This window comes from Allobrachymonas sp. (genome assembly GCF_041912815.1).
Classification (GTDB): Bacteria; Pseudomonadota; Gammaproteobacteria; order Burkholderiales; family Burkholderiaceae_C; genus Brachymonas.
This window is the reverse complement of sequence record NZ_JAYRLV010000001.1, coordinates 453992-509178: the sequence shown is the minus strand read 5'-3', so window position 1 is coordinate 509178 and position 55187 is coordinate 453992. Positions and strand designations below refer to the sequence as shown.

Sequence of the window (55187 nt, the reverse complement as noted above, 5' to 3'; positions counted from 1 at the left end):
GACAAGCTTTCTGCGGGGTCGATCAGTGGGGCAAAGATAGCAGCAGGGACCGCCAGCATTGATGTGCTTTCGTCCGGCGTAGGGAGTGGGAACCTGTGCACCAACTCTGCCATGGTGGAGACCTATGAATCCAATGGGTACACCATTCCAGATGGTTTCACATTTGGATATTCGATCCTATCGTCTTCCAACATAGCCATCGGGATCAATACGGTGGGAGACACATGGCACCCATCGGGGGTCAACTGTTTGACCGTTCACCAGTCTGATTCAGCTGGTTCTGGTAATTCTTCTGCCTACGTCGACTCTTACACGGCCGCCTTCACAGTGGGGTCTGGAATCTATTACGAGGCGTCTGTCTACACGGCAGCACATCGTTGCGCAGTCAGCGCATACATCATCTTCCTTGACAGCTCTGGGGGGTGGACTGGGGCAACTCTTATCGGTACGAATTCCGCTGAGATGTCAGGAGGAGTAGACATCAACGGGTATAAGCGCCTGTTTGGCGTCTCGCTCGCTCCGACAGGAACGGTTCAGGCCAAGATATTGATGCGCAAATTTGCCACCTTCAGCGGGCAAAGCGACAGCTATGGGTTTTTCCTTCGGCCTTACTGCGGCGTTGCCAATGGAGCAGACCAAACTAGTCCGTCTCCGTGGTCTGCTCCAGGAATCGGGACGTATATCAATGGCGGAATCCTGAAGGCCAACACGGTAACAGCCGACAAGATGAGCGTCAGCTCGCTTTCTGCGATCAGCGCCAACATGGGAAGCATCTCCGGCGGCAGTATGAATATCGGCAATGGGAATTTCATTGTCGATTCTGCTGGAAATGCTTCCATGAACTCTTTGACGCTTCCCGGAATGAGAGCGTCTAATGGGGTTTTGACAATAAATCAACTCGACGTAATCAATACGTCAAATATCAAGAGTAACGCGGTTAGCAATACGTTCTTTGCGTCCACAAATAAAACCAGTTTGACGTTGACGATTAACATCAATTCGTCTGGGAACAGCAATGTATATATCTTGATGTGGCATAAATTTGATCCAGAGGAAACCAATCAAATTGTTGGCCTATCTATTGATGGAAATACAACTTATGGTAGTTCTACTTCAGGTGTGAATGGGTCTGAATCTATTCCTTTTGTCGTTTCTCTCTCTCCGGGCAATCACACGCTAAAGGCCTTATCTTCGGATGGTGGTATTTCTCTTTATTGCGTAAACATGAAGAAATAACATGCTTCACACCATATTTGACAGTCTTGGAAATGTGCGAATGACGCTTGACGCCTCTTCTGAATGTGTTGCTCTCAATACTGGCCCCGAAGAGACATGCGTGCGTGGTGATTTCACTGGACACTATCTTGATAAAGATGGCGTCCCGACAAAAATACCAGAAGCGCCTGACGGATCGAATCTGTGGGACTCTGAATCAAAACAGTGGATTTATTGCGCAAAAACCGCGTCTAAAGAGGTCTCTGTTTCTCGCGCAAAGTCCTACCCAAAAATTTCGGATCAGCTCGACATGCTATGGCACGCGATGGACGACGGGAAGCTACCGAAAGACAATGCGTTTTACGAGGCGGTCAAAGCCGTGAAAGACGCGAATCCCAAGCCCACACTTTAATAAAGGAATGGTAATGACATCCATCATCGGTATTTCAAAAGACCTGACTGACTCCGGGACAGGTGCAATTGTCAACTTTCATGTGATTGAATACAGCTGCATTGACCAGCGCAGCGATCTATGCACGGCAGTCGTGAGTGGGTATATAAGCCAGGCTGCATACTCTGAGGGGAAAAATTCTATCAGTCGCACATCAGTGACTATTGCGGGGACGCCAGTGCGGGGCGGAGATGCGCTGGACTGGATGTACGCACAGCTCTGTGAGGCTGTCTCATTTTCTTCCGATGGAAATCCAGCATTAGCATCTCCGACGGCTTCCAGCACATCCACTATCTATTCTGGTGGCATGACTGTGAGCGCCTGAGGCGCTTTCATTTTTTTAGCAAAACGGGCCGATTCTCGGAGCCCGTTTCAAAGGCCCGCTATTGCGGGCCTTATTTTCGAAAGGAAGCGCACAGTGAAATACAAAAACAAACGCAACAAGGGGCTGCCATGGCCGAGCCGGTAACCAGCGCCAGCGTCGCAGCGGCCGGCGTCATCGGCCTGCTGGGGGTCGTTTTCGGCCCCCTCATCGGCGGCGTCATGGCTGTGCTACTCGCATCCATCGGCGGCGTGCTGCTGGCGACAGGGGCACTAGAGCAGGAGGATTGGCGGCAAACGTCCTGGTGGACCTTCGTAGGCGTCCTCGTCGCGCTTTTCGTCGCTTGGCCAATGGTCCCGGTCGTCGCCGAGTACGTCCCCAAAATCAATACCGAGCACCTCCCGAGCCTACTTGGGCTGGTTTCCGGCGCCGCGACACGCCTAAGCCCGCGCCTGCTGCCGTTGCTCATGGGTGCCGTGCAGCGCCGCCTCGGTGACAAGGGGGGCGGCGATGCTTGAATACCTCTTCATGGCAGCCATGGGCCTACTGGTCATCGTCGGGGTCTTCTGCGCCAGTCGGCTCGACAGGTCATCGGGGTGGGGTCTGTTGCTGGCGTTCCTCTCGCCGGCGCTGGCTGCCCTCTACACGCTCGGGGAAATCTTTGGCGGCGACTACGAGGCTGACTGGCCTGACCTTCTGCGCGCCCTCGCTATGCTCGGCGTTTACTTCCTTGCCGCGCGCCCGCCGATGCGCCGGGACGCGAAGGGCGACGAACAGCACATTCTCGACGACCGCCGCGGCGAATAGTCGCCGGCCATCAATCACCAACCCCACCCGCCACCTCGGCGGGTTTTCTTTTTTTGAGGCATCCATCATGCAAACATCCGGCGCAGGTATCAGCCTGATTGAGTCGTTTGAGGGCTTCCGTGCGGCCCCTTACCTCTGCCCCGCGGGCGTCCCGACGATTGGTTATGGCATGACCATCTACCCAGACGGGCGCAGCGTCACCCTGCGCGACCGCCCCATCACCGAAGCGCAGGCCACCGCCGGCCTCCGCGCGCTTCTCCAGCGATACGAGGCCGCGGTCACCCGCTACGTTCAAGTTCCCATCGACCAGTGGCAATTCGACGCCCTGGTCGCATTCGCCTACAACGTCGGGATTGAGAACTTGCGGACCTCCACGCTCCTGAAAATGCTCAACCAGGGCAACAAAGAAGGTGCCGCCAACCAGTTCTTGCGGTGGGACAAATCCGGCGGCCGCACGCTCGCGGGCCTCACCCGTCGCCGCCAGGCCGAGCGCGCGTTATTCCTCCAGGGGGGCGCGGCATGAGCATCCTAGACCCCCGCACATGGCTCGCCCTCATCCTCGCCCTGGCCGCAGCGTTCGGCCTCGGGTACTGGCGCGGCTCCACCGTCGCCACGCGCACCGAGCGCGCCGCCTGTGCAGCGGGGCACGCCGCCCTACAAGCTGCCGCAGCATCGCAACAGCAAGCCGACGCCGCGAAGGCGAACCAGGCAAGCACCAACTACCAACAAGAGGCATCCCATGCACAGCAGCAGACCCGCACCATCACACAGTACGTTGACCGCATTGTCACGCGCCCTGTTTATCGCGACATTTGCCTTGACGATGACGGCTTGCGCGTCGCACGCGCCGCCATCGCAGGCACCGCGCCAAGCGACCCCGCCTCCCGCTGACCTCGCCGCGCCGTGCCCCGATATGCCCACGCTGCCGGATGGTACCCGCGCGAGTATCTTGCGATGGATTACAACGACCGCGCCGCAGTACCTCGACTGCCAAGTGCGCCACGCGGCGTTGGCGGAGGCTTGGCCTGGGCAATAAAACAACTTGTCGGAAATTCCGGCAGGTTGTGGGGGCTTTATCTACTCCTTCTTTTCAGTTTGTTTGCGCATCTTTCGAATCAAAAGTTAAAAGAGCTCTCCGGATGCCCTCGCTGATGTTCCCATCCCCGAGTGCATCCGCAATATCAAGGCTCCCGGAGTCGAGATAGACATTGATGCGCTTACCGCCCTGAAGCTTGGGAGGCCGTCCTGCAGTTCCGAGTGCAGCGGCTACCTTGCGTCCATCCAGTGCCCGGATAGCGCCAGCATTTACCTGGACGTAGGATCCAGTAGCTTCGATGCGCACCAGGGCGCCGGTATCGGAGTCGTCTCGGGTCACAGTGCCCATAGCTGTAGCGTTAGACGGGAGGGTGTTGGTGTAGAGCCGCCAGTTGCCGTCTGACGAGGTACGCAACGCGCGGTACGCAAAGACCCCTGCGCATCGCCGCCAGAATCTCGCAGAATAGCGGTTGGCGATGACTCCTTGGCATGCCGCCCGTCGATGACTTGCCGATTACTCGAGCTGTTCCCCTGCAACCCAACTGCCGTCCCGATTGACCCGGAGCATGCGCGCATGCCCGCCCTTGGCCAGCAGGATCAGGTCGATCTGGTAATCACGCTCGCCAGCATCCGGATCCGGACGCACGCCGTGGTGATACACGACGATCCGTTCAAACGTATCCGCGACCAGCTGCCTGGCTTGAAGGCGCACGGCAGGATCCTGGGCCTCTACGCCGGCGGCGAGCTCTCTCCAGCGGGCGTCGGCACCCACAATGTCCTTCCTGCTCAAGCTGGCCAGCTCACGTTCTGCCTCGGCCACTTGCTGTTCGGCTTCCTGCAGTTGTGCCTCGAGCTCGCGCGCCTTGCGTGTAAACACCATGGGTGTTCCTTCTTCAGCGCTGGCCAGCATTGCATCGGCCAGTGTGTCCAGCTGGGCCTGCAGCTCGTCCACGCGCATGCGTGTCTGGTGCACACGTTTGCGCGGTCCCTCGGTGCGATCGGCGCCGTAAAGCGCCTGCAGGTTGATCAGGTCCGAGCAGTAGGACATGATGGCGCGCTCCACCGGTGCCACGCTCGTTGACCCCGGTACGCTGCAGCCGCCGCCATAGGCTGCAGCCGATGCGCACAGCAGCCTGCGGTAACCGTCTCGGATGCGACCATCGGGCAGCCGCGGTTTGGTGGCAAGGTTCTGGCCAGCCATCGGCCGGCCACAGTATCCGCACACGGTGATGCCGATGCCGGTGATGACGTGGGGGAGGTCACCTTTCACACGCCGGCGGCCTGATTGCGATCGCACGCGCTGCAGCTCATCCCATTCAGCCTGGGACAGGATCGGCGGATAGTAGTCGCGCAGAAGATATTCCTCGCCGTCTACGGACACTGGCTTGTGGCCAGCCAGTTGCGGCAACTGGATCGTGCGGTACAGCTGCTGAGTGTGGTTGGCTAGGCTGTCGCCGTAGAGCATCAGGCCCTCGGAATCTAACACCTGCATGATTCCTTTTCCGCCCAGGCCTTGCTGGTAAAGCTGCACTGCACGCCGAATGGCGTCGGCACGCTCCTGGATCGCCTCCCAGCCATCATTCTTTCTCCTCAGCCAGGCAGGATCGCGCCCCTGGTGAACGGCCCCCCGGTAGCTCCCGTCCTGCCACTTCTCACACAGCCGGCGAATGCTGGCTTTCACGCGTTTGCTCTTCGTGTCGGACTCTTCGTGTGCGCGGATCATCACCAGCAAGCTGTACACGAGATCCATCGGATTGTCTTTTAGACGCTGGCGGCTATAGGCTTTGCCGTCACTTGCCGTGACTACTGTGATGCCGGCATTTACAATCTGGCCAAGTTGTGCCTGGGCTTGCAATGGCTCAGCGCGCGAGAGACGGTCCAGGCCTTCCACGATCAGCACAGATCCTGCTGGCACGCGTCCGTCCTCGATCGCACGCAAGAACACGCCCAGCGCTCCGGATTTGATGTGACGCTGGTGATAGGCGGATAAGCCCTCGTCGCGCAGCGTCAGCGTCGTGTCGAGTTGGAGTCCGTGCTCTGCCGCCCAGGTAGCGGCATAGGCCATCTGGCGGTCGGCGCTGCTGCCAGTGGATTGACGCGGATCCGAAAACCTCAAATAGCTGTAAACCAGACCCTTTCCCATCATGACCGAACCCATCAAACTCAGGGGAGACACCCCGCGTATAGGTATGGTATCACTCGGCTGCCCCAAGGCACTGACCGATTCCGAGCTCATTCTGACCCAGCTTTCTGCCGAAGGCTACGAAACCAGCAAGACCTTTGCAGGCGCCGACCTGGTGATCGTGAACACCTGCGGTTTCATCGATGATGCCGTCAAGGAAAGTCTGGACACCATAGGCGAGGCCCTGTCGGAAAACGGCAAGGTGATCGTGACGGGATGTCTGGGTGCCAAGGCGGGGCATGCCGGGGACAATCTGGTGCGGGAAATCCATCCCAGCGTGCTGGCCGTCACGGGCCCGCATGCCACGCAGGAAGTGATGGAGGCCGTGCACCAGCATCTGCCCAAGCCGCATGATCCCTTCATGGATCTCGTGCCGGGGGGCTTTGGGGTGGCAGGCGTCAAGCTGACTCCCAAACACTATGCCTACCTGAAGATCAGCGAGGGCTGCAACCATCGCTGCACGTTCTGCATCATTCCAAGCATGCGCGGAGACCTGGTGAGCCGTCCCGTGGGAGATGTGCTGCGCGAGGCGGAGGCCCTTTTTGAAGGGGGTGTCAAGGAATTGCTGGTGGTGAGCCAGGACACGTCTGCCTATGGCGTGGATGTGAAATACCGCACCGGCTTCTGGAACGGTCGACCCCTGCGCACGCGGACGTTCGAGTTGGTGCAGGCGCTCGGCGAGCTGGCACAGCGGCACGGAGCCTGGGTCCGGCTGCACTATGTGTATCCCTATCCGAGCGTGGACGAGATCATTCCGCTGATGGCGCAGGGCCTGGTGCTGCCCTATCTGGATGTGCCGTTCCAGCACAGCCATCCGGAGGTGCTGCGGCGCATGAAGCGTCCTGCGAGCGGCGAGCGCAACCTGGAGCGTCTCCAGAAGTGGCGGGAACTGTGCCCCGAGCTGGTCGTGCGCAGCACCTTCATTGCCGGTTTTCCGGGGGAGACGGAAGAGGAGTTCGCGCATCTGCTCCATTTCGTGCGGGAGGCGCGCATTGACCGGGCCGGCTGCTTTGCCTACAGCCCGGTCGAGGGTGCAGCGGCCAATGACCTGCCGGATGCACTGCCCGATGCCGAACGGGAGGCGCGGCGTGCCCGCTTCATGGAAGTGGCGGAAGAGGTATCGGCTGCCAAGCTGCGCGAGCGCGTGGGCATGACCATGCAGGTGCTGGTGGACAGCGCCCCGAATCAGGGCAAGAAGGGGGCGGTGGGCCGCAGCTATGCCGATGCACCGGAAATCGACGGCATCGTGCGCCTGCTGCCTCCGCAGAAGATCAGCAAGATCCTCAAGGTCGGGCAGTTCACCCAGGCCCGCATCGTGGCGGCCGAGGGGCACGATCTCGTGGCCATGCCCATCTGAGTCCAGAGGGGCTGTTGGAGGGGGCCGTGCTCAGGCCGATGGGGGCGCGGTGGTGTATGCGGGGCCCTGGAGTACCCGTGAAGCTCTTGCCGCCAGCGGAATCAGGCTCAGGGCGTCGGTCTGCAGGGAGCGAATGCGCTGCTGGAGCACTCTGCGCAGATGTTCGCTGCTGCCGGGTAGCGCGTCGGCGGTGAAGGCCATTTCTGCGGGCGAGGAGGAGGACATGGCGGGGGGCGTGGCCCCTGAAGCTGCCTGGGAGGCTCCCTGCAGCGTGGTGCAGGCCTCGGACAGTGCCTGGGTCGCCAGGTCCATGGCGGCAGACAGCTCGATGCGGTAGCTTTCCTGTTGCGGAAGTTCGGGGTGTCGACGCAGCATCATGCGCAGTGCCGCGACGTGGGACGTGATGAGGTAGGTGCGCACCAGCAGCTGATTGATCTGCCGCACGCCATGCTGCCGATGGCGGGGCTCTTCGAGCATGCGCAGCAGTGCGGCATTGACACCGGCGATCTGGTCCAGGAAGCTCTTGCGGGCCAGACGGTAGTTTTCGTCGTCCATGGGGTGGTCGAGCAGCAGGCCACGACTCTCGTCCAGATAGAGGCGCGCGCTGCCGAGCATGCGGCGCAGCAGGGAGGGTAGGGCCTGGCGCTCCCAGTTGGGAAGCACGAAGCTGAAGACGCTGGCGATGAGCACGCCGATGCCCGTGTCGGCCAGCCGCTCCACGGCAATGCCGGCACTGCCGCCATGATCGATGAAGTGCAGCAGGATCATGACGGTGAGCGTGGCGGCGGTGGCCGTGTAGAGGTAGCGGATCTGCACAAAGGTGGCCGAGGTGGTGAGCGACAGGTACAGAATGACCAGCAGCGCCACTGGGCTTCGCACCCACCACAGCACCACACCCGCAAGCGCGCAGCCCAGCACGGTACCGAGCATGCGCTTGGCACGACGTTCCCGGGTCAGGGCGTAGCTGGGTTTCATGATGATCACGATGGTGAGCATGATCCAGTACGCGTGCGAGGCATAGGGCAGCAAGTCGCCGATGACGAGCGCAGTGGCCATGGCCATGGTGATGCGCAGGGCATAGCGACAGATGGGGGATTGCAGGCTGAGGTTGTCGAGCAGCAGGGTGCGGCCCAGGCGTGGGCGGGAGACGAAAAGCCGGAGGTCGAGCGCGGGGAGGTCCACCTTCTGCAGCCGCGTGGCGGCATGCAGTTCCCCGATGCAGCGGACGATGTCGCCGATCTTGACGAAGGCCGAGCGCAGCTGCGTGAGCGCCTCGGCAGGCATGGTGTGGGCCTGCACCTGTTGGGAGAGCAGGTGCAGTTCGTACTCCAGGGCGCGCTGTTCGGCCGCGTAGCGTACCGGGCTGGACGACACGCGGTCGCGGGTGAGGGCGTAGGCGATGGCTTCGAGATCGCGCATGGTCTTGAGCACCATGTCGCGCAGGAAGATCAGCACATCGCCCTGGCCGAAGTAGAAGCGCAGGGCGGCGTAATCGGTGTGGGTGGACATCACCTGCTCATACAGGTCGAGCATGCCCAGATGGATCTGGATGAGACGGTCGTCGCCCGGATCCTGCTGGGGCTGCAGCACCATGTCGCGGGCGGCCTGCTGCTTCTCGGCCAGCACCACCTGCTGGCGGATGAGGGCGGTGTACTGGCTGTCGAGATCGGTGGCTGGATCGTAGAAACCGGCCTTGATGTCGAGATAGCGTGCCAGCTCGAACAGGCATTCGGCGAGCACCTGCTGCTTGACGCGGTGGCGCTGGCGGGTGGAGACAGCCATGGCATAGGCGAAATACAGAATGCCGCCGAGCAGGAAGGCCGCGGAGGTGCGCAGCGCCTCGTGGGGGGTACCGCCATGGGCAATCGACAGCGTCATGGCCAGCAGCATGGAAAACTGGATCGGCATGGCGCGCTTGCCATAGAGCAGCACGAAGGCCGAGGCAAAGGTCAGCAGCAGGGTGACGGCATCCTGGGCGAGAGGATGCGGCTGGAGCAGACCCACTGCGCACGAGGCCAGGGTATTGAGCAGCAGCGAGACGGCCAGTTCGCGCATCTTGCTGCGCAGGGGGCCGGTCTGGTCGACGAGGGCAAGGCAGGAGGCTCCGAAAGCCATGGCCAGTGCCAGCCCGAGAGGCAACAGCCACAGGGCGGGCAGCGCCACTGCCAGAATGCCGCTGCTCGTGCGCAGCCCCGTGGACAGGTAGTGGCTGTACCAGAAGGTGCGCCGATCGAGCGCATAGCGCATGGGGCCGCGCAGGTCGGGAGTGAACAGGGTAACGAGCCGGTCGCGCAGCATGTCGGGAAAAAGGGCGGAAGGCGGGAGAGGGGCGGAGTTCCGGTCTGCACGGCAGGGGTGGATCCGCATGCTTCAGGGGCATCCTGCGGAACAGGGAGGATACAGACGAAAGATGCTTGTATTATGAATGTATTAAATACTATGAAAGATTACTCGTGTTTTTATTATCCATTTGGTGAATGGACAAAACACTTTCGATGTGCAAAAGGGACTCTGAAAATGCAACGATTCTATGCGACATAATCAAACGAGCATGCTATTCCCTCTCGGCGATTCAGGGGGGTGAAGGGATTATTCAGGCATGAAAAAGGAGCCTGTGCAAGGCTCCTGGGAGGAGGGAATATATGGCGTCAGGCCTTGATCAGGCCGTTGGCGCGTGCGATGTGGATGGCCTGCGTGCGGCTCTTGACGCCCAGACGGCGGAAGAGGCGCCAGAGGTGCACCTTGACGGTGTGCTCGCTGATGCCGAGGCGTTCGGCGATGTCGCGGTTGCTCAGGCCTTCTTCGAGGGCGGCGAGCAGCTGGGTCTGGCGCTTGGAGAGTTTGCTGTTGGCGAGATCGTTTTCTTCGATCGTGCTGTCGGGCAGCAGCATGGTACGCAGGGCTGCATACAGATCGCGGGTATCGACAAGCTTGGAGATGTAGGCATCAGCTCCGGCTTCGAGGCAGAGACTTTCGCATTCCTCGGCAGCCTGGTCGGAGATGACCACCAGCGTGGTCATGGGGAAGTGGTGCTTGATCTCGCGGATGCCGGAGAACCCGAGGGTGTCGCTGAGGGTCAGGTCCAGGCAAATGGCTTCCGGTTGGCCATGGGTCTTGACGGCCTCTGGAATGCTGCCCACGCGTTCGAGTTCCACGATGTCCTCGCCGGGGCGCAGACGCCGGACAAGACTGGCGAGTGCCTCGCGATACAGGGGGTGGTCTTCAACGATGAATAACGACATATTTCCAGAATCCGGAACAGTCGGAAGCGCCGGATGAAAGAGTAAATCGAATCTGCCTGGGCAGCTGCATGCAATTACGAATGGATGTAATCATAGCTTCAAATCTGTTTACATCTCCGGCAGCATGCGTGTGCTTTGTGCATATTGTGGGGCTGTCAGGCAAATTGGCGACGTATACGACTTTCATGTTGATACAAAAGTGTGTAGTCGCCGGCTCAGCGCACCAATATGGAAAGCGGGCTCAGTATCAAATCCACCACGGCATAGGTCAGGTTCATGAGCGGATACATCCACAGGCGCGAGGCGATGCCGGTCACCACGAGAGCCATGACGATGAAGAAGCCGTAGGGTTCGATCTTGGAATACTGCCAGGCGAGACGGGGAGGAAGGAGCCCTACCACGATGCGTCCGCCGTCGAGCGGGGGCATGGGAAAGAGGTTGAAGACGAACATGACCACATTCACCAGGATGCCGCCCTTGCACATTTGTAGAACGAAGGGCTCATGAAGACCCAGTCCGGCACACAGGTACAGTGCGGCGCCCCAGAGGATGGCCTGAGCCAGATTGGAGCCCGGTCCCGCCAGGGCGACCCAGACCATGTCGCGCTTGGGGTTGCGCAGCTTGCCGAAATTGATGGGCACCGGTTTGGCGTAGCCGAACAGCAGGGCGCCTCCGGTGAGCAGGTAGAGGACGAGCGGCATGGCGATGGTGCCGATGGGGTCGATGTGCCGCAGGGGATTGAGGGTGACGCGCCCCAGGTTCCAGGCGGTGTTGTCGCCCAGGTAGCGCGCGGCGTAGCCATGGGCGGCTTCGTGCACCGTGATGGCGAACAGGACCGGAATGGCGTAGAGGGTGATGGCCTGGATGGTTTGGGCAAGGTCCATGGGGAGGAGTGGCAAAAGGGAAAGGGGCAGGAAGGAGGCCGTGGCGATGAGGGTGGGGGCAGCGGCCTGGTGCATTCCTGCTGCGGCCTCGGTGCCGGCCTTTGTCGGGGCAGGCACTGGTGCGCGCCTGTGCAGTACCGGAGAGAGGCCCTGCCGAGTTTACATGCCGAGACGTGCCGGGTCGCCTGCGCCCTCGCGCACGAGCTCGGGGGCACCGCCGTGGCCCATGGGGGTGAGGTCCACCACGGTGACGGCCTGGCGCGGGCAGGCGCCGGAGTCGATCACGCCGCCGAGTTCATGGTCGAGTGCGTCGAGGATGGAATCGGCGTCGTGGAAGGCTTCGTCCGAGTCGGGCAGCAGCAGGGTGGTGGCGAGCAAGGGGCCGCCGTGTTCGGCCAGCAGGGCCTGCAGGGCATGGTGTTCGGGCACGCGCAGGCCGATGGTCTTGCGCGAGGGGTGGCTGAGCCGGCGCGGGACTTCCTTGGAGGCTTCGAGGATGAAGGCGTAGGGCCCCGGAGTGCCCTGTCGCAGCAGCCGGTACTGGCGATTGTCCACGCGGGCGTAGTTGGCAAGCTCGCTCAGATCCCGGCAGAGCAGGGTGAGGTGGTGCTTGTCGTCGAGGCCGCGGATGTGGCGCAGGCGGTCGGCGGCGGACTTGTCGTCGAGATGGCAGGCCAGGGCATAGCCCGAGTCGGTGGGCACGGCAAGTACCTCGCCCTTGTCGAGCAGGGCGCATGCCTGGCGCAGGAGCCGGGGTTGTGGATTGTCGGGGTGGATCTCGAAGAGCTGGGCCATGGGCAGAAGGAGAGGAGGGATCAGGCAAGTACCCGGCCTTCGGGCAGGGCGATGCGGGAGGCGAGTCGCTGCCACACGGGAGTGAGGTGCGCATCGAGCGGGGGCAGCGTGCCGAGGTCGAGCCGGCTCTCGCGGGGGGAGTGGAAATCGCTGCCGCGCGAGGCGAGCAGGTGGCTTGCAAGGGCACGGTCGCGGTAGCGCAGGCATTCGTCGGGGGTGTGGCTGCCGGTGACGACTTCCACCCCTTCGCCGCCCAGCGCGCAAAACTGGTCGAAGAGCGCATCTTCCTGCAGGGGAGGGAACCCATAGCGGGCAGGGTGGGCGATGACGGCGATGCCGCCTGCGCCACGGATCCAGCCCACGGCATCTTCGAGGGAGGCCCAGCGGTGGGGCACGAAGCCGGGTTTGCCTTCGGTCAGGTAGTGGTGGAAGACGTCGCCCATGTCCTTGCAGATGCCCCGCTCCACGAGGAATCGGGCAAAGTGCGAGCGGGAGATGAGGTCGGGGTTGTCCACGTAGTGCAGGGCGCCTTCGAAGGCGCCGGGGATGCCTGCCTGGGCGAGCTGCGCAGCCATGTCGCGGGCGCGGGCCTCGCGTCCGCCACGGGTGCGTCGGAGTCCTTCGACCAGGGTGGGGTTTTGCTCGTCCACGCCGAGGCCCACGATGTGGACGGTTTTGTCGGCCCAGGTGATGGAGATTTCGACGCCGGCAAGGAAGGGCAGGCCCAGCGCGAGGGCGGCGGCACGGGCGCGGGCAATGCCGCCCACTTCGTCGTGGTCGGTCAGCGCCCAGAGCTCCACGCCGTTGTCGTGGGCATGCTGGGCCAGCCATTCCGGAGACTGGGTGCCGTCGGACACCGTGGAGTGGCAGTGCAGGTCGGCATTGAGGCCGGCGGAGAGGGAGAGGGGGGCAGAAGAGGGCACCATGTTGCAGACCATTGTATGCAGATCGCGATGGGCCCGGGCGACAGGGGTGGGCAGGGGGCGGCGGTCAGTCGTCGAGGGCCTCGGGATCGGCGTGGAACATGATGCGTGCCAGTTCGGCTGCGCTGCCGATGTCGAGCTTGTCCATGACTCGCTGGCGATGGATGTGGACGGTCTTTTCGCTGATGTCGAGCGTCTGGGCGATGGCCCGGTTGGGGAGGCCGCGGGCCACGAGCCGGGCAACTTCGGATTCGCGCGGGGAGAGCCGGGTGAGGGCGTCATGGGCCTGACGCGTGCGGCGGCCTCTGTGCAGGGCTGCGGCGCGCTGGCGCAGGGCGGCACCGATGACGTCGAGCAGATGCTGGTCGCGGAAGGGTTTTTCCAGAAAGTCGAAGGCGCCCTGCTTCATGGCCTGCACGGCCAGTTCCACGTCTCCGTGACCGGTGAGGAAGATGACGGGGATCTCTTCGGGATTCCAGCCGCGTGACACCAGGGCACGGAGCAGCTCCAGGCCGCTCATCTGAGGCATGCGAATGTCGAGCAGCAGACACCCGAATGTGTCCTGGGGCGAGGGGCAGGCGGCCAGAAAGTCGGCTGCGGAGGCGTGGGGCGTGACCTGCCAGCCCATGGATTCCAGCAGGAAGACCAGGGAGCGGCGGAACGGCGCGTCGTCGTCGACGACGTGCAGGTGCCAGTCGGGAGCAGGAAGGGAGACGTCATGCATGGCGGGAATCCGGGGCGGGAGAGGGCGGCGTGTCGGGGGTGTCCGGCAGGGAAGGCAGGGGCAGGCTCAGGGTGAAGCGCATGCCCCGGCTGCCGGGGAGGGGGTCTGCGGGGGTGGCATCGAGCCGGCCGCCGTGGGCCTCGGCGATGCCGCGGCAGATGGAGAGTCCCAGGCCGAGGCCTTCCGGTTTGGTGGTGAAGAACGGTTCGAAGAGATGTGCCCGTGTGTCTGCATCGAGCGGTTCGCCGTCGTCGATGACCTCAAAGTGGGCATGGCGGGCGTCTGCCCACAGGCGCAGGGTGAGGGTCTGGTGGGCGGCGGGCAGCAGGTGGGTGACGTCGTAGGCATTCTTGAGCAGGTTGATGAGAACCTGCTGGATGTGCAGGGCGTCGACTTCCACGCGCAGGTCGGGGGGGAAGTGGTCTTCGATGTGGATGGCCGGTGGGTGGGGCAGCATGCCGCAGAACAGCGCGATGGAGTCGCGCGCGATCTGCGACGGCGAGGCCAGGGTGCTGCTGCCGGGACGCTTGCGGGCGAAGTGGCGGATGCGGGCGATGATGTCGCCCGCGCGTTCGGCCTGTTCGGCCATGGCGTCTGCCGCTTCGCGCACGGCGGAGTCGTCGAGGCGGTGGTGGTCGACGCGCAGGATCAGGCTGCGGGCGTAGTTGGCGATGGCGGCCAGGGGCTGGTTGAGCTCGTGGGCGAGCGTGCCGGAGAGCTCACCGAGCATGGACAGGCGGGCCAGGTGGTCGGCCTGTTCCTGGCTCTGGCGCACGCGCTCCTCCAGGGCCTTGCGTGCGTCGAGGGCATGGCGCAGGGCGGCTGTGCGCAGGTGGATGAGGTGTTCGACATGGACGGTGTAGAGAATCCAGCCGCACACCAGCGCGAGCAGGGCAGCAAGCCAGGGCCAGTAGCGGCGAGCGAGGCTCAGCAGGGTGGGTTCCGGCAGGCGCGCATAGGGGCCGATGTGCAGGGTGCGGAACAGTTCATGCACCGACTGGTAATCGGAGGGGACGGTGAAGCTGAGTCCGTCGCGGGGGGCTTCCATGCCGAGCAGGCTGGCGGTGACGGCGCGCGCCAGGGGCTGGGGTGTGCTGCGCAGGGTGGCGATGGGCCAGTCCGGGTACAGCGGGGTGGAGGTGGCGCAGTGCGAGCCCGGCAGGGTCTGTGGGGCGACCACGCGCAGGCGGCTCTGCCACTCGGGGTGGGATTCGAGCAGGCAGGTGCGCAGCACGCCGGCATCGGCGCGGCCGCTCAGCACGGCTTCGGCCACGCGCTCCATGGGCAGGCCGGTGGACAGGAGGGTGTCCTCCTCGGACAGGGTGATGTCCAGTGGCTGGAGCGCTCCGGCCAGGATCTGGTAGCCCGAGAAGGCTTCGGTGCCGACGATGGCGACGGTGAGATGGCGCAGGTCTTCGAGCCGCTGCAGGCCCCGGGCCTCCCGACGCACCACGACGGCGGAGCCGATGGTGCCGGTGCGGGGACTGGGGGAGGCGCTGCCGCGCGAGGTGTCGAGCGTGAGCAGGCGGGTGACGCCGTAGCTGCTTTCGAGCTCCACGTACTGGCCCGGGTTGGTGAGCACGAACTGCAGCGTGCCGGCGCGGACGGCACGGGTCAGGCCCTCGTGGTCCAAGGGCAGCAGCACGAAGTGGTAACGGGGCAGGGCATGGTTCAGGTAGCGTGCCACCGGGCTCCAGTCCTGTGGGGGCTCGCTGCGCGTGAAGGCCAGCACACCGATGCGTACCTCGGGGCGCTGCTCGGCCGGCGTGGGAGACTGGACCGCCGCCTGCGCCAGGCACCCCGTGAGGACGAGCAGAGCCGCCATGCCCAGGCGCCGCCATGCGAGGGGCACAGGATGCGGATCGCACCGGAGCGGCAGAAGCCAGGCCATGCAGCAGCCAAAAAGAAGGGGGAGCATGAAGGCGATTCTATGAGGAGGGGCACTGCCGGCGCCGGTCGCTGTGCCGCTTGCAGGGGCAAAAGGGCGGCGCAGGCGGAGGACGTGGGTTTGATCTGGCGCAACAAGCCTGTCGATACTGCGGCGGAATAGGGAAAACCGTCTATTCCGATGGGAACTAGCGCAGATGCGGCAGGGGCAGGGAGATTCCTACAGTCGGGGCAAGGTTTTGAACACGACGGAGGATCTTTCATGCACCAGCTCACCCCAGACCATGCCGCGGAATGCGTGCCGCGCGGCGAGGAGGATGCGCGCGTGGCCTCGCGCCGCAGCTTTCTGCGCGGCATTCCGGTGGTGACGGCGGCCGCCGTGGCAGCTCCCGCCCTGCAGGCTGCGCCCACGGCCAGGCACCACTGGGCCATGCTGGTCGATGTGCGCAAGTGCATCGGCTGTCAGGCGTGTACCGTGGCCTGCATCCAGGAGAACGTGGTGCCGGAGGGCAGCTTTCGCACCATCGTGTCGACCTACAGCGTGAAGCTCACCGATGCCCCGGCGCGGCAGCCGGCCGGCACCTATGTGCTGCCGCGCCTGTGCAACCACTGCGAGAACCCGCCCTGCATTCCGGTGTGTCCGGTGGGGGCGACCTACAAGCGCCCGGACGGCATCGTGGTGGTCAACAGCGACCGCTGCGTGGGCTGTGCCTACTGCGTGCAGGCCTGCCCGTATGACGCGCGCTTCATCAACCACGACACCAACAAGGCCGACAAGTGCACGTTCTGTGTGCACCGCGTCGAGGCAGGGCTGCTGCCGGCCTGTGTGGAAACCTGTGTGGGCGGGGCACGCATGTTCGGCGATCTCAATGACGCCCATGGCGAACTGCGTCGCACGCTCGATGCCAACCGGGATCGCCTCAAGGTGCTCAAGCCCGAGATGGAAACCCACCCGCAGGTGTTCTACATCGGGCTCGATGAGCGGTTCGAGGGCAAGGTCGAGGGCGAGGGCACGCTGTGGAAGCCCCGCGCCCACGCGTGAGAACGAGGAGATGTCGAGATGAACACGATCGTCGAAACCGTCAACGTGACGCGCGCAGTGGCATGGCTGCCCTGGGCGGTGCAGTATTTCTTTCTGATCGGGCTGTCGTATGGGGCCTATCTCTTGTCCCTGCCGGGGGTGGCTTTCCGCCGGCCGGGCTGGCAGGTGCCTTCGCGGCTGGCGCTGCTGGCTGCGCTGGTCTGCGGGCTGTGTGCGCCGGTGGCCCTGCTCTCGGACCTGCACCAGCCGGGGCGGTTCTGGCATTTCTACGCCTATTTCACGCCTTCCTCGTGGATGTCGTGGGGGTCGTTCTTCATTCCGGTCTATCTCACGGGGCTGCTGCTCTACGCATGGCTGGCGTTCCGGCCGCTGCTGCAGCAGCACGCCGACGCCCGGGGCCGGTTTGCCTGGGCTGCCCGCTGGCTGGCAGTGGGCGGACATGAAAGCCGTGGCCCGCTGCTCATGGCGGCGCTGCTGACCCTGGTGGGGGCGGTGCTGGTGGCGGTGTATACGGGAGCGGAAGTGATGGCCGTGCGGGCACGGCCCCTGTGGCACACGCCGCTGCTGCCGGTGCAGTTCTTCCTCACGGCCGTGGCGGGGGCGCTGGGGCTCGTGATGCTGCTCAACCGCTTTGGGCCGTCCCGGCACGATGCCGCTCTCAACCGGCGCATGGCATGGGGCGTGGCCTGGCTGCTGCTGGCTTCGCTGGGGGTGGGGCTGGTGTGGCTGGTGCTGGGCATGACGGGGCTGTCTGCCAACGATGCCGAGGCGCTGCGAGAGGTCGGGCCATCGCAGAACTGGCAGACCGTGGCGATCTGGGCCGTGGGTGCCACGGGGCTGGCCTGGTGGCTGGGGTGGAAGCATCCCGATGCCAGCCTGCTCATCGGGCTGCTGGCCCTGCATTCGGCCTGGATGGTGCGCTGGGCCATCTTCATCGGAGGCCAGGAAGTGCCCAAGACCGGTGCCGGCTACTACAGCTACCAGCTCCCGCTCGGCCCGGACGGCCTGCTCGGGATCCTCGGCACAGCAGGGCTGTGGGTGTTCATCTTCATCGTGGTGACGAATGTGCTGCCACTGGACCGGGTAGGCCGGGCCACCCCCGGGCAGGCCTGAGCCGCTGCCTGCATGGAATGGAACAAAGTAGGAGTTTTCTCATGAAAAAGATCGAACGCCGCGACCTGATCGCTGCCGGTGGGCTGGCTGCCTTCGGAGCCGGTTTTTCCGAAACGCTCGAACGCATGGCCGACGGCCTGCTGCACAAGCAGCCCGAGCGTGACCACATTGCCGGACGCGCTCCGGAGCCCGAATTCACCGTCGATCCCGCCACGGGCGCCCTCCGGCTCAATCCGCGCCAGCAGGTCAGCTACACCGCCTGTCTGGGCTGCACCACCATCTGCGGGGTGCGGGTTCGGGTCGACAAGGAAACCGGCAAGGTGCTGCGGGTGACGGGCAACCCCTACAACCCGCTGTCGACCAACCCCCATCTGCCCATGAAGGCATCGGTCAAGGAAAGCTTTGTGAGTCTGTCGCGCTTTCGCGACCAGGGGCTCGACGGGCGCTCCACGGCCTGCGGACGTGGCAATGCGGCCATGGACCAGATGGACTCCCCCTTCCGCGTGCTCACCCCGCTCAAGCGGGTGGGGCCGCGCAATTCCGGTCGCTGGGAGCCCATCAGCTTCGAGCAGCTGGTGCGTGAAGTGACCGATGGGGGCGATCTCTTCGGCGAAGGCCATGTGGATGGTCTTGCAGCCCTGCGGGACCTGCACACGCCCATCGACCCGCAGGCCCCCGAGCTGGGGCCCCGCGTGAACCAGGTGGCCCTGATGTCGAGCGTGGAGGAGGGGCGGGTGTCCTTCGTGCGCCGCTTCATCAACCAGTCCTACGGCAGTCTCAACTACGTGCAGCACGGCTCGTACTGCGGAGGTGCCTATCGTTCGGGATCAGGAGCACTGTTTGGCGATTTCAAGGCGATGCCGCACGCCCGGGTGGACATTCCCAGCGCCGAGTTCGCCATGTTCGTCGGAACGGCACCGGCCAATGCCGGCAATCCGTTCAAGCGCACCGGCACGCTGCTGGCCAAGGCCCGCACCGAGGGCCAGCTGGACTACGTGGTGATCGACCCGGTGCTCACCAATGCCGACAACCGCGCCGTGCCCACCCGCAGCCACTGGGTGCCCATCCGTCCCAATACCGATGGGGCGCTGGCCATGGGCATCATGCGCTGGATGTTCGACAACGACCGCATCAACAGCGACTATCTGGCCCATGCCAACCTCGCCAGCGCGCAGGCCGCCGGCGAGCCTTCGTTCACCAACGCCACCTGGCTCGTCATCACCCAGGAAGGCCATCCGCGCAAGGGCCACTTCCTGCGCGGCACCGATCTCGGCACCGTGCAGCTTGCCGAGGAGGATCGCTACAAGGAACAGGACCCCTATTACGTGCTGGGCGCCGACGGACTGCCTGCCGATGCCGCCACCTTCATGGGGCCGGCCCCGCTGGCCGTGACGGCACCTGTGGCTGTGGCGGGCAAGCCGGTCGAGATGAAGACCTCCCTGCAGCTGCTCCGGGCGTCGGCACAGAAGATGTCCGTGGCCGAGGCGAGCCAGATCACCGGCATCCCGCAGGACATCATCACCGCCTTGGCGCGCGAGCTCACCAGCCACGGGCGCAAGGCCTGCGTCGTCAGCCACGGCGGCATGATGGGCAGCAACGGCTTCTATGCTGCCTATGCGCTCATGACGCTCAACGCCCTCATCGGCAACCTCAACTACCAGGGTGGATGGGCCTACGGCGCGGGGGGCTTCAAGTACGCCGAGGAAGGTCCCCGCTACAACCTCTCGACCTTCCCGGGGCAGATCAAGCCCCGAGGCATGCCCCTGGGCCGCAACGCGCCCTATGAGAAAACCAGCGAATTCAAGCGTCGCAAGGAAGCGGGCCAGAACCCCTATCCTGCCCGCGACCAGTGGTTCCCCAACGCCTCGGGACTCGCCACCGAATGGCTCACCGCCGCCATGAACGGCTATCCCTATGGGCTCAAGGCGCTGATGCTGTGGAGCTGCAACCCGATGTATGGGGTGCCGGGGCTGCGCACCCTCATCGAGAAGCCCCTCGCCGATCCCCGGCGCATTCCGCTCATCATCTCGATGGATCCGCTCATCAACGAGAGCAACGCTTTTGCCGATTACATCGTGCCCGACAGCATCATGTACGAGAGCTGGGGCTTCGTGGCGCCCTGGAGTGGAGTGTCCACCAAGTGCATGGTGGCGCGCTGGCCCGTGGTGGAGCCCCGCGCCGCCAAGACCCCCGACGGTCAGCCCATCGGGGTGGAAACCTTCCTGCTGGCTCTGGCCCGCAGGATGAACCTGCCCGGCTTCGGCCCGCAGGGCATGAGCGACGCTCAGGGCCATCCCCTGCCGCTCGAACGTCCCGAACACTGGTATCTGCGTGCAGGCGCCAACATTGCCTTTGGCGGCAAGCAGCCGGTGGGGGATGCCACCGACGAGGACATCCAGCTCTCCGGCGTCGACCGGATCGCCCCTCTCCTGCATGCCAGCCTCAAGGAAGACGAGTGGCGCAAGGTCGCGTTTCTCTACACCCGTGGCGGCCGCTATCAGCCTGCTGGCCAGTCCCATGACGAGGAACGCGCCGACTGGCAGACCTGGCGCTTCGACAAGCCCCTGTGGCTCTGGAACGACCAGCTTGGCACCTCGCGCAACAGCCTCAACGGCAAGCGCCACAGCGGCTGCGCCACCTGGGTTCCTCCTTCGTTTGCCGATGGCACTCCGCTGCGCCAGATCTACACCCAGCAGGAATGGCCGCTGCTGATCGTGAACTTCAAGTCCGCCCTGCAGAACTCCTACAGCATTGCCACCAAGATCACCCGTGTGCATCCGGAAAACCCGGTCATCGTCCACCCCGTCGATGCCCGCAGGGCCGGGCTGCGCACCGGAGACCAGGCGCGCCTGCAGACGCCGGCAGGCGCGGTGAAATGCACGGTGATCGTGCATGAGGGCGTAGTGCCCGGCACCATGGCCATCGAGCACGGCTTTGGTCACCGCGAGCTCGGTGCCCGTGCCCACGTGCTCGGCCACGAGCGCCAGCCCGACCGCCCCGATCTCGGTGCCGGCGTGTGCGTCAACGAACTGGGTCTGGCCGATCCCACCCGGGGAAGTGGCGTGGTGTGGGTCGATGCCGTCTCCGGCACCGCCGTGCGCAACGGCATTCCGGCCCGCATCGCACGGCTCTGACACACGCACCTGCCGCCCTTCATGGCCTTGCATAGGGGGCAAGGCTCCACACCTCTGCCGGGGAGGCCTGAGCGTCCTCCTCCGGCTTGCCGCAGGCCTTTCCCGGTGCCTGCGGCTTTTTTGTGCGGTTCGCAGAGCCGGAGCACGCATCGGATGGGGGCAGGTCGAGGATGGGCCGCGAACAGGCCTACACTAGCCGGTTCGATCAACGCATACACAAAACGGGAACGCATGGATCACTGGAGTCTGGGCCTGCTGCTGCTGGTGGGGATATGGATGGTGCGAGGGCATTTTCAGCGCAAGCGTGTGGCAATCCTGGCAGGCCATCTGCAGCACTACGAGATCGAGAAGCTCATGGAGTCCCTCATCAACGGCTACCTGCGTGCGGCAGGCGAGCACGATCCCGAGCGGCAGATGCAGCTCTGGCGGCGGCTGGAACCCGTGGAGGCTGCCCTGTGCAGCCAGTTCGACCGCTTTGCACGGGAGTTTGCCCAGGTGGGCGAGAGCGATGCGCGCGTCTCCCCCTGGGGCGTGCCGGGACTCGATCTCCTGCTGCCGGGGCAGGGGTTCGACGTGCGCCGTCTCTTCGAGCTGCACGCCCAGGAGCTGCGGGTCGCCTCCACCCATGCCGATACGGACACCGCGGCCCAGCGCAAGGCACAGGCCTACACCATGACGGCCGAAATGCTTCTGATGCAGCACACCTGCCACTGGTATTGCCGCTCCCGGGCCGTGGCCAGTGCCCGCATGGAAATCCGGCACCAGACTCCCTGGCGGCAGGTGGTGGAGCACGTCGGTCCCGTCACCCGCAGGGCCTATCTGGAGCTGGTCGGGCTGGCCTGATGCCGTTGCTGGCGGGGCGTCTCAGGCGGGCATGTAGCCGTAGATGCGGCGGATGCGCTCGTCGAGCGGGGGGTGGCTGCTGAACCAGTGTTCGAGTCTGTGCTGCCAGCCCTGCGTGAGCGGCTCGGCCAGCAGCATGTGCGTGATCATGGGCTGCTGGCGCATGTAGGCATCCACATCCCACAGGGTGTCGTCGTCCGCATCGTCCTCCACGAAAGGCGATGCCCCATCCTGCTGCCGGAATTGCTGCGAGCTGATCTTGAGCAGCACCCCGCCGAGCCCGGCAGGGTTGCGGGTCCACTGCACGGCGCGTGCGTCCGCCAGAAATTCCCGCTGCCGGGAAACTGCCGCACACAGCAGCCGCCCGGCCACCCAACCGGCCGATCCCACGATCATCACCGGCAGGCCAAACAGCGCCCGCATCGCGCTGCCCCGTTCGTCGGCACGGATCTGGGCCAGCGCCTGTCCGAAGCGAAACACCATCTCCAGCCCGAACACCATGCCCGCAAGCCGGGTATTGAGGCGGGTATCCCCTTCGGCAATGTGGCTCAGCTCGTGGGCCACCAGTCCCTGCAGTTCCTCGCGGGTCAGGGCGTCGAGGGCACCGTCGGTGACGGCAATGGCGGCCTGGCGTGGTTCGAGCCCCGCCGCAAAGGCATTGATGGCCCACTGGCGCGGCAACACCATCACCGCCGGCATCGGCATGCCGGCGGCCACCGTCATCTCGTGCACGGTGTTGCGCAGCCGGACTTCTGCCGGGTGCTGGTCATCGAGCAGCAGCTCGCGTGCGCCGCAGCGGCGTGCAATGGCTGCCCCTCCCCGGGAGAGGTTGCTGCTCTCGATCCACCATCCCCCGAACACGAACAGCAGCACGAGCCCGGTATTGACCTGGAAGAAGAAGGGCGGCAGATAGGTCTGGCGGCTGTGCAGCAGGTGCGACAGCGCCCACCACACCAGCATCAGCCCCCCGTTGACCGCCGTCAACAGCAGCAGCACCGTGAGTCCGAACGCCAGCAGCAGGCGGCTGGTGGCCTGCCGGGCACTGCGCTGGTGTTCCAGAAAACGCATGGCGGTATGCGGACTCCGACCTCTGCCCGAGCGTGCTCAGACAGAGGTGCCGGAGAAGTTCACCCGGGGCGCATCGCGTTCTTCGGGCCGCTGGATGCTTTCGAGCATCGGCAGCAGCACAAAGCCGAACAGTCTGGCCACCACCGTGCTCGGGAACTGCACCACGGCATTGTTGTAGTCCAGCACGCTGTCGTTGTAGGCCTGGCGCGCAAACCCCACCGTGTTTTCGGTATGGGTGATCTCTTCGGCGAGGTCGCGCATGGTCTGGTCGGCCTTGAGCTCGGGATAGGCTTCGGCCACGGCGAGCAGCTGGGCGTAGCGCCCCTGCAGCAGGGCCTCCGTCTGACCCAGCGCGGCAGCGGCCTGCGCGCTGGCAGGCTGACGCTGAAGTGCCTGACGGGCATCGCTGGCGGCATTGCGCGCAGCGGTAACTGCTTCCAGTGTCTCGCGCTCGTGCGCCATGTACTTGCGCGCCACCTCGACCAGATTGGGGATCAGGTCGTAGCGGCGCTTGAGCTGCACGTCGATCTGCGCGCGGGCGTTGGCAGTGGCATTGCGCAGGCGTGCCAGCTGGTTGTAGAGCGCCACGATGCCCAGCAGGGTCAGTGCCACCAGAAAGAGAAGGATCACGGTGAGGGACATGGGACTCCTTTGTCAGTCGCTGTGATGAGGGGCATGTGCCTGCTCCGTCTGCACTCTCTGTGGAGCCGGACACGGCAGGGTCTGTACCCATTGTGCCATTGCCCGACAGACTGCAGTCCTGTCGGGCAGGGAAACGCGGCCCGTACGCGACACGTCCGGGGCCTGTGCACGTATCCGTCTCTCAGTGGGCGCTGTCGAGCGTCAGCCCCGCGTGTTCGCGCAGCGGGTGGAAGTGGATGCGCGGGAAGCGCTCCTGTGCCAGCCGCACGTCATAGGGGCTGGTGCACAGGTAGGCCAGCGCATCGGCCGCATCGTGGGCCATGCGGGTGGGGTAGGCGTCGGTGAAGGCGCGCAGATCCTGCGGCGTGTCGGCGGAGATCCAGCGCGCGCCGGTGTACTGGCATCCTTCGAGGCGCACGTCGCAGTCGTACTCGGTCTTGAGCCGGTGCTGCACCACTTCGAACTGCAGCTGTCCCACGGCACCGAGCAGCATGTTGCCGCCCATGTCGGGCTTGAAGACCTGGATGGCACCTTCCTCGCCGAGCTGGGCCAGCCCCTGCTGGAGCTGCTTGGTCCGCAGCGGATTCCTGAGCACCACGGTCATGAACATTTCCGGCGCAAAGAAGGGCAGGCCGGTGAACTGCAGGTTGGCGCCATCGGTGATGGTGTCGCCGAGCTGCACCCCGCCATGCGTGGTGAAGCCGATGATGTCGCCCGCATAGGCCTCGTCCACGGCTTCGCGGCGCTGGCTCAGGAAGGTGACCACGCTGGTGGGGCGCAGCTCCTTGCCGGTGCGCTGCACCCTGAGCTTCATGCCAGGGGTGTACTTGCCGCTGGCCATGCGCACGAAGGCGATGCGGTCGCGGTGGTTGGCGTCCATGTTGGCCTGCACCTTGAAGACCACGCCGGCAAAGGTCGGGTCTTCCGGCTGGATTTCCTTGTCCTGCATCTGGCGGTTGACCAGCACGTGGCTGACCCGGGGCTGGGGTGGCGGGGCCAGATCGACGAGCGCGTCGAGCACTTCCATCACCCCGAAGTTGTTGACCCCGGAGCCGAAGAACACGGGCGTCTGGCGACCGGCCAGAAAGGCGGCATGGTCCCATTCCGGCGAGGCACCGGTAGCGAGCTCCATGCTTTCCTCGGCGTCCAGAAAGGCCTGGCCGAAGCGGGCGATCAGGGTGTCGCGCTCGGTCAGCGGAATGGTCTCGAAGTCCTGCGGGCGGCGCTCGCTGCCCGACTCGAACACCGTCATGGCGCGGGTACGCAGGTTGATGATGCCGCCGAACGTCTTGCCCTGACCCACCGGCCAGGTCATGGGCACGCAGGGCATGCCCAGCTCGCGCTCCACCTCGTCGAGGATGTCGAGCGGATCGCGCACTTCGCGGTCCATCTTGTTGACGAAGGTGATGATGGGCGTGTCGCGCTGGCGACACACCTCGATCAGGCGGCGGGTCTGGGCTTCCACGCCGTTGGCCGCGTCGATCACCATGAGGGCAGAGTCCACGGCCGTGAGCACGCGGTAGGTGTCCTCGCTGAAGTCCTTGTGTCCGGGCGTGTCGAGCAGGTTGATGACATGGTCGCGGTAGACCATCTGCATCACGCTCGATGCCACCGAGATGCCGCGCTGCTTCTCGATCTCCATCCAGTCGCTGGTGGCGTGGCGGCTGGCCTTGCGGCCCTTGACGGCGCCGGCAATCTGGATCGCGCCGGAGAACAGCAGCAGTTTCTCGGTCAGCGTGGTCTTGCCGGCGTCGGGGTGGGAGATGATCGCGAAGGTGCGGCGGCGGCGGGTTTCGGAGGCGAAGGAGGACACGGCGCGGAAGAAGGGGAGTCTGAAACGGCAGGAGCCGCTGTGGGCGGCTCCTGGGGGGAAGTGCTGATTTTATCAGCGGGGCATAGCCTGCGGACAGGCCTGCCGCGTGCGCAGATCAGTACCGGCGGCGTGGGCCCGGAGCGGAGGGGCCGCCCGGCTTGCGCGGTTCCAGGAAGCGGAACGTGATGCGGCCGCGGGCCATGTCGTAGGGCGACAGCTCCAGCGAGACGCGGTCGCCTGCCAGGATGCGGATGCTGTGCTTGCGCATCTTGCCGGCGGTGTAGGCAATGAGCTGGTGGCCGTTTTCGAGGGTGACGCGGTAGCGTGAATCGGGCAGGACCTCGTTCACGATGCCATGCATTTCAATCAGTTCTTCTTTGGTCATGGGATGCAGTCAGAGAGAGGAAATCGAAAGGGGAGCGGGCGTGGCTGCACCGGGATGCAGGTGTTCCAGCCCTTGCGCCAGAGCGTAGGCCCAGGCGGCAGCGGAAGTGAGAAAAAGCGGCTTGAAGCGCATGACCGTGTCATGCGTCGAGGTTCCCTGCCCACTGCGGATGGAAACGGAGGCGGCATATTGGCCGCACGACGTGGGACGGGAAGAGGGGGTCAGGACGTAGCGTCCTACCGAGAGAGTACGAGGAAAATGAAGATTCAAGAGAGAGTCAGAGTCTGCGCGGATCGTCGGGGGAACGGCACTTGTGGTGCCTGGCCTGACAAGGGCGCTTCAGTGTCGATAAAGGAAGGATTGTCCCACGGAGCATGCCGTTGTGGGAGCCGAAGGGTCTGGAACCGGAGCCTGGAGCGCGAGGCGCTCGCTGAGGACGGTGGACAGAATTCCAGTTTGTCCACCTGGGCGGCCGGCGGTGTCGATGCACGACCGGGCCCCTGCACATTGGGCATGCAGCCTGAGCATGCCAAAAGCCGTGCCATTATCGCCCCTTGTGCCGTTTTTGACAAGATGCCCTCCTTTGCAGGGCAGAAGGGGTGGGCGAGCAGGCGGTGATTCAGCGCACGCTGCTGTCGTGCAGCGGGCCTTCGGCCATGTCGTCGAGGTGACGGGTGTCGCCCCAGCCTATGAGGGTAAGGCCATCGGGTGTCCAGAGCAGGCGGTTGATGGCGCAGTTGGGCAGGTACCAGGTGCGCGCAGCCTGCAGTCCCTGCCGCGTGGCAGCGCGGTACAGGATGTCGAGCACGCCACCGTGGCTGACGATGGCGACATGCTGGCCGTTGTGCCGCGCACCGATGGCGTTGACGGTGGCCACGATGCGCTCGCGCAGGGTGAGCAGGGATTCTCCGCCCCCCGGAGGCGTCCAGTCCGGGGTGCGCTTGCGCCAGTGCATCGAGTCCTGCGGGCGCTGCACCTCGAAATCGAGGAAGGTCATGCCCTCGATGCTGCCGAAGCCGCGTTCGCGCAGGGCGGGCAGCGGGGTGACGGGCGCCTGATGGGGGGCAGCGATGATGCGGGCGGTCTGTTCGGCCCGCTGCAGGTCGCTTGTGTAGACCGCGTGGATCGGGCTGTCGGCCAGGGCTTCCGCCAGGTGTTCGGCCTGGGCTACGCCTGTGGCATCGAGCGGAATGTCGGTGTGGCCCTGAATGCGGCGGGCGGCATTCCAGGCTGTTTCGCCATGGCGGATCACCAGCAGTCGGGTTGCAGCAGCGGCGGTCATGTTTCGATGGTCTCCTTGCGCAGCGAGCGCAGCCGTGTTCAGGCTCCGGGCTCTTCGCCTGTCCACCCAGCGGGACCGCGGGGAGTGGTTTCGGGGAGCTGGATCACGGAAGCGGCAGGGAAGAATTCTTCGTCGAAGGCCTTGTCGCCGTCGGCATCCGGGACGCCGGTGGTGCGCAGGTGCTCGAAGTCATGGAGGGCGCGGTCCATCAGGTGGCTCGGCACCACGTTCTGCATGGCGTGCAGGATGCGTTCGGTGCGGCCGGGGTATTCCTTTTCCCATTCGCGCAGCATGTGGCCGACCTGCTTGCGCTGCAGGTGTTCCTGGCTGCCGCACAGGTTGCAGGGGATGATGGGAAATTCGCGGTAGTCTGCCCAGCGCTGGGTGTCGGCCTCGCGCACGTAGGCCAGGGGACGGATGACCATGAACTCGCCGTTGTCGCTCACCAGCTTGGGCGGCATGCCCTTGAGCTTGGCGCCGAAGAACATGTTGAGGAAGAAGGTGGCAACAATGTCGTCGCGGTGGTGGCCGAGTGCGATCTTGTTGCAGCCGAGGCGGCGCGCCACCGTGTACAGGATGCCTCGGCGCAGGCGCGAGCACAGGCTGCACATGGTCTTGCCTTCGGGGATGAGGCGCTTGACCACGCTGTAGGTGTCCTGGGTCTCGATGTGGAAGGGCACGCCGGTGCCTTCGAGATAGGCGGGCAGGATGTCGGGCGGGAATCCGGGCTGCTTCTGGTCGAGGTTGACGGCCACGAGCTCGAAGCGCACCGGGGCGCGGCGCTGGAGCTTCTGCAGGATGTCGAGCAGGGTGTAGCTGTCCTTGCCTCCGCTCACGCAGACCATGACGCGGTCGCCTTCCTCGATCATGCGGTAGTCCACGATCGCCTGTCCGGTGAGGCGGCACAGGCGCTTTTCGAGCTTGTGCATCTCGCGCTTGCGGCGCGAGACAGCTGGATCGGCAGGAGCATCGGTGGAAGACACAGCCGCATCGGGGCCGGTCACGGGGGCATCGGGGAGATCAAGGGAAAAGTCGGACATGGTCACAGGCACGCAGGAAAGGAACAGCACTGCGCTGAGGGGAGCGCAGCCGGGGCACGGACAGGCGATCGGGCTTCGGTGGCATTGTAAGAGCCCGATCCCGACCCCGCAGCGGGCGGGAAATGGGGACGAAAAGACAAAAGGGGGCTGGGGGTCAGGCCTCGGCTGCCGGCTTGAGCATGAACACCTCCACTCCCACGGCATCGCAGTCGGGGTATACGTCGGGCTTTTCGGTGGAGACGCGCACAGCCTGCACCTTGGGGTGCTGCAGCAGCGTGCGGGCCACGTCGTCGCAGAGGGTTTCCTGCAGCTCGATGTGTCCCGAGCCCACGCGGGCGGCGATGGTGCGGCGGATGAAGTCGTAGTCCACCACTTCGTGGATGCGGTCGGCCCGGGGGGTGGACTGGCTCAGGAGCACGTACATGTCGACGTTGACGCGCACGCGCTGCGGTCCACGCTTCTCGAATTCGTGCACGCCGATGTTGATGTGCACGTCGTAGTTGCGCAGGAACAGGCGGCGGCAGGTCAGGGCGAGGGTTTCAGTCCAGCTTTGGGGGGAGGTCATGATGGGAGAGATGGGATTGGAGCAGGTCGTCGACCACGAACATGATGTCGCGTGGCAGGGGCAGCAGGTGCTGGCCATTGTCCACGCACAGAGTGCTGCCGGTGATGGCGGGATTTTCCGCCAGAAACAGGCAGGCCCGCGCCACATCGGCCGGGTCGAGCGGGCGCCGCATGAGGTTGGCCTGGCGGGCGGCGGCAAAGTTGGCTTCGCTCTGGGGGCCGCTCACGAGCATCAGCCCGGGGGCCACCCCGCAGATGCGGGCACGCGGGGCCAGGGCCTGCGCCTGCAGGGATACGGCACGTTCCAGCGCGAGCTTGCTCACGGTGTAGCTGAAGTAATCGGGGTTGAGGTTATACACCTTCTGGTCGAGGATGTGGATGGCCACGCAGCTGCCGGCGGGCGCATCGTCGGGATGGGTGGCGGCCATGCGGCGGGCCAGGTCGAGCGGAGCCACCAGGTTCACTTCGAGCTGGCGGCGGGTGAGGGGGGCCGTGAAGTCGTCCCCGGTATCCGGCTCGAACAGCGAGGCGTTGTTGACCACGGCCTGCAGGGGGCCATGGGCGGCCTGCAGACGGGCGATCAGGTCGGCACGCTGGGCGGCATCGGCAAGGTCGGCCTGCACCGGTTCCACGGTGTGGCCCTCTGCGGCCAGACGCTCCTGCAGCGCATGGGCCTCGTCTGCGCTGCGCTGGTAGTGGCACCATACTTTCCAGCCAGCGCGGGCAAAGGTGGAGCACAGCACGGCACCCAGACGCACGGCGCCGCCGGTGATGAGAACATGGGGAGGGGCAGGCAGGGCAGAAGACATGCCGCGATTATGCGGGGTGCGGCAGGCACGGCGCGGCGGGTGAGGCGAAGGGTGGTAGATTCGCGGGATGTCGTCGTTCTCGCCTGCTTCTTCCTCCCTTTCTCCCTCTGTGTCTTCTTCCGGTGCCGCCGTGCCCGAGCTGCAGCAGCTCATGCGTGAGGAGGCCCGCCGTGCAGGGGGCTGGCTGTCGTTCGAGCAGTTCATGCATCTCGCGCTCTATGCGCCCGGGCTGGGGTATTACGCCCATGACAGCGCCAAGCTGGGCAGGCTCCCGGACGACGGCAGCGATTTCGTGACGGCGCCCGAGCTCAGTGCGCTGTTTGGGCAGACGCTGGCTGTACAGGTGGCCGAGGCACTCGTGCGCACGGGTACCCGCGAGCTGTGGGAGTTCGGCGCCGGCAGCGGAGCCCTGGCAGAACAGGTGCTCGATGCACTGCATGCGCAGGGAGTGGAAGTGGCCGCCTACCACATCGTGGATGTGTCGGCGAGTCTGCGGGAGCGTCAGCAGAAGCGGCTCGCACGGTTCGGCGACCGGGTCTGCTGGGAGCGCGAGCTGCCGGTCCGCATGGAAGGGGTCGTGCTGGGCAACGAGGTGCTTGACGCCATGCCGGTGCGGCTTCTCGCGCGCACCGGGGGGGTATGGCACGAGCGGGGCGTTGTCTGGGACGAGGGCACGGCCAGCTGGCGGTGGAGCGACCGCCCGACCGATGCGCGCCCACCCTGCGAGGTGCCGGGCAGTGGGGACTATGTGACGGAGATTCATCCCCAGGCCGAGGCTTTCATCGCGACGCTGGGGCGCCATCTGGTACGCGGGGCGGCCTTTTTCATCGACTACGGCTTCGGTGAGGGGGAGTATTACCATCCGCAGCGTCACATGGGCACGGTGATGTGCCATCAGGCCCATCGTGCCGATGATGATCCGCTGGTGGCCGTGGGAGCCAAGGACATCACGGCGCATGTCGACTTCACGGGCATCGCCGTGGCAGCACAGAACGCAGGCTTCGAGCTGCTGGGCTATACCACGCAGGCCTGGTTTCTGCTCAATGGAGGCATGGCGCAGCGCATGGAGGCGGCGTCCCTGCCCGAACGCGCCATGGCGCAGAAGCTTCTCATGGAGCACGAGATGGGGGAGCTGTTCAAGGTGATCGGGCTGTGTCGGGGCGAGCCTTGGCCAGCCGTCGGCTTCGCGCGCGGAGACCGCACCCGCATGCTCTGATTCTGGGCAGGGGGCGCCTTGGCTTTCAGCTGTCGGCCGGGGTGATGGGGCGCAGTCCGGCGGCGCGGCTCACGGCGTGGCGCCAGCGGGTATCCGGGATCGAGGAGTCCTCCATGCCCGAGGCGGTTTTGCCAAATACGGGGATCGCCATGGAAATGCGCAGGCCATGCGGGGTGAGGAGCCTGGCTCCTACCGTAGCCCGGTGCAGATCGGCCACCCGCCTGACCAGTGCCAGCCCCAGTCCGCAGCCGCCCGGCATGTTTTCATCCGCACGCCAGAAGCGCTCGAACAGCTTGCTGAGTGATTCAGGCGGTACGCCCGGACCGTTGTCCTCGACTTCCAGCAGCACGCAGGGCACGGGGTTTTCCACGGTCGGTATCCAGTCCATGTCCGGGGCAGACACCTTGACGGTGACGAGGGTGCCGGGGCCGGTGTAGTGGATGGCGTTGTCGATCATGTTGCCCAGCGCCTCGCACATCAGGGTGGGGTTGCCCCATACCCTGGCGTGTTCGTCCCCCTCGTAGCCCAGATCGATGGCGCTTTTCCAGGCCCGGTCGTTCCATTCGGAGGCGACCTTGCGGGCCAGTTCGGCCAGGTCATAGTGTTCCATGCGGCAGCTCGCGGATCCTTCCGTGCGGGCCAGTGCCAGCATCTGCTGCACCAGGTGGGTGCTGCGCTGGGCGGCGTTATGCATCTTCACGATGCGCTGGCGCATCTTTTCTGGGTCATTTTCGTTGAGCGCCAGCTCGGCCTGGCTGATGAGGCCGGCCATGGGCGTGCGGAGCTGGTGCGCGGCGTCGCCGATGAAGCGTTTCTCGCTGTTGACGTTGTTCTGCGCCTGGCTGAGCAGGTGGTTGAGTGCACGCAGCACGGCACGCACTTCGCGCGGGGCCTCGCGCATCACCACAGGGTGCAGGCTGCCTCCCGGTACGCCCTTGATCTCGCGGACCAGGCGCTGCAGGGGGCTGAGCTTGCGGCGGATGCTCCAGGCCAGCACCAGACTCTGCACGACTGCCACCACGAGCAGCGGCACCATCAGGAAGGTGACCAGCCGTGCTGCATAGGCATTGGAGAGTGCATCGGGCCGGGCCATGACAATTTCCAGCGAGTCACGGCCGCCCGACAGAGGAACACGCACGCAGGCCACCCGCCAGCTCTCTCCGTCGATGAGCACGGTCGAGTGACGCACCTGACGGTCTGCAGGTGTATGGGTGATTGCCCGCTTCTGGGTCGAGGGCAGGGCAAGGTCTCCCGTGGAGCTGCCGTCCGACAGCCGGGTGACCCGATAGAGAAAGCGATGGGTGGCAGTGGTGGCGCGGAGAATGCTGATGGTGTCTCCGAGCGAAAGAAGGCCGCTGTTGAAGAGCTCGGCCCGCTGGGCCAGCGCCTGCAGCTGCCGTTCCTGAATATGGTCGAGCTCGTTGCGCATGAACCAGAGCGCCACCACCGAAAAGCTCAGCAGACCCGCCAGCCAGATCAGAACCTGGGAAATCACCAGACAGCGCAGCAGACTCTGCAGGATGGACGAGCGTTTCATGGCAGCAGGGGCTATGGCACAGAACCCGCGAACGGGAAGGACGGAAAATGGCAGCAAGGGCAGGCATTTTCCGCCATGGGAGAGGCTATTCCGTCACCTGCAGGGTATACCCCAGCCCGCGCACATTGCGGATCTGGATGGTCGAGCTGGCGAGCTTGCGGCGCAGGCGATGGATGTATACCTCCAGTGCGTTCGAGCCGCCTGCGGTGGAGGGAGCCTCGCTGTCGTGCTGCCAGACGGCCATCACATCCTCGCGGCTGATGACCTGCCCCTTGCGTGCCACGAGCAGGGACAGCAGCGCCCATTCCCGCTGTGTGAGGTCGAGCGCCTCGTCACCCAGCCAGGCCAGGGGAAGCTGCGAGTCGAGGCGCAGCAGCCGGCCGTGTCCTGCCGTGACCTCCAGGCTGCCCACAAAGGCCGGCAGCCGCGAGCGGCGCAGCAGGGCTGCCACGCGGGCCTGCAGTTCCTTCATGTCGAAGGGCTTGGCGAGGTAGTCGTCCGCACCGGCATTGAGGCCGGACACGCGGTCGTCGATGTCGTCCCGAGCGGTCAGGATCATGATCGGCAGCGCCCCGAAGCGCTGCCGTGCCCACTTGAGCAGGCTCAGACCATCGAGGACGGGCAGACCCAGATCGAGCAGCACGCCATCGAAGCGCTGCAGCTCCATCAGCTGCTGCGCCTGCAGTCCGTCGGCTGCCACGGTCACGCTGTGCCCGGCATGGGCAAGCTGGTCTTTGAGCGCATCGCGCAGCAGGGCATCGTCTTCGACAATCAATAGATGGGACATGAGGCAAACAAGGTTTCTACATTCGGCAGTGCCTGACTGTCGTCCGTTGACCCTCCGGGCAACAGACGTGCGCAATGCATGCCAGAGATCACCCAAGCCTGCGCCCTTGCCCTTACCTCCGCATCCTGAGAAACAGCGGCCGGACGAGATCAGGCTCCGGGCATCCCGGCCTGAGCACCAGGTGTGATGGCAGTGCAGGAACTTCCGTCAAACGCCGTCATGCATGCGCCTCGTTTGGGGAAATCCCGCATATCTCGATCCACTTTGACAAAAAGGACGCAAGTATGCATCGAAATATGCTGCCAACCCGCATATTTTGCGCTTATTTCAGCAATAAATATGCTTGCACGCAACGTTGAGAGGCATAACTTCGCTCGCCTGCACGTTTCTTGCAAGCCCTGGCAACATTTCTGCAACGAAACACGGGTAACCTCAGCCGTCCTGCGCTGTGTGCGGTGGCTGCAGGGGAGGCGGGCGAGCAAGCCCGTCAAGGAAGATCGCCTTCAGCCTGCGGCAGGCGGACGGGCAGGGGATGGCAGCTGGTCGGTCAGCAGATGCACGCGTGCCGCTGCCAGCCGCTCGCGGATGCATGCGCCCAGCGGCCGTGCAGGGGCCTCCGGGGCTGCCATTTCGCGCTGCACGGTGCGTGCAAGGGCGCCGGCATCGAGCGTCAGGAGAATGTCCAGGGCGTCTAGCAGATAGCGTCCCTGTGGGTAGTCATCTTCGGCATGCCCCTGGCGTCCCCGTGCGTCGCAGGCACAGGCGAGCACGATGGAGCGGAAGCGCTGCGGCTGCCGGAAGGCATCGCAGCGTTCCAGCAGGGCGACGAGATCTGCCGGCGTGCTGTGCAGACAGCCGTGAATGTGGCCATGCTCCCGGGTCACGACCTCGGCCAGTTCGCGGCATTGCATTGGAACCCGCAGCCGCTGGCTGAGGGTGCGCACGCGCACCAGACCGGCGGCCTCGTGACCGGGATGGTGGGGCCATGCCATGCGGGGCGTTTCGGCCTTGCCCAGGTCGTGACACAGGCAGGCATAGCGCACTTCCAGTGGAGCTCCCAGACGGGCGGCCATGTCGATCACGTGCATGACGTGCAGGCCGGTGTCGATCTCGGGATGATGCTGTGCGCTCTGCGGCACACCCCACAGGGCATCGAGCTCGGGCAGGATGCGGGCCAGTGCACCGCAGGCACGCAGCACCTCGAACATGCGCGAAGGTGCACTTTCCATCAACCCTCGGCTGACTTCCTGCCAGACCCGTTCGGGCACCAGGTGATCCACCTCGCCACCAGCCACCATGTCGCGCATCAGGGCCATGGTTTCCGGTGCAATCGAGAAGTCGGTGAAACGTGCCGCAAATCGTGCGATCCGCAGGATGCGCACTGGGTCTTCCGCAAAGGCGGCTGTCACATGGCGCAGGATGCGCGCTTCCAGGTCGCGCTGGCCACCGTAGGGGTCGATGAGTCGCCCCTGTGCATCGGAGGCAATGGCATTGATGGTGAGGTCGCGCCGCGCCAGATCCTCTTCGAGCGTCACCTCGGGCGAGGCGTGCACGGCAAACCCGCGGTAGCCGTGCGCCGTCTTGCGCTCGGTGCGGGCCAGGGCATATTCCTCCTGCGTGTCCGGGTGCAGGAAGACCGGAAAATCCTTGCCGACGGGGCGGAAGCCACGGGCCACCATGGCCTCGGGCGTGGATCCCACCACCACCCAGTCGCGGTCCTTCTGCGGCAGGCCCAGCAGGGCATCGCGCACGGCTCCTCCCACGACATAGACCTGAAGAAGCGGGGTGGACGGGGAGGCAGAGAGAGAATCGATCATGGAACGATGGTACCGGACATCGTCCAGGCCCCACGCTGCATGTCTGTTGCGGCAAGGGCTGGGGTGGTGTTTCCACCAGAGAGGAAGGGCTCGGGCGTGCGCTATGGTGGGGGTTCCTCCTTCCCTGGCCTCCGGAACCTGTCCATGCCCCTCGAAGACGCTTCTCTTTCTTCCCCGCCGCAGTCCGATGTGTCGCCTCCCTGGGTCGAACGACAGATCCGGGACGGCATCTGCACCCTGTGGCTCAACCGGCCACTTCAGTACAACGTGCTGAGCGAGGGCATGCTCGATGCGCTCGATGCCGCGTTCAGGGATGTGGCGGCCGATCCCGGCATCCGCTGCGTGGTGCTCGCCGCACGGGGCAAGGCATTTTCCGCCGGGCATGACCTGCGCGAGATGCGGGCACAGTACCGGCTCGACTACTACCGGCGGCTTTTTGCACGCTGCTCGGCCACGATGCAGACCCTCATGGCACTGCCCGTGCCGGTGATTGCCCGGGTGCAGGGCATAGCCACGGCCGCCGGGTGTCAGCTGGTGGCGAGCTGCGATCTGGCCGTCGCGTCGGAGTCGGCACGCTTTGCCGTCTCCGGCATCCGGGTGGGGCTGTTCTGTGCCACACCTGCAGTGGCTCTGAGCCGCAATGTGGGGACCAAGCGTGCCTTCGACATGCTCAGCACAGGGCGCTTCGTCGACGCCGCCACGGCCGAGGACTGGGGGCTCGTCAACCGCGCCGTGCCCGACGAGCAGCTCGACGAGGCCGTGGCTTTCTACACCACGCAGCTGTGTGCCAGGAGCCCGGCAGCCCTGCGACGGGGCAAGGCCATGTTCTACCGCCAGCGCCAGATGCCCCTGCAGGAAGCCTATGCCTTTGCCGCCGAGGCCATGGCCCACAACATGATGGAAGCCGATGCGGCCGAAGGCATCGATGCCTTCTTCGAGCAGCGCTCACCGGTATGGGGACAGCCGAACGGGGGCTCCAGGCGCTGACAGGGCCACAACAGCCTGCTGGACGAGTCCATGGCCCTTGCGCCAGGGTTGCCAGCCGCCTGCAGAGCATGCAGGTGGACGGGGAAGAGCCCATGGGCCGGTCAGGTGCTGCACGGTGCGCTGCACGGGATGGCCAGCCTTTTTATAATTCTCCCCGGTCTTGGGCCCGGAGTCCGCCATCGGAACATGGGTGCAACATCGCTGGTTTTTCCTTCTTCGCGTAAGCCGTCCGGGATCCGCCGGATGGTGGCTGTCGTCCAAAACGGAGTCCTTCCATGTCCTTTTCCGCATCGCGCCGCCAGGCGCTGCTGGGCAGCGCTGCCCTTGCCTGTGCTTCCCTGACTTCCCTTGCTGCGGCGCCTGCCGTGGCCGCACCCAATGTGCTGCGTGTGTCGGCCATTCCCGACGAATCTCCCACCGAGCTGCAGCGCAAGTTCGCCCCTCTCGGCAAGTATCTCGAAGCCCAGACGGGCATGAAAGTGCAGTTCGTCCCGGTGTCCGACTATGCGGGTGTCGTCGAGGCGCTGGCCACCCATCGGCTCGACATGGCCTGGCTCGGCGGCTTCACCTTCGTGCAGGCCCGCCTGCGCACCCACGGCAAGGTGGTGCCCATCGTGCAGCGCGCGGAAGACGCCAAGTTCACCTCCCGTTTCATCACCACCGACCCTGCGGTGCACAAGCTCTCCGACCTCCGGGGCAAGACCTTCGTCTTCGGGGCGCCTTCCTCCACGTCGGGCAGCCTGATGCCGCGCTATTACCTGCAGCAGGCCGGCATCCATCCCGAAAAGGATTTCAAGACGGTTGCCTATTCCGGCGCTCATGACGCCACTGTGGCCTATGTGGCTGCAGGCAAGGCCCAGGCCGGCGTGCTCAACACGTCGGTATGGAGCAAGCTGGTGGAAGAGAAGAAGGTCGATCCGGCCAAGGTACGCGTGTTCTACACCACGCCTCCCTACCATGACTACAACTGGACCGTGCGCAGCGATCTGAGCCCGGCGCTGATCCAGAAGATCACGCACGCCTTCCTGCAGCTCAATCCCGCACGCCCCGCGGATCGCCAGATCATGGAGCTGCAGCGGGCCAGCAAGTTCATTCCCACCACGTCCTCGAACTACGACACCATCGAGAAAGCCGCGCGCAGTGCCGGCCTGCTGAAGTAAGCCATGGGCACGGGGCACTCCCCGGCGTCCGATCCTGTGGCCTCTCAGACTCCCGCCTTCCAGCTGGAAGGGGTGGGGCTGACGCGGGCCAACGGCTATCGGGCCCTGGACGGGATCACGCTGGCAGGGCGACGCGGCGAATGCATCGCCCTCATCGGGCCCTCCGGAGCCGGCAAAACCACACTCCTGTCCGTGCTCGGCACGGCACAGGTGCCGACCGACGGAGCGGTGAGGGTGCTGGGGCAGGCTGTGCCTGCAGGCGCTTCCGACCGGCGCCTGCGCGCTCTGCGCAGTGCGATCGGCATGGTGCACCAGGCGCCTCCGCTGCCGCCGCGTCAGCGCGTGGTCACGGCGGTGCTGGCTGGCCGGCTGGGCCTCTGGCCCTGGTGGAAGTCACTGGCTTCGCTGCTGTATCCCCTCGACATCGCCGGCGCGCGTGCCGTGCTCGACCGTGTGGGACTGGCCGATCGGCTCTTCGTGCGCTGCTCCCAGCTCTCGGGAGGGCAGCTGCAGCGTGTGGGCATCGCCCGCGTTCTCTATCAGGAGCCTGCGCTTTTGCTGGCCGATGAGCCGGTATCGGCACTCGATCCCGTGCTTGCGCGGGCCACAGTCGACCTGCTGGTGCAGGAAGCGCGTGCGCGCGGCGTGACGCTGGTAGCGAGTCTGCATGCCGTGGATCTGGCGCTGGACCGATTCGACCGCGTGATCGGGCTGCGTGCCGGTCGGGTGCAGTTCGACCTGCCGGCTGCAGCCGTCGATGCGGCACGGCTGCAGGCGCTGTATGCCACCGAGGCTTCGACCACCACGCTTCCTGCCCCGATGGGGGAGGGGGCTGCCGATGGCAGCGATGCTTCCGTGCGTGATGGCGGTGCCGCCGCTTTGCCGCCATGCTGTTGAATTCTCCTTCTTCCCCCCAGCCGGCTGGGTCGAGTCTGACGCCTGCCCATTCTTCGGTGCGGCGCGACCCCGATGCCTGGCGGCGTCTGCTGGGGCTGGTCCTCGGGGCGCTGGTGCTCTGGCCGCTGTGGCGAGGAGCGCATATCAGGCCTGCAGATCTGTTCGATCCCGCCAATGTCCAGGCCATGGGGCATTTTCTGTCCGGGTTTCTTCCGCCCGACGTCAGCCCCGACTTCCGTGATCTGCTGTGGCAGTCCACCCTGCAGACCTTGGCCATCGCCAGCTGCGGCATGCTGGGGGCCTGGCTGCTGGCGGTTCCCCTGGCCTATGTCGTGACGGCAGCCGCCCGGACGCGCTTCACGCTCCACCCTTTCAGCCGGGCCCTGCTCACCATCTTGCGGGGTGTGCCGGAACTGGTCTGGGCGCTGCTGTTCGTGCGCATCTTCGGGCTGGGGCCGGCGGCCGGCGTACTGGCGCTGGCGCTCACCTATGGCGGCATGCTCGCCAAGGTGTATGCCGACATTCTGGAGTCGATCCCGCCGCAGCGCGCGCTGGTGCTGCGCCATGCGGGAGCGCCCCGCAGCATGGCGCTGCTGTACGGTCTGCTTCCGCAGGCGTCGCGCGAGCTGGTCTCCTACACCGTCTATCGCTGGGAGTGTGCCATTCGCGCCTCGGTGGTCATGGGCTTCGTGGGCGCCGGCGGTCTGGGGCAACTCATGGATCAGGCCATGAAAATGCTCGACGGCGGACAGGCCGCCAGCATCCTGCTGGCCTTCATGGTTCTGGTGCTGATGGCCGATCTGGTCTCCCTGATCCTGCGTCGCTGGATGGATGCCCCCGCGCAGCCGCGTGCCTGGCCCATCGGCTGGCGTACCCTGGTGTCCCTGGGGGTCATCGGCTGGGGTCTGGTGGCGAGCTATCGGTTCCTGGAGCTCGATCCGGCTCCCCTGTGGAGTGCGGATGCCGCGCAGTCGGTGCAGGAATTCCTGACCGGGTTCTTTCCGCCCGATCTCTCGGCAGACTGGATGCGGCAGATAGTCAAGGCCACGTGGGAAACGCTGGCCATGTCCGTCATGGGGACACTGATTGCCGCCGTGATCGGGTTCGGACTGGCCTTGCTGCGCAGACAGCGGGGCTGGATGGGGGCTCCGCTGGCCGTGACCCTGTGCAACATCCTGCGTTCCGTACCCGAGGTGGTCTGGGCCACGCTCACCGTGCTGGCTGCAGGACTGGGGGCCTTTGCCGGCACCCTGGCCCTGGCGCTGCACACGGCTGGAGTGCTCGGGCGCCTGTATGGAGAAGCCCTGCAAAACGCGACCCCGCAGCCTGCGCAGGCCCTGCGGGACAGCGGTGCGGGCGGCGGCATGGCCTTTCTGTATGGCACCTGGCCGGGAGTATCGGCGCAGCTCATGTCCTACACCCTCTACCGCTGGGAGATGAATATCCGCATGGCGGCAGTGCTGGGCTTCGTGGGGGCGGGGGGACTGGGGCAGCAGCTCTATGTCGAGCTCTCGCTGTTCCACCAGGATCGGGCCTGCACGGTCATCATGGCCATGCTGGCGCTGTCCATTCTGGTCGACGGACTCAGCACCTGGCTGCGCAGGCGCCTTGTCTGAAGGCGAGGCGTCCCTTCGGCGCGCAGCATGCAAGCACCCCACTGCAGCACTTGGGCTATGACACCTTCCGTCAGCCTGGGTAAGGGCGATTGAGTAAAATTGCCAGCTTCAGTCGATCCCTGCCTGCTTCGGGTTCAAGGCATTTCAGAGCCTGCGTCAGCCTTCATTCATTGCCCGCCCCATGAACTCCCCCCATACCGCAGAAGAAGTCTTCATTCTTGGTCTCACCCAGGAGGGGCGGACCTTCCGTCCCAGCGACTGGGCCGAGCGTCTCGCGGGAGTTATGAGCCAGTTCCGTCCCCAGGGCAGTCTGCCGCGGCAAGGCGGCCATCTGGTCTATTCGCCCTGGTGCACGCCCAATGTCATGAACGGCGTCAAGTGCATCATCGTGCAGCGCGAGCTGCAGGTGCACGAGCCCATGGCCTGGGATTTCGTCATGAATTTCGCACGGGACAACCGCCTCCAGATCGTCGACGCCTGCCTGCTGCCGGATCAGCCGGGCGCATCGGCCTGATTCTTCGCTTTCCTCACTCTTCCTTCACCGAGTCGCTCCGTCTTGCATGCTGAACTGCGGCTCGGCACTGCCGTGCAGAAGTTCGGTGCAGTGTGCACCTGCCTGGTGCCAGAACTGATGGAGTTCCATTCCCTCGCGTTCCGGGCTGACTCCCGTCTGTGCATGCCTGCCGCGGCCACCAGAAGCGGTGACACGACATCCGCTGCCTCCATTGCTGGGCTATCGCCCTCTCTGTTCCCTCGGCCTGATCGGAGCTTCGGCTCGGCCTTTTATGGCATCGGGTGATACCCCCCGGAGATGCATGGTGCAACCCGTGCATGCATGCGGTCTGCCGCTGGAGACAGTCAAGTGCAAACGTAAGATTGCGTTCAGTTTCAAAAAATCAGCAGCACGCACCTGCTTTTCTTACTCGGAATTCCTTGCGGCCCGGCGGCAAATTGCAGAGTGCTGCGCGTCTGTGCAAGGCCCATGCGGAGTTGCGCCCGACAGCGCCTTCTGGCCGTGGCAGGCTGCTCCCCTCGGTACGTGGTGATCGTGTGGCTGCCGCTGCCGTGAACCCCGGTGCAACCAGATCCTCGCAAAGTTAACCAGATTGCAGGGTTGGCACGATTCCTGCTGTGGTGAGTGGCGCGGGGAGTTGCGTTCTTTTTTTGCACCCATTCTCTCAGTGTGTTCGGTTTCTATGGAAAACCCGAAGCGCTGTGCATGTTTGTGGTGCATGCAAGGAGTGCAAGTTCGCTACAATGCGCCCCACCAGTGCTGGTTGTAAGGTATTTGAAACAATTACATGCCAGTTGTTTCGTTGATCGTGAAAACAGGTTCCAAAAAAACTGTTGAGCGGTTGCTGTGTTGGATCTGGCCCGCACACCCGATGGGCCGGAAATGGAGCATCTACATGGATATCTTGCTGCAACAGGTCATCAACGGCCTCGTGCTTGGCAGCATGTACGCCTTGGTGGCCTTGGGCTACACCATGGTGTACGGCATCATCAACCTGATCAACTTCGCCCATGGTGAAGTCCTCATGGTGGGGGCTCTCACGAGCTGGTCAATGATCGGAACGATGCAGAAGAGCATGCCGGACTCTCCCGGCTGGCTCATCCTGCTGATCGCCACGGTGATTGCCTGTGTCGTGGCCGGGCTGCTGAATTTCGTGATCGAGAAGGTCGCGTATCGTCCCCTGCGCAACAGCCCCAAGCTGGCCCCGCTGATCACCGCCATCGGCATGAGCATCCTGCTCCAGACGCTGGCCATGATCATCTGGAAGCCCAACTACAAGTCCTATCCGACCCTGCTGTCCACGACGCCGCACCACATCGGAGGGGCCGTGATCACGGTGACGCAGATCACCGCGCTGGCGGTGACGGCGATCTCGCTGGCCATCCTCATGTACCTGGTCAACATGACCCGGCTCGGACGGGCCATGCGCGCCACGGCCGAGAACCCCCGTGTGGCTTCGCTCATGGGGGTGCGGCCCGATACGGTCATCTCTGCCACCTTCATCATCGGCGCCGTGCTCGCAGCCATTGCCGGTGTCATGTTCGCGGCCAACTACGGCACGGTGCAGCACACCATGGGCTTCCTGCCCGGGCTCAAGGCCTTCACGGCAGCCGTGTTCGGCGGCATCGGCAATCTGGCGGGGGCAGTGGTCGGCGGTTTCCTGCTCGGCCTCATCGAATCCATCGGTTCCGGCTACCTGGGCCCCCTGACGGGGGGCGTGCTGGGGAGCAACTACACCGACATTCTTGCCTTCATCGTCCTGATCGTGACCCTGACCCTGCGTCCTTCCGGTCTGCTGGGCGAGCGGGTGGCCGATCGCGCCTGAGCCACGGAGAAATCTCACCATGCAGACCACCAAAAACAAACTCCTGGTATTCCTGCTCTCCGCAGTCGGCCTCATCGTGCTGCCGCTGGTGCTGCAGGGCTTCGGCAACGCCTGGGTGCGCATCGCCGATGTCTCGCTGCTCTACATCATGCTGGCTGTCGGCCTGAACATCGTCGTGGGCTATGCAGGCCTGCTCGACATGGGATATGTGGCCTTCTTCGCCGTGGGGGCCTATCTGTTCGGCCTGCTGGCCTCGCCGCACCTGACCGAGACCTTCCCGGCCATTGCGGCCATGTTCCCGAACGGGCTGCACCTGCCGCTCTGGGGCGTCATTCCGATCTCGGCCGCCCTGGCTGCCTTCGCCGGGGTGCTCCTGGGGGCACCTACGCTCAAGCTGCGCGGAGACTATCTGGCCATCGTCACCCTGGGATTCGGTGAAATCATCCGGATCTTCATGAACAACCTCGACCAGCCCGTCAACATCACCAACGGTCCCAAGGGCATAGGGCAGATCGACGCCGTGACCGTGTTCGGCTATCCGCTGTCGCAGTCCCTCACGCTCGGGGGCTTCACGATCCAGTCGGTGACGCTGTACTACTACCTCTTTCTGGTGCTGGTGGTGTTCATCGTGGCCATCTGCTATCGCCTGCAGGATTCCCGCATCGGACGCGCCTGGATGGCCATACGCGAAGATGAAGTGGCCGCCAAGGCCATGGGGCTCAACACCCGCAACCTCAAGCTCCTTGCCTTCGGCATGGGCGCGAGCTTCGGCGGGGTGTCCGGCTCCATGTTCGCAGCCTTCCAGGGCTTTGTCTCGCCCGAGTCGTTCAGCCTGATGGAATCCATCATGATCATCGCCATGGTGGTGCTGGGCGGTCTGGGACACCTGCCGGGGGTCATCCTGGGGGCCGTGCTGCTGTCTGCGCTGCCAGAGGTGCTGCGCTATGTGGCCGATCCTCTGCAGGCCATGACCGATGGGCGTCTCGATCCGGCCATTCTGCGTCAGCTGCTGATCGCGCTGGCCATGATCATCGTGATGCTGGTGCGTCCGCGTGGCCTGTGGCCCTCTCCCGAGCATGGACAGGCTGCCGCCCCCGAGCCGGTCGGCAAGATCCAGCCCGAGACGGCGCAGCAGAATCCTCCGGGCATCGACTTCCCGTCCGACGCAGTGCCAGAGACGACCGAAGTCCGCCAGTTTTCCGTCAATCCCTGAGGCGCAGAGACCATCATGAGCAAGACGATTCTCGACGTACGCAACGTATCCAAGCGGTTTGGCGGTCTTCAGGCATTGAGCGATGTGCGCCTGCATATCGAGCAGGGTCAGGTCTATGGCCTCATCGGCCCGAACGGTGCCGGCAAGACCACCTTCTTCAACGTGATCACAGGCCTGTACACCCCGGACAGTGGAACCTTCGAGCTCGGCGGCAAGCCGTACGAGCCCACCGCCGTCCATCTGGTGGCCAAGGCGGGCATTGCCCGCACCTTCCAGAACATCCGTCTGTTTTCCGACATGACGGCCCTGGAAAATGTCATGGTGGGCCGCCACATCCGCACCCGTGCCGGGGTAATCGGAGCCATCTTCCGCACGCCTGGCTTCAAGGCCGAGGAAAAGGCCACCCGCGACCGTGCCCGCGAACTGCTCGACTATGTGGGCATCGGGCGCTATGCCGACTTCCGGGCCCGCACCCTGAGCTACGGCGATCAGCGCCGGCTCGAAATTGCCCGTGCGCTCGCCACCGATCCCGAGCTCATCGCGCTCGACGAGCCTGCTGCCGGCATGAACGCCACCGAGAAGGTGCAGCTGCGCGAACTCATCGACCGCATCCGCAAGGACAACCGCACCATCCTGCTCATCGAGCATGACGTGAAGCTGGTGATGGGGCTGTGCGATCGGGTCACCGTGCTCGATTACGGCAAGCCCATTGCCGAGGGTGCACCTGCCGAAGTGCAGAAGAACGAGAAGGTGATCGAAGCCTATCTCGGCCCCAACAACCACTGAGCACAGGATGACCCAAATGACGACAGCGACGAACAGCGACGTATTGTTGAAGGTGAAGGGGCTCGAAGTGGCCTATGGCGGCATCAATGCCGTCAAGGGCATCAGCTTCGAGGTGTACGGCAAGGAACTGGTGTCGCTCATCGGCTCGAACGGAGCCGGCAAGACCACCACCATGAAGGCGATCACCGGCCTGCTGCCGATGCGCGCAGGAGACATCGAGTTCCTGGGCAAGAGCATCCGGGGGCGTGGCGCCTGGGATCTGGTCAAGGACGGCCTGGTCATGATTCCCGAAGGGCGTGGCATTTTCACGCGCATGACCATCACCGAGAATCTGCAGATGGGCGCCTTCATCCGGCACGACAAGGCGGGGATTGCCGAGGACATCGAGCGCATGTTTGCGCTCTTTCCCCGTCTCAAGGAGCGCAAGGACCAGCTCGCAGGCACCATGTCCGGTGGCGAGCAGCAGATGCTGGCCATGGCTCGCGGCCTCATGGCACAGCCCAAGCTTCTGCTGCTCGACGAACCCTCCATGGGCCTGTCCCCGATCATGGTGGACAAGATTTTCGAGGTGGTCGATGACGTGCACCGACAGGGCGTGACCATGGTGCTCGTGGAGCAGAACGCCAGCCGAGCCCTGGGCATTGCCGACCGCGGCTATGTCATGGACTCGGGCGTTCTCACCATGACGGGCGATGCCAGGACCATGCTCGACGATCCCAAGGTGCGCGCCGCCTATCTCGGCGAATGACACCCTCGCGGAGGGCGTGCCGTTCCTGCATGTGAACAGCACGCGCGCTTCCCGCTGTCCCCAACGCAAGGCCCGGCATTCCTGCAGAGGAGTGCCGGGCCTTGCCCTGTGGGATATATATGTGCGATGCAGGAGAAAGACGCAGGTCATCTCACCCCTGCGATGCGATGCGATTCGCCTGCGTCTCTCGATCAGTCTGCCGTGGCTTCCGGGGCCGTCTGCTTGTCGCGCAGCGACGTGAAGGCATCTGCATGGAAGCGGTCGTCGGCCAGGCCCGCTTCCTGCACGCAGCGGGCGTGGGCAGCCTGAACCATGGCCGGCGAGCCGCACACATAGGCGTCGTGGTCGTGCATGTCGGGCACATCCGCCAGCATGGCATCGAGCGCCAGCCCGGTACGTCCCTGCCATCCATCCTCGGGCTGGGCCTCGGAAATCACGGGCACATAGCGCACATGCGGATGCGCGCTGCAATAGTCGAGCATCCACTGGTGCATATACAGGTCGGCCGGACGGCGGGCGCCCCAGTAGAGCACGGCGGCGCGCGGACTGTTCTGGTGGGCCATCTGTTCCAGAATCGCCTTGACAGGAGCAAATCCGGTCCCGGACGCCAGAAACAGCAACGGACCGGCACTGTCATCGCGCAGGAAGAAGCTGCCATAGGGGCCTTCGATGCGCAGGATTTCCTTTTCCTTCATGCTGCCGAAGACATGGTCGGTGAACTTGCCTCCCGGCATGTGACGGATGTGCAGATCAATGCGCGGCAGGGCCGGATCGACCTCATGGGGCGCCGTGGCCATCGAGTAGCTGCGCCGCTGCCCATCGGCGAGCAGGAAGTCGATGTATTGGCCCGCATGGTATTGCACGGGCACATTGGCAGGCAGCTGCAGTGTGACCCGCATCACGTCGGGCGAGAGCTGTTCGAGGTGCATCACCCGTACCGGCATCTTGCGCACGGGGAACGCTCCTTCCGAGGTCACCTGGCGCGATTCCAGCACCAGATCGCTCCGGGGCAGCGCACGGCAGGTGAGGATGTAGCCTTCTGCGGCTTCCGCATCCGACAGGGCATTCTTCTGATAGGGGCGGTGTTCCACCTCGCCACTGAGCTTGCGGCATTTGCACGACCCGCAGGCTCCATCCTTGCAGCCGTAGGGCAGCCCGATGTTCTGCCGTATGCCGGCATCCAGCACCGTTTCGTCCGCAAGCACCTCGAACTGACGACCACTCGGCTGTACGTTGACCTGAAAACCCATTTGGGATCACGCTCCTGATATATAACAACGGCGGAACCCTGCAGCAAAATCCTCGACACGCGGGACCTTGCCCATTGCTCCGCACTCCATACAACGGACCGGGGCAGGATCTCCGCTTCCTTCACCTGCCCCTCACGCCTATTATCCCCGACCATGTTCAGCCTGTATCCCGTGCGGCCAGCCCTTCCTGCCCGATTCCGTCGTCCCCGAGTGCTCATTGTGGGCTGCGGGGATGTGGGTACCCGGCTTGCCCGTCTGCTGGTGGCCCCTGCGGCCCATGGGCCGCGCGCAAGGGTGCTCGTTCGTGACCCTGCGCAGGTCCCTGCACTGCGGGCACTGGGGGTAACGCCCCTGCAGGGCGATCTCGATCGGCCTGCCAGCCTGCGGCGCCTGGCCGGGCTGGCCCAGTGGGTCGTGCACCTTGCCCCACCTCCTTCCCATGGGGACAACCGAGATGCCCGCACCCGGGCGCTCGTGGCAGCCCTTCGGCGCCACGGGGCTCCCTCCCACTGGGTGTATGGCAGCACAAGCGGTGTCTACGGCGATCGCCAGGGACAGTGGACTCCGGAAACCACGCCCCTGCAGCCCCTGACGGCTCGCGCCCGGCGCAGGGTGGATGCGGAGCAGGTACTGCAGCGTTGGGCACGACAGGCCCTGCAGGCCCCTGCCATGCAGATCCTGCGCATTCCCGGCATCTATGCTCCCGACCGTGAAGGCGGCACACCGCGTTCCCGCCTGGAACGAGGGACTCCGGTGCTCTGTGCCGATGAGGATGTCTATACCAACCACATCCACGCCGATGATCTTGCGCGCGCCTGCCGCATCGCCCTGTGGCGCGGCCGTTCCCTGCGTACCTACAACGCCAATGACGATTCCGTGAGTACCATGGGGGCGTATTTCGACATGGCTGCCGATCTGTATGGTCTGCCCCGCCCGCCCCGCATCACGCTGGAGCAGGCGCGTGAGCAGCTCTCTGCCGTCTCCCTGAGCTTCATGCAGGAATCCCGGCGGCTCGACAATACCCGCATCCACCGCGAACTCCGGCTCGCATGGCACCACCCGACCCCCGCCGAGGGGCTCCGCACCGTACAATCCTCCGCATGTTAGCCAAACGCATCATTCCCTGTCTGGACGTCACCGGCGGCCGCGTCGTCAAGGGCGTCAATTTCGTCGAACTGCGAGACGCCGGTGACCCCGTCGAGATCGCTGCCCGCTACAACGAGCAGGGTGCCGATGAAATCACCTTCCTGGACATCACCGCCACCAGCGACGGCCGCGATCTCATCCTGCAGATCATCGAGGACGTGGCCAGCCAGGTCTTCATTCCCCTGACGGTAGGAGGGGGCGTGCGCACCGTCGAGGACGTGCGTCGTCTGCTCAACGCAGGCGCAGATAAAACCAGTTTCAATTCGGCCGCCATCGCCAACCCGCGTGTCATCCGCGAGACCTCCGAGCGCTATGGTTCGCAGTGCATCGTGGTCGCCATCGACGCCAAGCGCCGCACCGCGCCCGACGAGCTCGCGGCGCGGGGAGAGGGCTGGGACGTCTACAGCCATGGCGGACGCCGCAACACCGGACTCGATGCCCTGGAATGGGTACGCAAGATGGCCGATTACGGAGCCGGAGAAATTCTCCTCACCAGCATGGATCGCGATGGCACCAAGAGCGGCTTCGATCTGGCCCTGACCCGTGCGGTCAGTGATGTCGTCGACATTCCCGTCATTGCCTCCGGTGGCGTGGGATCGCTGGACCATCTTGCCGAGGGCATCCGCGAAGGCGGAGCCGATGCCGTGCTGGCTGCCAGCATCTTCCACTATGGCGAATTCACCGTGGGCGAGGCCAAGCGGCATCTGGCTGCCCAGGGCATTCCGGTCCGCCTCTGAACAGGAAACCCTGCGCATGGATACTTCTTCCACCTCCCTTGCCCCTGCCTGGCTCGACGCCGTGCGCTGGGATGACAAGGGCCTCGTACCTGTCATCGCCCAGGAGCGCGACAGTGGCGACGTGCTCATGTTTGCCTGGATGAACCGCGAAGCACTGGCCAAGACTGCCGAGCTGGGCCGGGCCGTGTACTTCAGCCGCTCGCGCCAGCGTCTGTGGTTCAAGGGGGAAGAGAGCGGCCACGTGCAGATCGTGCACGACATCCGCCTCGACTGCGACAACGACGTCATCCTGCTCAAGGTCACACAGACGGGGCACGAGCCCGGCATTGCCTGCCATACCGGGCGACACAGCTGTTTCTTCCAGAGTCTGCAGCAGGGTGCCTGGCAGGCCGTCGATCCGGTCTTGAAAGACCCGCACAGCATCTACAAATGAGTCCCATGAACATGTCCGTCACAGACACGCTGGCCCGGGTGGCCGACGTCATCGAATCCCGCCTGCCTTCCCATGGAGGTGATCCGGGGCAGAGCTATGTGGCCCGTCTGTTCCAGAAGGGGCCCGATGGTTTCCTCAAGAAGGTCGGAGAAGAGGCCACCGAAACCGTCATGGCCGCCAAGGATGTGAGTGCCGGCGGCGACAAGGACAAGCTCGTGTACGAAGTCGCTGATCTGTGGTTCCACACCATGGTGGCGCTCGCCTATTACGGCTTGCGCCCGGAAGACGTGGCACGCGAGCTGGCACGACGCGAAGGCGTGAGCGGCCTGGTGGAAAAGGCCGGTCGTACCGCGTCCTGATTTCACGCGGGTACGCATCTTCCTGACGCGGTGCGGCACAGTTCCGCACAGTCCAGCACAGTTCACTTTACGCAGGAGAGCTTCATGAAGGATGACATCATCGACGTGCAGGCCCGTGAATTCCGTGCGCAGCCTCCCGAACAGGGGGGCACCGGGTCCCAGGCGCAGACAGGCGCTGACCGGCTGGATCGTCTTGTGTCCGTGGGGTGGGTCAGCTATGTGCTCCATCTCATCGTGGCCGTCTCGGCGGTGCTGCCCGGCACGCAGGTCGGAGTCGGGTTGCTGATCGTCGCCTTTGTGCTGGATCTGGTCATGCGGGACGATGCCGCCGGCACCTGGCAGGAGAGCCATTTTCGCTGGCGCATCCGTACGGTGATCTGGGCGGCCCTGTGGTATGCCATCACCGCACCCCTCTGGATCATGCTCATTCCCGGCTGGGTGGCGTGGAGTCTGGTGTCGATCTGGTTCCTCTATCGCATCGTTCGGGGCATGGTCTGCATGCGGGATGGGCGGCCTGTACTTCCCTGATCCAGTTTTGTCATTCCAGGGTGGCGTGTTCCACGCCATTTCCTTTCTCTTCCTCTTTCATTGCCATGACACACGATCCGGACTGCATTTTCTGCAAGATAGTCGAGGGCCAGATTCCCTCCAGCAAGGTCTACGAGGACGAGGACGTCTACGCCTTCCATGACATCCACCCCTGGGCGCCGGTGCATTTCCTCATCGTGCCCAAGCGACACATTCCGTCCATGGCACAGCTCACAGCGGAAGATGCCGCTCTCATGGGCAAGATCATGACCCTCGCCCCGCGCCTGGCGATGGAGCAGGGCTGCGAGCCCTATCCCCAGGGAGGCTTCCGCATCATCATCAACACGGGGGAGCACGGTGGACAGGAGGTTCAACACCTGCACGTGCACGTCATCGGTGGCCCTCGTCCCTGGCTCAAGGGCTGAACAACCTGGATTCCGCACCATCTGCAGGGCGGAGCGCCTTGACGCGTGCAAAGGGCAGTGCAGGGGAGCCTGCGCATCCGGGCCTGCCCCATTACAATCCCCTCATTGATTCTGCTAGGAGAGCGACATGGGTTCTTTTTCGATCTGGCATTGGCTCATCGTGCTGCTGATCGTGGTGATGATCTTCGGTACCAAGAAGCTCAAGAACATCGGTTCCGATCTCGGAAGCGCCGTCAAGGGCTTCAAGGAAGGCATGCGCGATGGCGAAACGCCGGCTGCCGATCAGCCCAAGGTCACTGCGGACTCTTCCGCTGCCAGCAATGCGGCACGCACCATCGATGTCGAGGCCAAGAACAAGTCCTGAGTCTTCGGGAGCCGGGGGTAGGCGGACGTGATCGATCTGGGTATTTCCAAGCTGGCGCTGATTGGCGCGGTGGCGCTCATCGTCATCGGGCCGGAGCGTCTGCCTCGCGTGGCACGCACTGTGGGCACGCTGCTCGGGCGCGCGCAACGCTACGTGAACGACGTCAAGTCCGAAGTGGCTCGCACCATGGAAATGGAAGAGCTGCGCAAGATGAAGGACTCCGTCGAGCAGGCTGCTCACGATGTCGAGCAGTCCTTTCATGCCACTGCCGGAGAGATGCAGGCGGGGCTGGAAGGCGCCGAAGGCGCTGCGCAGTCTCCTCTGCCGAACGGTGCCGCCGCAGGCAGTGCTGCGAGCGGGATGTCCTGGGCCGATGTGGGGCACACCACCTACCAGCCTCCCCGCAAGAACTGGCGCATCAAGCGCACCGCCATGCCGCACTGGTACAAGACACGGCAGGGCGTGCGCACCCATGTGCAATCGGGGGCGGCCCGGGTGGCGCGCTTCCGTCCACGCAAGCCCACGCCCCGCGTGTAAAGGCAGGGCCATTCCGCGCCACTTCCATGCATCCGTGTTTCCTTGGCGCAGACTTCTCTGGCGCGTCCTTCTGGCGGCGCCAGCCTTCATCGTGACTGATTGACCCTTCCACCATGGCAGACCCTTCCCAGGAAGACGAACTCACCGGCTCCGAACAGCCTTTCGTCGAACACCTCATCGAGCTGCGTGACCGTCTGCTCTACAGCCTGTACGGCATCGCGGCCGCTGCGATCGTGCTGGCGATCTATCCGGGGCCGGATGGGCTGCTCAACTTCATCGCGCACCCCATCCGCGCCCACATGCCACCCAACGCCAGACTCATCGCGGTGGATGTGTTCTCGCCCTTCTTCATTCCCCTGAAGGTGCTCATGATCGTGGCCGTGCTGCTGGCTCTGCCGTGGGTCATGTACCAGCTGTGGTCCTTCGTGGCGCCCGGCCTGTACAGGCACGAGAAGCAGTTTGCACTTCCCCTCATCATCTTCGGGAGCTTCCTGGCCTATTGCGGCATTGCCTTTGTGCAGTTCTTCGTGCTGGACAAGATGTTCACCTTCATCCAGCGCTTCACACCGGCTTCCGTGGCGGCCACTCCGGACGTAGCCTCCTATGTAGAGGCCATTCTGTCGCTGTACCTGGCATTTGCACTGGCATTCCAGGTGCCCATCATCGTCATGCTGCTGGTGCGCTTCGAGATGGTCACGGTCGAGAAGCTGCGGGCGTTCCGGGGCTACTTCGTGGTGGTGGCCTTCATCGTGGCGGCTGTAGTGACTCCTCCCGATGTGATGTCGCAGCTGGCACTGGCCATTCCCATGTGCCTGCTCTATGAAATCGGCATTCTGGGAGCGCGGTGGTTCTCGCATGTGGGCCGTGCTCCCGAAGACGCAGAAGAAGCCCAGACTTCTGCGTCGACCGACGTCACGACAGGCAAGTAGGTCCACGTTCCGTATCCAGGATTCGGCGTTCTGCCCAGCGACACTGCAAGGTGCCGAACGTCAATCCGTAGGGTAGGGGCTTTCTATTCCGTCACTCCTGGAGCGTTCTGTATTGCTGCCTTGGGCGGCCGAGGCCGCTGCTGGATCGTGACCTGCAGCACCACCGTCGCTCCCTTGCGCATGACCCCGAACGGGGCTGTCCTGCCCGGCTTCAGGCCCGAAACGGTGGACAGCAGACTCTGCACACTGTCCACCCGGGAGCCATCGACCGTGGTGATCAGGTCCCCCGGAAGCATGCCGGCACGGGCAGCCGGTCCGCCCTGGATGACCCCCGTCAGCAGCACGCCACTGCCCTCGGGGACATGGAAGGTGCTTGCCATCTCCGGAGTCAGGTCGGACGGTTCCACGCCGATCCAGCCCCGCGTCACATGCCCGTCGCGAATGATGCCCTCAAGCACCTGGCGTGCCGTGGCGGCAGGCGTGGCAAACCCTATGCCCATGTATCCCCCGGTGCGGGAATAGATGGCCGTATTGATGCCGATCAGCTTGCCATGGATGTCGACCAGCGCACCACCGGAATTGCCCGGGTTGATGGCTGCATCCGTCTGGATGAAATCCTCGAAGGTGTTGATGCCCAGCTGGCTGCGGCCCAGCGCGCTCACGATGCCGCTCGTCACGGTCTGGCCCACTCCGAATGGATTGCCGATGGCCAGCACGGGGTCTCCCACCTGCAAGGCAGTGGAGTCTCCGAAGGCAATGGCAGGCACCTGTCCGAGATCGATCTTGAGCACGGCCAGATCGGTATCAGGATCGGTTCCCACGGTGCGCGCATTCGCATGCCGTCCATCATTGAGGACCACTTCGATGGTCCGCGCCTCCTGCAGCACATGGTTGTTGGTGAGGATGTAGCCGCGCGGGTCGACGATCACCCCGCTGCCCACTCCGGAAAAGATATCGTCTTCGCCGTCTTCGCTCGATGCCGCAGCAGCAGGAGGCGACAGCCTGTCCCGACCGTCCCCCGTGCGCTGATCGGGATTGGTGATGATGCTCACCACCGCAGGCGAGGCCGTGCGTGCCGCGCTCCGCAGCGTTTCGGGGGGAGGCTGATGCGAGGAGGGGGTCACTTCGATGGGAGCAGATGCTCCCGATGTGCGCGCCATGCCGCCAAGCCATTGCGGACGCATCGCCGCCACGACCAGATACACGGCGAGAACCACGGTCACGACCTGCGAAAATAACAACCAAAGACGTTTCATGACCGGAAGGTGGCGGCAAAACGGGGCCGTGCTTCATTCACAGACGCCCCCTTTTTCAGGAAGGAGAATTCATGCACCGCAATGAACTGCTGCAGACGTTGGACCAGATACTGCAACCAGGCGGCTTCCGCGATTATGGCCCCAATGGACTGCAGGTCGAGGGCAGGGCGCAGATTCGTCGGCTGGTGACAGGAGTCACGGCAAGCCGTGCACTCATCGAGGCGGCCATCGCGGCAGGAGCCGATGCCCTGCTGGTGCACCATGGCCTGTTCTGGCGTGGACAGGATGGTCGCGTCACTGGCTGGATGAAGGAGCGACTCCGGTTGCTCCTGCAGCATGACCTCAATGTGTACGCGTACCACCTTCCCCTGGATGCCCATCCTGAGCTTGGCAACAATGTTCAGCTGGGTCTGCAGCTCGGTCTGCGGGTGGAGGAGCGAACGGGCGAACAGAACCTGCTTTGTCTTGGGGAGCCGGCCGGAGACGTTTTTCCCAGCGCAGCCCTGTTTGCCCAGCACGTGGAGCGCGTGCTGGGCCACCGTGCCCTGCTGGTCGAGCCTTCAGAATCCCACCGTTCCGTACGGCGCGTGGCGTGGTGCACGGGAGGCGGGCAAGGGTATTTCGAGGCAGCCATCGCAGCAGGAGCGGATGTGTATCTGACGGGCGAGATTTCCGAGCCTCAGGTGCACTATGCACGGGAATGTGGGGTGGCGTATATTGCCTGTGGGCACCATGCCACCGAGCGCTACGGCGTGCAGGCACTGGGGCGTGCCGTTGCCGACCTGCACGGGCTTGAGCACCAGTACATCGAAATCGACAATCCGGCATGATCGGTGCGTCACTGCCGTGAAACTTCCCGAACTGTTCCCCTATGCACGGGGACGTCTCGTACCCGTGCTGTCAGAGACTCATGCACTCTTCCTCGCCTTTCATTGCGTCGGCGTTTGCCGAACCTCCCATCGTCATCAGCATGGGGGATCCAGCCGGCATCGGCCCAGAGATCATCGTCAAGGCCTGTGCCGCACGGCCAGAACTTTTCCGGGATGCGGTGGTGGCGGGCGATCGGCGCATCATGGAGCGCGCACTCGATGTCTGCAGGCGTCATGGCCTTCCATCCCAGAACATTCCCCTTCTGGTGCCTGAAAATGAAGCGCCTCGGCAGGGCCTGGCAGGGCAGCCGATCCTGCGAGTGTCGCAGGTGGGAAAGCCGTGCTCCGACTTGCCCGCATGGGGACAGGTGCAGTCCCTGGCAGGCCACATGGCCGCGCAGGCTATTGAGCATGGAGCGCGAGGCGTGCTCCAGAGACGTTACCGTGCCCTGGTCACCGCGCCCATCCACAAGGAGGCGCTGGCCCAGGCCGGATATCCATGGCCGGGGCATACCGAAATGCTGCAGGCGCTGGCCGCGGAACATGCAGGGGTTTCCGTGTCCGACATGCCGGTGCGGATGATGCTGGCCAATCCGGATCTGCGCACCGTCCTCAACAGCATCCATGTCAGCCTGCGCCAGGCGATCGAGGCAGTGACAGCTTCCCAGGTCGAGGAAACCCTGCGCATCACCCATGATTTTCTGGCGCGTACCGTGGCGCGGCAGGCCCATCGCCCTCCGAACATCGCCGTGGCGGGGCTCAACCCCCACGCTGGAGAGGGAGGGCTGTTCGGCACCGAGGAGCAGGAGGCGATCATTCCTGCGGTGGCACGTGCGCAGGCCTTGGGCATGCATGTGCATGGTCCCTATCCACCCGACACCGTCTTCATGCAGGCCCATGCTGCTGCACATGCACCGATTCCGTTCTGTGACGTCGTGATTGCCATGTACCACGACCAGGGACTGATCCCTGTCAAATACCTCGGAGTGGAGCAGGGCGTCAACGTCACGCTCGGCCTCCCGCTTGTGCGCACCAGTCCAGACCATGGCACCGCCTTCGATCTGGCGGGGACTGCCAGGGCCGATGCGCAGAGCCTGTTGGCTGCACTGGACATGGCACGCATGCTGAGTGCCTCGGACTTCTCACCGGCACACGGCGCGGGGAGCTGAAAAGCGCCCGCTTCCTTGTGCGGCAGCGGGCGCAGAGGGCATCACTGGCGATTCAGGCTGTCGCGGATCTCACGCAGCAGAACCACTTCTTCCTTGGGCGCCTCGGGTGCCGGAGCGGCCTCGGGTTCGGCGTGCTTGAGGCGATTGATCTGCTTGACCATCAGAAAGATGATGAAGGCCAGAATGAGGAAGTTCACCAGAATGGTGATGAAGTTGCCGTATGCGAAGACCGGTACCCCTGCTTTCTGCATGGCGTCGAGCGTGTGCGGAGTTCCTGCAGGAACCGTGCCCAGCACGACGTAGAGGTTGGAAAAATCGATCTTGCCGATCACCATGCTGATCACGGGCATGATGATGTCCTTGACGAGGGAGTCGACGATCTTGCCGAAAGCCCCCCCGATGATCACGCCGACCGCGAGGTCAACGGCATTTCCCTTGACGGCGAACTCCTTGAATTCATTGAGCATTCCCATATCGAACCTTTCTGGATGAAAGCAGTGTGAATGGTGGGAGTATGGCATAC

General features: G+C 64.4%; 56 protein-coding genes (1 of these 56 cut by a window edge). 33 read left to right on the top strand and 23 right to left on the bottom strand.

Annotated elements, in window-relative coordinates; genetic code table 11:
• From ACE3P9_RS02385 to ACE3P9_RS02355, 7 genes are all read left to right on the top strand, one after another.
• Window positions 1-1236, top strand: partial view of a phage tail protein gene (locus ACE3P9_RS02385; RefSeq protein WP_374491572.1) — the end only. Its footprint begins 4716 nt before the window's first position; the window shows 1236 of its 5952 coding nt (coding positions 4717-5952); its start codon lies off the left edge, out of view; its stop codon occupies window positions 1234-1236.
• A 1-nt stretch (window position 1237) separates the two neighbouring features.
• A complete protein-coding gene (locus tag ACE3P9_RS02380) occupies window positions 1238-1627 on the top strand; it encodes a hypothetical protein (RefSeq protein ID WP_374491570.1) in 390 nt (129 codons plus the stop codon).
• 13 nt (window positions 1628-1640) lie between these two features.
• Window positions 1641-1991: a hypothetical protein gene (locus tag ACE3P9_RS02375; RefSeq protein ID WP_374491569.1), complete on the top strand. Its 351-nt coding sequence runs from the start codon at window positions 1641-1643 to the stop codon at window positions 1989-1991.
• Window positions 1992-2119: 128 nt separating this feature from the next.
• Window positions 2120-2506, top strand: a complete 387-nt coding sequence (locus ACE3P9_RS02370; protein WP_374491567.1) for a hypothetical protein — start codon at window positions 2120-2122, stop codon at window positions 2504-2506.
• Window positions 2499-2795 carry a hypothetical protein gene (locus ACE3P9_RS02365; RefSeq protein ID WP_374491566.1) on the top strand — a complete coding sequence of 99 codons (297 nt, stop codon included), beginning with the start codon at window positions 2499-2501 and terminating at the stop codon, window positions 2793-2795. Before ACE3P9_RS02370 ends, ACE3P9_RS02365 begins: the two co-directional genes overlap by 8 nt.
• Window positions 2796-2862: 67 nt before the next feature.
• Window positions 2863-3318 carry a lysozyme gene (locus ACE3P9_RS02360; protein ID WP_374491563.1) on the top strand — a complete coding sequence of 152 codons (456 nt, stop codon included), beginning with the start codon at window positions 2863-2865 and terminating at the stop codon, window positions 3316-3318.
• Window positions 3315-3686, top strand: coding sequence for a hypothetical protein (locus ACE3P9_RS02355; RefSeq protein ID WP_374491561.1), 372 nt, complete (start codon window positions 3315-3317; stop codon window positions 3684-3686). Before ACE3P9_RS02360 ends, ACE3P9_RS02355 begins: the two co-directional genes overlap by 4 nt.
• Before the next feature lie 658 nt (window positions 3687-4344).
• Here ACE3P9_RS02355 and ACE3P9_RS02350 read toward each other — a convergent pair.
• Window positions 4345-5976: a recombinase family protein gene (locus tag ACE3P9_RS02350; protein ID WP_374491558.1), complete on the bottom strand. Its 1632-nt coding sequence runs from the start codon at window positions 5974-5976 to the stop codon at window positions 4345-4347.
• Between ACE3P9_RS02350 and rimO the strand changes: the two genes are divergently transcribed.
• Complete coding sequence (rimO, locus tag ACE3P9_RS02345) at window positions 5975-7369, top strand: 30S ribosomal protein S12 methylthiotransferase RimO (protein WP_374491556.1); 1395 nt, start codon at window positions 5975-5977, stop codon at window positions 7367-7369. The genes ACE3P9_RS02350 and rimO overlap by 2 nt on opposite strands.
• A 30-nt stretch (window positions 7370-7399) precedes the next feature.
• Here the strand turns inward: rimO and ACE3P9_RS02340 are convergent, their stop codons facing one another.
• The 7 genes from ACE3P9_RS02340 to ACE3P9_RS02310 all read right to left on the bottom strand — a co-directional run bounded on the left by ACE3P9_RS02340 (window position 7400) and on the right by ACE3P9_RS02310 (window position 15762).
• Window positions 7400-9667: an FUSC family membrane protein gene (locus ACE3P9_RS02340; RefSeq protein ID WP_374491554.1), complete on the bottom strand. Its 2268-nt coding sequence runs from the start codon at window positions 9665-9667 to the stop codon at window positions 7400-7402.
• Between the two features lie 350 nt (window positions 9668-10017).
• Entirely contained in the window at window positions 10018-10611 is a 594-nt protein-coding gene (locus ACE3P9_RS02335; RefSeq protein WP_374491551.1) for a LuxR C-terminal-related transcriptional regulator, read from the bottom strand.
• 215 nt (window positions 10612-10826) lie between these two features.
• Window positions 10827-11495 (bottom strand): site-2 protease family protein, encoded by a 669-nt coding sequence (locus ACE3P9_RS02330; RefSeq protein WP_374491548.1) that lies wholly within the window; start codon window positions 11493-11495, stop codon window positions 10827-10829.
• 159 nt (window positions 11496-11654) lie between these two features.
• Entirely contained in the window at window positions 11655-12290 is a 636-nt protein-coding gene (locus tag ACE3P9_RS02325) for an L-threonylcarbamoyladenylate synthase (RefSeq protein ID WP_374491546.1), read from the bottom strand.
• A 20-nt stretch (window positions 12291-12310) separates the two neighbouring features.
• On the bottom strand, window positions 12311-13216 hold the full coding sequence (locus ACE3P9_RS02320) for a 3',5'-nucleoside bisphosphate phosphatase (RefSeq protein ID WP_374491544.1): 906 nt from the start codon (window positions 13214-13216) through the stop codon (window positions 12311-12313).
• A 64-nt stretch (window positions 13217-13280) separates the two neighbouring features.
• On the bottom strand, window positions 13281-13937 hold the full coding sequence (locus ACE3P9_RS02315; RefSeq protein WP_374491542.1) for a response regulator transcription factor: 657 nt from the start codon (window positions 13935-13937) through the stop codon (window positions 13281-13283).
• Window positions 13930-15762 (bottom strand): PhnD/SsuA/transferrin family substrate-binding protein, encoded by a 1833-nt coding sequence (locus ACE3P9_RS02310; protein ID WP_374491540.1) that lies wholly within the window; start codon window positions 15760-15762, stop codon window positions 13930-13932. The genes ACE3P9_RS02315 and ACE3P9_RS02310 overlap by 8 nt, the downstream gene beginning before the upstream one ends.
• A gap of 324 nt (window positions 15763-16086) precedes the next feature.
• Here ACE3P9_RS02310 and dsrO point away from each other — a divergent pair, with 324 nt between their 5' ends.
• The 4 genes from dsrO (at window position 16087) to ACE3P9_RS02290 (ending at window position 21956) form a co-directional block, all read left to right on the top strand.
• Window positions 16087-16866, top strand: a complete 780-nt coding sequence (dsrO, locus tag ACE3P9_RS02305; RefSeq protein ID WP_374491537.1) for a sulfate reduction electron transfer complex DsrMKJOP subunit DsrO — start codon at window positions 16087-16089, stop codon at window positions 16864-16866.
• Between the two features lie 18 nt (window positions 16867-16884).
• Window positions 16885-17979 (top strand): NrfD/PsrC family molybdoenzyme membrane anchor subunit, encoded by a 1095-nt coding sequence (nrfD, locus tag ACE3P9_RS02300; protein WP_374491534.1) that lies wholly within the window; start codon window positions 16885-16887, stop codon window positions 17977-17979.
• 41 nt (window positions 17980-18020) lie between these two features.
• Entirely contained in the window at window positions 18021-21113 is a 3093-nt protein-coding gene (locus tag ACE3P9_RS02295) for a molybdopterin dinucleotide binding domain-containing protein (RefSeq protein WP_374491532.1), read from the top strand.
• Between the two features lie 231 nt (window positions 21114-21344).
• Window positions 21345-21956: a hypothetical protein gene (locus ACE3P9_RS02290; protein WP_374491530.1), complete on the top strand. Its 612-nt coding sequence runs from the start codon at window positions 21345-21347 to the stop codon at window positions 21954-21956.
• 21 nt (window positions 21957-21977) lie between these two features.
• Here the strand turns inward: ACE3P9_RS02290 and ACE3P9_RS02285 are convergent, their stop codons facing one another.
• The 9 genes from ACE3P9_RS02285 to ACE3P9_RS02245 all read right to left on the bottom strand — a co-directional run bounded on the left by ACE3P9_RS02285 (window position 21978) and on the right by ACE3P9_RS02245 (window position 29559).
• Window positions 21978-23024 carry a M48 family metalloprotease gene (locus ACE3P9_RS02285; RefSeq protein WP_374491528.1) on the bottom strand — a complete coding sequence of 349 codons (1047 nt, stop codon included), beginning with the start codon at window positions 23022-23024 and terminating at the stop codon, window positions 21978-21980.
• A gap of 36 nt (window positions 23025-23060) precedes the next feature.
• Window positions 23061-23666, bottom strand: coding sequence for a LemA family protein (locus tag ACE3P9_RS02280; RefSeq protein WP_374491526.1), 606 nt, complete (start codon window positions 23664-23666; stop codon window positions 23061-23063).
• A gap of 181 nt (window positions 23667-23847) precedes the next feature.
• Window positions 23848-25479, bottom strand: coding sequence for a peptide chain release factor 3 (locus ACE3P9_RS02275; protein WP_374491524.1), 1632 nt, complete (start codon window positions 25477-25479; stop codon window positions 23848-23850).
• A gap of 115 nt (window positions 25480-25594) precedes the next feature.
• The gene (gene infA / locus ACE3P9_RS02270; protein ID WP_374491522.1) at window positions 25595-25864 is read right to left on the bottom strand and encodes a translation initiation factor IF-1; all 270 of its coding nucleotides are present in this window, start codon (window positions 25862-25864) and stop codon (window positions 25595-25597) included.
• Window positions 25865-25873: 9 nt separating this feature from the next.
• Entirely contained in the window at window positions 25874-26134 is a 261-nt protein-coding gene (locus tag ACE3P9_RS02265; RefSeq protein ID WP_374491520.1) for a hypothetical protein, read from the bottom strand.
• Between the two features lie 349 nt (window positions 26135-26483).
• Window positions 26484-27146 carry a histidine phosphatase family protein gene (locus ACE3P9_RS02260; RefSeq protein WP_374491518.1) on the bottom strand — a complete coding sequence of 221 codons (663 nt, stop codon included), beginning with the start codon at window positions 27144-27146 and terminating at the stop codon, window positions 26484-26486.
• Window positions 27147-27184: 38 nt separating this feature from the next.
• Entirely contained in the window at window positions 27185-28186 is a 1002-nt protein-coding gene (gene ttcA, locus ACE3P9_RS02255) for a tRNA 2-thiocytidine(32) synthetase TtcA (RefSeq protein WP_374491516.1), read from the bottom strand.
• A 154-nt stretch (window positions 28187-28340) separates the two neighbouring features.
• A complete protein-coding gene (locus ACE3P9_RS02250; protein WP_374491514.1) occupies window positions 28341-28751 on the bottom strand; it encodes a dihydroneopterin aldolase in 411 nt (136 codons plus the stop codon).
• The gene (locus ACE3P9_RS02245; RefSeq protein ID WP_374491512.1) at window positions 28726-29559 is read right to left on the bottom strand and encodes an SDR family oxidoreductase; all 834 of its coding nucleotides are present in this window, start codon (window positions 29557-29559) and stop codon (window positions 28726-28728) included. Before ACE3P9_RS02245 ends, ACE3P9_RS02250 begins: the two co-directional genes overlap by 26 nt.
• A gap of 151 nt (window positions 29560-29710) precedes the next feature.
• On the opposite strand from ACE3P9_RS02245, the gene ACE3P9_RS02240 reads away from it, so the two are divergent.
• Window positions 29711-30775 carry a class I SAM-dependent methyltransferase gene (locus tag ACE3P9_RS02240; RefSeq protein ID WP_374491659.1) on the top strand — a complete coding sequence of 355 codons (1065 nt, stop codon included), beginning with the start codon at window positions 29711-29713 and terminating at the stop codon, window positions 30773-30775.
• Window positions 30776-30800: 25 nt separating this feature from the next.
• Here the strand turns inward: ACE3P9_RS02240 and ACE3P9_RS02235 are convergent, their stop codons facing one another.
• The 3 genes from ACE3P9_RS02235 to ACE3P9_RS02225 all read right to left on the bottom strand — a co-directional run bounded on the left by ACE3P9_RS02235 (window position 30801) and on the right by ACE3P9_RS02225 (window position 34916).
• Window positions 30801-32312, bottom strand: a complete 1512-nt coding sequence (locus ACE3P9_RS02235; protein ID WP_374491510.1) for a sensor histidine kinase — start codon at window positions 32310-32312, stop codon at window positions 30801-30803.
• Window positions 32313-32397: 85 nt separating this feature from the next.
• On the bottom strand, window positions 32398-33099 hold the full coding sequence (locus tag ACE3P9_RS02230; RefSeq protein ID WP_374491508.1) for a response regulator transcription factor: 702 nt from the start codon (window positions 33097-33099) through the stop codon (window positions 32398-32400).
• Window positions 33100-33602: 503 nt separating this feature from the next.
• A complete protein-coding gene (locus ACE3P9_RS02225) occupies window positions 33603-34916 on the bottom strand; it encodes a multifunctional CCA addition/repair protein (RefSeq protein ID WP_374491505.1) in 1314 nt (437 codons plus the stop codon).
• A 144-nt stretch (window positions 34917-35060) separates the two neighbouring features.
• Between ACE3P9_RS02225 and ACE3P9_RS02220 the strand changes: the two genes are divergently transcribed.
• The 9 genes from ACE3P9_RS02220 to ACE3P9_RS02180 all read left to right on the top strand — a co-directional run bounded on the left by ACE3P9_RS02220 (window position 35061) and on the right by ACE3P9_RS02180 (window position 44662).
• A complete protein-coding gene (locus tag ACE3P9_RS02220; protein WP_374491503.1) occupies window positions 35061-35903 on the top strand; it encodes an enoyl-CoA hydratase in 843 nt (280 codons plus the stop codon).
• 275 nt (window positions 35904-36178) lie between these two features.
• A complete protein-coding gene (locus ACE3P9_RS02215) occupies window positions 36179-37063 on the top strand; it encodes a putative selenate ABC transporter substrate-binding protein (protein WP_374491501.1) in 885 nt (294 codons plus the stop codon).
• A gap of 36 nt (window positions 37064-37099) precedes the next feature.
• Window positions 37100-37960 carry a phosphonate ABC transporter ATP-binding protein gene (locus ACE3P9_RS02210; RefSeq protein WP_374491499.1) on the top strand — a complete coding sequence of 287 codons (861 nt, stop codon included), beginning with the start codon at window positions 37100-37102 and terminating at the stop codon, window positions 37958-37960.
• Window positions 37951-39576: a phosphonate ABC transporter, permease protein PhnE gene (phnE, locus tag ACE3P9_RS02205; RefSeq protein ID WP_374491497.1), complete on the top strand. Its 1626-nt coding sequence runs from the start codon at window positions 37951-37953 to the stop codon at window positions 39574-39576. Before ACE3P9_RS02210 ends, phnE begins: the two co-directional genes overlap by 10 nt.
• 181 nt (window positions 39577-39757) lie before the next feature.
• On the top strand, window positions 39758-40090 hold the full coding sequence (locus tag ACE3P9_RS02200; protein WP_374491495.1) for a DUF3579 domain-containing protein: 333 nt from the start codon (window positions 39758-39760) through the stop codon (window positions 40088-40090).
• Window positions 40091-40985: 895 nt separating this feature from the next.
• Entirely contained in the window at window positions 40986-41915 is a 930-nt protein-coding gene (locus tag ACE3P9_RS02195) for a branched-chain amino acid ABC transporter permease (RefSeq protein ID WP_374491493.1), read from the top strand.
• 19 nt (window positions 41916-41934) lie between these two features.
• Entirely contained in the window at window positions 41935-43128 is a 1194-nt protein-coding gene (locus tag ACE3P9_RS02190) for an ABC transporter ATP-binding protein (RefSeq protein ID WP_374491491.1), read from the top strand.
• Window positions 43129-43143: 15 nt separating this feature from the next.
• The gene (locus tag ACE3P9_RS02185) at window positions 43144-43914 is read left to right on the top strand and encodes an ABC transporter ATP-binding protein (protein ID WP_374491489.1); all 771 of its coding nucleotides are present in this window, start codon (window positions 43144-43146) and stop codon (window positions 43912-43914) included.
• A 16-nt stretch (window positions 43915-43930) separates the two neighbouring features.
• Window positions 43931-44662, top strand: coding sequence for an ABC transporter ATP-binding protein (locus tag ACE3P9_RS02180; RefSeq protein ID WP_374491487.1), 732 nt, complete (start codon window positions 43931-43933; stop codon window positions 44660-44662).
• Window positions 44663-44853: 191 nt separating this feature from the next.
• Here the strand turns inward: ACE3P9_RS02180 and ACE3P9_RS02175 are convergent, their stop codons facing one another.
• Window positions 44854-45912 carry a CDP-6-deoxy-delta-3,4-glucoseen reductase gene (locus ACE3P9_RS02175; protein ID WP_374491484.1) on the bottom strand — a complete coding sequence of 353 codons (1059 nt, stop codon included), beginning with the start codon at window positions 45910-45912 and terminating at the stop codon, window positions 44854-44856.
• Window positions 45913-46065: 153 nt separating this feature from the next.
• Between ACE3P9_RS02175 and ACE3P9_RS02170 the strand changes: the two genes are divergently transcribed.
• From ACE3P9_RS02170 to tatC, 9 genes are all read left to right on the top strand, one after another.
• Complete coding sequence (locus ACE3P9_RS02170) at window positions 46066-47019, top strand: SDR family oxidoreductase (RefSeq protein WP_374491482.1); 954 nt, start codon at window positions 46066-46068, stop codon at window positions 47017-47019.
• Window positions 47013-47795 (top strand): imidazole glycerol phosphate synthase subunit HisF, encoded by a 783-nt coding sequence (hisF, locus tag ACE3P9_RS02165; protein ID WP_374491480.1) that lies wholly within the window; start codon window positions 47013-47015, stop codon window positions 47793-47795. Before ACE3P9_RS02170 ends, hisF begins: the two co-directional genes overlap by 7 nt.
• Before the next feature lie 16 nt (window positions 47796-47811).
• The gene (gene hisI, locus ACE3P9_RS02160) at window positions 47812-48228 is read left to right on the top strand and encodes a phosphoribosyl-AMP cyclohydrolase (RefSeq protein WP_374491478.1); all 417 of its coding nucleotides are present in this window, start codon (window positions 47812-47814) and stop codon (window positions 48226-48228) included.
• An 11-nt stretch (window positions 48229-48239) separates the two neighbouring features.
• Window positions 48240-48587: a phosphoribosyl-ATP diphosphatase gene (locus ACE3P9_RS02155; RefSeq protein ID WP_374491658.1), complete on the top strand. Its 348-nt coding sequence runs from the start codon at window positions 48240-48242 to the stop codon at window positions 48585-48587.
• 84 nt (window positions 48588-48671) lie between these two features.
• On the top strand, window positions 48672-49115 hold the full coding sequence (locus ACE3P9_RS02150) for a DUF4870 family protein (protein ID WP_374491476.1): 444 nt from the start codon (window positions 48672-48674) through the stop codon (window positions 49113-49115).
• A gap of 65 nt (window positions 49116-49180) precedes the next feature.
• Window positions 49181-49540, top strand: coding sequence for a histidine triad nucleotide-binding protein (locus ACE3P9_RS02145; RefSeq protein WP_374491474.1), 360 nt, complete (start codon window positions 49181-49183; stop codon window positions 49538-49540).
• A 127-nt stretch (window positions 49541-49667) separates the two neighbouring features.
• Entirely contained in the window at window positions 49668-49904 is a 237-nt protein-coding gene (gene tatA / locus ACE3P9_RS02140; protein WP_374491472.1) for a Sec-independent protein translocase subunit TatA, read from the top strand.
• Window positions 49905-49931: 27 nt separating this feature from the next.
• Window positions 49932-50441 carry a Sec-independent protein translocase protein TatB gene (tatB, locus tag ACE3P9_RS02135; RefSeq protein WP_374491470.1) on the top strand — a complete coding sequence of 170 codons (510 nt, stop codon included), beginning with the start codon at window positions 49932-49934 and terminating at the stop codon, window positions 50439-50441.
• A gap of 113 nt (window positions 50442-50554) precedes the next feature.
• Window positions 50555-51370, top strand: coding sequence for a twin-arginine translocase subunit TatC (gene tatC, locus ACE3P9_RS02130; protein ID WP_374491468.1), 816 nt, complete (start codon window positions 50555-50557; stop codon window positions 51368-51370).
• An 83-nt stretch (window positions 51371-51453) separates the two neighbouring features.
• On the opposite strand, the gene ACE3P9_RS02125 is transcribed toward tatC, so the two are convergent.
• Window positions 51454-52626 carry a S1C family serine protease gene (locus ACE3P9_RS02125; protein ID WP_374491466.1) on the bottom strand — a complete coding sequence of 391 codons (1173 nt, stop codon included), beginning with the start codon at window positions 52624-52626 and terminating at the stop codon, window positions 51454-51456.
• Between the two features lie 71 nt (window positions 52627-52697).
• Here ACE3P9_RS02125 and ACE3P9_RS02120 point away from each other — a divergent pair, with 71 nt between their 5' ends.
• Together ACE3P9_RS02120 and pdxA are read left to right on the top strand one after the other, a co-directional pair.
• Window positions 52698-53456, top strand: a complete 759-nt coding sequence (locus ACE3P9_RS02120; protein ID WP_374491464.1) for a Nif3-like dinuclear metal center hexameric protein — start codon at window positions 52698-52700, stop codon at window positions 53454-53456.
• An 80-nt stretch (window positions 53457-53536) separates the two neighbouring features.
• A complete protein-coding gene (pdxA, locus tag ACE3P9_RS02115; RefSeq protein ID WP_374491462.1) occupies window positions 53537-54664 on the top strand; it encodes a 4-hydroxythreonine-4-phosphate dehydrogenase PdxA in 1128 nt (375 codons plus the stop codon).
• Window positions 54665-54705: 41 nt separating this feature from the next.
• Here pdxA and mscL read toward each other — a convergent pair whose 3' ends face one another.
• A complete protein-coding gene (gene mscL / locus ACE3P9_RS02110; RefSeq protein ID WP_374491460.1) occupies window positions 54706-55137 on the bottom strand; it encodes a large conductance mechanosensitive channel protein MscL in 432 nt (143 codons plus the stop codon).
• Between the last annotated feature and the right edge of the window lie 50 nt (window positions 55138-55187).

Excerpts from the sequence above, each read along its gene's own strand:
- ACE3P9_RS02380 (WP_374491570.1), top strand. The coding sequence starts at position 1,238 with ATGCTTCACACCATATTTGACAGTCTTGGAAATGTGCGAATGACGCTT.
- ACE3P9_RS02375 (WP_374491569.1), top strand. The coding sequence starts at position 1,641 with ATGACATCCATCATCGGTATTTCAAAAGACCTGACTGACTCCGGGACA.
- ACE3P9_RS02370 (WP_374491567.1), top strand. The coding sequence starts at position 2,120 with ATGGCCGAGCCGGTAACCAGCGCCAGCGTCGCAGCGGCCGGCGTCATC.
- ACE3P9_RS02365 (WP_374491566.1), top strand. The coding sequence starts at position 2,499 with ATGCTTGAATACCTCTTCATGGCAGCCATGGGCCTACTGGTCATCGTC.
- ACE3P9_RS02360 (WP_374491563.1), top strand. The coding sequence starts at position 2,863 with ATGCAAACATCCGGCGCAGGTATCAGCCTGATTGAGTCGTTTGAGGGC.
- ACE3P9_RS02355 (WP_374491561.1), top strand. The coding sequence starts at position 3,315 with ATGAGCATCCTAGACCCCCGCACATGGCTCGCCCTCATCCTCGCCCTG.
- rimO (WP_374491556.1), top strand. The coding sequence starts at position 5,975 with ATGACCGAACCCATCAAACTCAGGGGAGACACCCCGCGTATAGGTATG.
- ACE3P9_RS02350 (WP_374491558.1), bottom strand. The coding sequence starts at position 5,976 with ATGATGGGAAAGGGTCTGGTTTACAGCTATTTGAGGTTTTCGGATCCG.
- ACE3P9_RS02340 (WP_374491554.1), bottom strand. The coding sequence starts at position 9,667 with ATGCTGCGCGACCGGCTCGTTACCCTGTTCACTCCCGACCTGCGCGGC.
- ACE3P9_RS02335 (WP_374491551.1), bottom strand. The coding sequence starts at position 10,611 with ATGTCGTTATTCATCGTTGAAGACCACCCCCTGTATCGCGAGGCACTC.
- ACE3P9_RS02330 (WP_374491548.1), bottom strand. The coding sequence starts at position 11,495 with ATGGACCTTGCCCAAACCATCCAGGCCATCACCCTCTACGCCATTCCG.
- ACE3P9_RS02325 (WP_374491546.1), bottom strand. The coding sequence starts at position 12,290 with ATGGCCCAGCTCTTCGAGATCCACCCCGACAATCCACAACCCCGGCTC.
- ACE3P9_RS02320 (WP_374491544.1), bottom strand. The coding sequence starts at position 13,216 with ATGGTGCCCTCTTCTGCCCCCCTCTCCCTCTCCGCCGGCCTCAATGCC.
- ACE3P9_RS02315 (WP_374491542.1), bottom strand. The coding sequence starts at position 13,937 with ATGCATGACGTCTCCCTTCCTGCTCCCGACTGGCACCTGCACGTCGTC.
- ACE3P9_RS02310 (WP_374491540.1), bottom strand. The coding sequence starts at position 15,762 with ATGGCGGCTCTGCTCGTCCTCACGGGGTGCCTGGCGCAGGCGGCGGTC.
- dsrO (WP_374491537.1), top strand. The coding sequence starts at position 16,087 with ATGCACCAGCTCACCCCAGACCATGCCGCGGAATGCGTGCCGCGCGGC.
- nrfD (WP_374491534.1), top strand. The coding sequence starts at position 16,885 with ATGAACACGATCGTCGAAACCGTCAACGTGACGCGCGCAGTGGCATGG.
- ACE3P9_RS02295 (WP_374491532.1), top strand. The coding sequence starts at position 18,021 with ATGAAAAAGATCGAACGCCGCGACCTGATCGCTGCCGGTGGGCTGGCT.
- ACE3P9_RS02290 (WP_374491530.1), top strand. The coding sequence starts at position 21,345 with ATGGATCACTGGAGTCTGGGCCTGCTGCTGCTGGTGGGGATATGGATG.
- ACE3P9_RS02285 (WP_374491528.1), bottom strand. The coding sequence starts at position 23,024 with ATGCGTTTTCTGGAACACCAGCGCAGTGCCCGGCAGGCCACCAGCCGC.
- ACE3P9_RS02280 (WP_374491526.1), bottom strand. The coding sequence starts at position 23,666 with ATGTCCCTCACCGTGATCCTTCTCTTTCTGGTGGCACTGACCCTGCTG.
- infA (WP_374491522.1), bottom strand. The coding sequence starts at position 25,864 with ATGACCAAAGAAGAACTGATTGAAATGCATGGCATCGTGAACGAGGTC.
- ACE3P9_RS02260 (WP_374491518.1), bottom strand. The coding sequence starts at position 27,146 with ATGACCGCCGCTGCTGCAACCCGACTGCTGGTGATCCGCCATGGCGAA.
- ttcA (WP_374491516.1), bottom strand. The coding sequence starts at position 28,186 with ATGTCCGACTTTTCCCTTGATCTCCCCGATGCCCCCGTGACCGGCCCC.
- ACE3P9_RS02250 (WP_374491514.1), bottom strand. The coding sequence starts at position 28,751 with ATGACCTCCCCCCAAAGCTGGACTGAAACCCTCGCCCTGACCTGCCGC.
- ACE3P9_RS02245 (WP_374491512.1), bottom strand. The coding sequence starts at position 29,559 with ATGTCTTCTGCCCTGCCTGCCCCTCCCCATGTTCTCATCACCGGCGGC.
- ACE3P9_RS02240 (WP_374491659.1), top strand. The coding sequence starts at position 29,711 with ATGCGTGAGGAGGCCCGCCGTGCAGGGGGCTGGCTGTCGTTCGAGCAG.
- ACE3P9_RS02235 (WP_374491510.1), bottom strand. The coding sequence starts at position 32,312 with ATGAAACGCTCGTCCATCCTGCAGAGTCTGCTGCGCTGTCTGGTGATT.
- ACE3P9_RS02230 (WP_374491508.1), bottom strand. The coding sequence starts at position 33,099 with ATGTCCCATCTATTGATTGTCGAAGACGATGCCCTGCTGCGCGATGCG.
- ACE3P9_RS02225 (WP_374491505.1), bottom strand. The coding sequence starts at position 34,916 with ATGATCGATTCTCTCTCTGCCTCCCCGTCCACCCCGCTTCTTCAGGTC.
- ACE3P9_RS02220 (WP_374491503.1), top strand. The coding sequence starts at position 35,061 with ATGCCCCTCGAAGACGCTTCTCTTTCTTCCCCGCCGCAGTCCGATGTG.
- ACE3P9_RS02215 (WP_374491501.1), top strand. The coding sequence starts at position 36,179 with ATGTCCTTTTCCGCATCGCGCCGCCAGGCGCTGCTGGGCAGCGCTGCC.
- phnE (WP_374491497.1), top strand. The coding sequence starts at position 37,951 with ATGCTGTTGAATTCTCCTTCTTCCCCCCAGCCGGCTGGGTCGAGTCTG.
- ACE3P9_RS02200 (WP_374491495.1), top strand. The coding sequence starts at position 39,758 with ATGAACTCCCCCCATACCGCAGAAGAAGTCTTCATTCTTGGTCTCACC.
- ACE3P9_RS02195 (WP_374491493.1), top strand. The coding sequence starts at position 40,986 with ATGGATATCTTGCTGCAACAGGTCATCAACGGCCTCGTGCTTGGCAGC.
- ACE3P9_RS02190 (WP_374491491.1), top strand. The coding sequence starts at position 41,935 with ATGCAGACCACCAAAAACAAACTCCTGGTATTCCTGCTCTCCGCAGTC.
- ACE3P9_RS02185 (WP_374491489.1), top strand. The coding sequence starts at position 43,144 with ATGAGCAAGACGATTCTCGACGTACGCAACGTATCCAAGCGGTTTGGC.
- ACE3P9_RS02180 (WP_374491487.1), top strand. The coding sequence starts at position 43,931 with ATGACGACAGCGACGAACAGCGACGTATTGTTGAAGGTGAAGGGGCTC.
- ACE3P9_RS02175 (WP_374491484.1), bottom strand. The coding sequence starts at position 45,912 with ATGGGTTTTCAGGTCAACGTACAGCCGAGTGGTCGTCAGTTCGAGGTG.
- ACE3P9_RS02170 (WP_374491482.1), top strand. The coding sequence starts at position 46,066 with ATGTTCAGCCTGTATCCCGTGCGGCCAGCCCTTCCTGCCCGATTCCGT.
- hisF (WP_374491480.1), top strand. The coding sequence starts at position 47,013 with ATGTTAGCCAAACGCATCATTCCCTGTCTGGACGTCACCGGCGGCCGC.
- hisI (WP_374491478.1), top strand. The coding sequence starts at position 47,812 with ATGGATACTTCTTCCACCTCCCTTGCCCCTGCCTGGCTCGACGCCGTG.
- ACE3P9_RS02155 (WP_374491658.1), top strand. The coding sequence starts at position 48,240 with ATGTCCGTCACAGACACGCTGGCCCGGGTGGCCGACGTCATCGAATCC.
- ACE3P9_RS02150 (WP_374491476.1), top strand. The coding sequence starts at position 48,672 with ATGAAGGATGACATCATCGACGTGCAGGCCCGTGAATTCCGTGCGCAG.
- ACE3P9_RS02145 (WP_374491474.1), top strand. The coding sequence starts at position 49,181 with ATGACACACGATCCGGACTGCATTTTCTGCAAGATAGTCGAGGGCCAG.
- tatA (WP_374491472.1), top strand. The coding sequence starts at position 49,668 with ATGGGTTCTTTTTCGATCTGGCATTGGCTCATCGTGCTGCTGATCGTG.
- tatC (WP_374491468.1), top strand. The coding sequence starts at position 50,555 with ATGGCAGACCCTTCCCAGGAAGACGAACTCACCGGCTCCGAACAGCCT.
- ACE3P9_RS02125 (WP_374491466.1), bottom strand. The coding sequence starts at position 52,626 with ATGAAACGTCTTTGGTTGTTATTTTCGCAGGTCGTGACCGTGGTTCTC.
- ACE3P9_RS02120 (WP_374491464.1), top strand. The coding sequence starts at position 52,698 with ATGCACCGCAATGAACTGCTGCAGACGTTGGACCAGATACTGCAACCA.
- pdxA (WP_374491462.1), top strand. The coding sequence starts at position 53,537 with ATGCACTCTTCCTCGCCTTTCATTGCGTCGGCGTTTGCCGAACCTCCC.
- mscL (WP_374491460.1), bottom strand. The coding sequence starts at position 55,137 with ATGGGAATGCTCAATGAATTCAAGGAGTTCGCCGTCAAGGGAAATGCC.